Raw genomic sequence first — 57671 nt, forward strand, 5'->3', positions numbered from 1 at the left:
GTTACGGCGGGCAGGGTCCTCGACACAGGTGCTGAACGTCCGCGCCGGCACGTGGTTCCAGGCAGGGGCGGCGCAGCGGATTGGTAGACATGGCCGGTGGGTGTGCGTGTTTCTACCGTGTGTGCGTGGCTGGTCTGCGACTGCTGCCGGTTTCCGGTGACAACTGTCGACTTTTATCCGGGAGCTTCTGTGGCCTGGCGGGTGACGGCGTCGAACACCGCTGCTGCGCGGGCCTGGGCGGCGGACCCGGCTGCCTTGAGTTCTTCCAGTGCCCGGATCTGGTCAATCAGTACGGCCGGGGCTTCTGTTGCCGTTGCATCCGGCGCCGCCGGTACAGAGTCCTGGTCTTCGGGTCCGCCGTGGAAGGAACCGGGTCAACATTCCTGCTGACCCGGCCAGCCTCATGGGTTTCACGGCCCGAAGTCTTCTCGTACATGTGTTCACCCCTAGTGGCCTGGATCACGCATGACGCTAGGGGCGATTACGTTTGCACTACTCGAATTCTCGCCAATCCGGGCGTCCGCCTACGGGCGCATGCCCTTGGACAGCGAACGTACTTGAGGGGCAGTCAAGAGCCCGAAATCAGGCTTCGCCGCGCAGCTGCCGGATTCCGTCCTGCACAACCGCGCGCAAATCGCCGTCGTTCTCTGCTGCAACACGGCGCTGGCGCTGGTAGCCGGCACCGCGTTCAATAATCGTCGCTACGTCCGCCAGCTCGGCGGAGCAGCCGAGCTTCTCAGCCACAGGAGCCAGACGGGGAAGGACATCCTCGAGCAGATGGTCCGTCACCAGCTTTTCGTTGCCCGCGGCGTCAAGGATGATGATGGCGTCGAGGCCATACCGCGCTGCACGCCATTTGTTTTCCTGGACGTGCCACGGCGGCATGGTGGGAATGCTCCCGCCGTTGTCCAGGATGGTGGAGAACTCGTCCACCAGACACTGGGTTAAAGCTGCCACGGCGCCCACATCCTGCAGGGTGGCCATTCCGTCGCAGACCCGCATTTCAATGGTGCCCAGGCCCGGAACAGGCCGGATGTCCCAGCGGATCTCGCTGATCGAGTCGATCACCCCGGTGGTGAACATGTCCTGCACATAGGACTCGTACTCGGCCCAGGAACCGAACTGGAAGGGGAGCCCGGCCGTGGGCAGCTGCTGGAACATGAGGGCACGCTGGGAGGCGTAGCCCGTGTCCTCGCCGGACCAGTACGGTGAGGAGGCGGACAGCGCCTGGAAATGCGGGAAATAGTTGACCAGGCCGTCCAGCACCGGAAGGACCTTGTCCCGGCGGTCCAGGCCCACATGGACATGAACCCCGTAAATGAGCATCTGCTGGCCCCACCACTGTGTGCGGTCAATCAGTTTGGCGTAGCGCTCCTTGTCCGTGACAGGCTGCGAACGCGGGGCACTGAACGGATGGGAACCGGAGCAGAACAGCTCCACACCCATGGGATCAGTCACCCGGCGCAGTGCCTCGAGTGAGCGGGTCAGATCAGCTTTGGCATCCGCAACGGTGTTGCAGATGCCGGTCACCAGCTCAACGGTGTTTTCGAGCAGCTCCTGCTTGATGTGCGGGTGCTCGTCACCCTCACTGATTCCGGGATGCGCGGCGCTGACCCCGCGCAGCACCTCGTCGGCAGCGGACACCAGCTCCCCGGTGTTCCGGTCGACAAGTGCCAGCTCCCATTCAACGCCGAGGGTTGACTGAGCCGACTGGGCGAAACCGATTTCCAAACTGTCTCCTGCTGTATGCGTAGCTGTTGGAGGAACTCGATTTCCGCATGGTGCAGTTGAGAACCCGGATTCAATCCTATCCGGGGGGACGGGGGATTGAGTTCAGCCCTCTTGTTCCCCGATCTGCTGCACTGCCCGTATCCCCCGACATAATGGGAGGATGCCTATCCTGAACAAAGACATGACCCTGTGCATCTCCCTGGCTGCCAGGCCGTCAAATATTGGCACGCGTTTTCACAACTACCTGTATGACCTGCTGGACCTGAACTATGTCTACAAGGCGTTTGCTCCCGCGGATCTGGCCCAGGCGGTCATGGGCGTGCGCGGGCTGCCCGTCCGGGGGTGTGCGGTTTCCATGCCGTACAAGGAGGACGTCATTGCACTGGTGGACCGCATGGATCCGTCCGCCGAAGCCATCGCCTCCGTCAATACGATAGTGAACGACGACGGCGTCCTCACCGCCTACAACACCGACTACCTGGCCATCGCCCGGCTGCTGCGGGACCACCACGTGCCGGCGTCCTGGTCGGTGCTGCTCCGGGGCTCGGGAGGCATGGCCAAAGCCGTTGCGGCGGCGCTGCGGGATGCCGGTTTTACGGACGTGACCATTGTGGCCCGCAATGAGGCTGCCGGGAGGGCGCTCGCCGACCTCTACGACTTCAACTGGCAGCCTGTTCCGGGTGAAAGCACCGCAGACCTGCTCCTCAACGTCACCCCGCTGGGAATGACGGGCGAGCATGAAACCGTCCAGGCCTTCAGCGACCCGGCCATCGCTGCAGCTCGAACGGTGTTCGACGTCGTCGCGCTGCCTGCTGAAACGCCGCTCATCACCGCCGCCCGTGCTGCGGGCAAGCCCGTTATCACCGGTGCTGAAGTCATCGCCATCCAGGCAGAGGAACAGTTCGTGCTGTACACCGGAGTGCGGCCCACTCCGGAGCAGGTCCGGGAGGCCAGCGAATTCTCCCGCGCATAGGCTTGACCCTACGCGGCGGGCACCACCACCGGCTCCACCACAATCGCCACACGGTCTTCGCCCAGGCGCGTCAGGACGAGCGTGGCTTTGTTGGGGCCTTTGCCTGAACCGGTAAGCAGCTGCTTGCGCAGTTCCTCGGGAGTCACGGACATGCCGCGCTTCTTGATGTCCAGTACACCGATTCCGTTGGCCCTGACCCAGGCTTTGAGGGTCTTGACGTTGTACGGGCGGACCTCGAGCACACGGTAGGCGCGGGCAAACGGCGTGGGAACCAGTTCCGGGGCACCAATATAGGCAATGTGCGGATCCAGCAGGTGCCCGTCAAGGGAACGTGCGACGTCGGCGACCAGGCCTGCGCGGATTACCGCACCGTCAGGCTCGTACAGGTAAGCGTCCACGGGGCCGACGGCGACGTCCTCGCTGCCGGGGGCATAGTCCAGCGAGGAGGTAAGCTCGGCCGCGCCGTTGGGGCCGATCACCAGCGCGGCCCGTCGGACGCCGTCGCGGCGCAGGGCGTTGAACCACAGCGTCGCCTCAGTCACGTCACCGTCCACTGACACCCACTGCGCTTCACAGTTCGCCGGCAGGGCCTCGTGGGGAATACCGGGTCCCATCTTTACGCCCACCGGAAGGCCGCGGCCGGCCAGGGCTTCCACAAAGGACAGCGGCGGGGAGAAAGCTTCCGGATCGAAGATCCGGGTGGTGCCGGACGTGGAAGTGGTCCGGCGGGCCGGATCCAGCCACACGCCGTCGAACCCGTCCAGATCGAAGTCCTCGGCGGCGCCCTGCACAACGGTCGCGTTCGGCCACGGCATCAGGTTGATGGTGGCGGCGGCGGCAGTAATCTCATCGAGTTCGACGGCGGTGACCTGCCGGTCCAGGGTGGCCAGGGCCAGGGAATCGGCGCCTATCCCGCAGCCGAGGTCGGCGATTTTCTCCAGGTTGGCCTCGACGTACCGCTGGGCATGAAGAGCCGCCACATTGAGCCGCGTGGCCTGTTCCAGCCCGGGCGCAGTAAAGAGCATGTGCTCGGAAAAGGGACCGAACTTGGCGCGGGCCTTCATCCGCAGCTTGGCCTGGGTGAGGACTGCGGCAACCACTTCGGGGGAGTGTCCGGCCTTCCGAAGGTCAGTGTTGAGCTTGAAGGATTCGGACTCCAGATAAGGCCCGAGGGAGTTCAGCAGTTCCCAGCCTTCGGACGTCAGGACATGGGCAAGCGAAGTATCCGGCATGACTACCAGCCTAGTTCTTCTGCAGCCGGGCCCGTTAGCTGTAGGTTGGGCGGCATGACGAAGATCGAGGCCGAGCCGCTGTCCGTACTGCGTACACGCACCAGCTACAAGTGGCAGACCTATCCGGCAGATGTGCTGCCGCTGTTTGTGGCGGAGATGGACTATCCGCTGGCTGAACCCGTGCAGCAGGCAATCATCGACCGGGTGCTGGCCTCGGACACCGGCTACGTTGCCGGCCCGGAACCGGTAGCCGCGGCGTTCGCCGGATACGCACAGCGGACCTGGGGGTGGCAGCTTGATCCCCGGGACGTCAGGACCACCACCGACGTCAGCGTGGCCATTGTCGAGTGCCTGCGCCAAACCGTCCCCGTGGACGGCTCGGTGGTGATTACGCCGCCGGTGTATCCGCCCTTCTTTGAGCTGCCGGTGGAGGCCGAGGCTTCAGTGGTGGAGGTTCCGCTGCTGCTCACCGGCACGGGATGGCGGTTGGATCTGCCGGCGCTGGAGCGGGCCTTCGCCAGGGGTGCTGATGCACTGTTGCTGTGCAACCCGCACAACCCGCTGGGGCTGGTGCACTCGGCCGACACGCTGAGGGCGCTCGCCGATCTGTCCGCCAAATACGGAGTGGCCGTCATCAGCGACGAAATCCACGCTCCGCTGGCCTATGAGCCGGGTTCCTTTACGCCTTACCTCTCAGTCTCCGACGCGGCACGGGAACACGGCATCTGCGTCACGGCAGCCAGCAAAGCGTGGAACATTGCCGGAACCAAATGTGCGGTGATGGTGGCCTCGAGCGACCGCACGCGGCTGCAGCTGGATTCTATGCCCGAGGAGGTCTCGGCCCGGACTTCCATTCTTGGGCTGCACGCGTCCGTGGCGGCTTACGACGACGGCGGACCGTGGCTGGCGGGGGTCATGGACTCCCTGGCGGGGAACCGGGAGCTGCTGGCCGAGCTCCTGTCCGCGTATATGCCTGAGATTGTCTACCGTCGGCCCCTGGCCGGCTATCTCGCCTGGCTGGACTTCAGGGGTGTCGGATGGGGCGGGGATCCGGCGGCAGTGGCACTGGAACAGGGGCGGGTGGCGCTGGAATCAGGCCTCAAGTTTGGCCGGCAGGGCACGGGGTTCGTCCGGCTCAATTTTGCCTGCTCCCCGGAGGTGCTGACGGAGGCCGTGACGCGGCTGGCTGCGGTGCGGGCAGCGCCGTCGGACCTTTAGGGACCTGGCGGGCAGGGTCCTGGCGGGCAGGGTCCTGGCTGGCAGAGCCCTAACCGGTAAGGCACTAACCGGCAGGAGCCAGGACACTCAGCTGCCGCGGAGCCAGCGGTTCCCCATGGTGTCCAGTCAACAGGGGCAGCGCGCCGGTTTCGGAGCTGAGGCGCAGGCTGGAGAGTGCAGCAGGAGCGATCGATGCCAAATGCAGGTCAAGGACTACGTTGAGGCCGGGCAGAGTGGCATTGGCACGCCGGGCAAGCACATACAGCACCCTGCTGTTCTGCTCTGTGACACGGCCCCGGACCACCAGGCGGACCTGCCGGAGATCTATGTCGAATCGGGCGGTGACGCGCAGCTTGGGATCCATGGAAACCTTCCTCCGGGTGCCTGACGGATTGGCCGAAGACCAAACGTAAGAGAGGCCTGCGGCGCGCCGCAATGCAAACCGGAAATACTGCCGTTGCCGGCGCGCAATTAGCCTGCGGGACACTCGCGGCTGCCTCGCGGGGGAAGTTATCCACACCGGGCCAGCCTTCCGTGGACCGGGTTCGGCGCACCCCCTAGGTTGAGGGCAGGACGGAACGGACTAGGGGAGTGGGAACCATGCTGCTGGCCAGGTACAGCGTAAATGGCGAGGGCTGTGAGCGTGTTCTTTCGCAGGTCGAGGACGACGGGGCCAGAGCAGCTTCATCGTCGGCGCTGCGGGCCGGGATAGCGGATGCGCAGCGGGCATGTTCCAGCGGACCGGGCCTGGTGGTGCGGGCCCTGGAGTCGCTGTGGTCCGATGCGCTGCTCCGCCAGGCTGCAGCGGCCGAAACAAGAATTGGCAGTGCGGTTGCCGCGGTCCGGCAAGCGGTGAACATCTTGTCCGAGGCGGACCGGGTGATGGCGGATTCAGCCGGGTCCGGTATGGCAGGGCTGGAAGCGGGGATCTGCCGGGCACCTTCGCTGATCGGGACGAGCGCTGATGTCCGTTGATACCTCCCGCCTTTTCGATTGGCCGTCCCCGGACGCCGTCGAGAGTGCCGCACCGGTGATCGGCGCCGGGGGCAGGGCCTATCTGAGCAGCGTGGAGATGGCTGCGGCCACGTGGGTGCAGCTGAACGCGCACTATGGCGGTGACGGAGCAGAGGAAATCCAGGACGTCTTCGGGACCGTCATGCCCCATGCAGGCCTGTTGGCGCAAACCGCGGAGCAGGCCACCGGTGTCCTGATCGACTTTGCGGAAGGAATCCGGGCGCTTGTGGCTGAGCGGGATGCGTTGATGCTGCAGGTTCACGCAGCCAACCGCGCGCTGCTCGAGTTCCCGGACGGCCCGGAGGCCAAAGCAGGATCCCCGCTTCCTTCAACGGAACTCCTGCTGCGCGCAGCAGCGGATTCAGCCGCTGTCCTGGCCCGGAACTACACGTTGCTGGAGGAAACGACCGCGGGCCGGCTGACCGGCATCGTTCTCGGCGAGGGCAGACTCACCAATCAGATAACTGATCTGTCCGGCACTGTGGTGACAGGGGCGGTGAGCAGGTTGTCGGTCCTGCCCTCGTCCCGGCAGACAGTCGTGAAAATTCCGACCCCTTCCCCCGTTTACGTCCCCTACGACCTTGAGGCTGAACGGCTGCGGTACTTGGCACGCGGACGTTGGGTGACCGACGGCCGCTGGGTGCTCATATCCGTCAACCAGCTGGAACTCAGACCCCGCGTGAGCCGGGTGCTTTACAGGCATTCGCACCGCTACCGGAATGAGGTGGATAACAACCGGGCGAAGTGGGCACCGGCCCTGAAAGGGCGCGACCTGACGAAAACAGCCGCGGCGTTCAGAGCGGGCGGCGCAGCGCTCTCAGTGGCAACGGCCGGATTCACGATCGCCGATGAGCGGCAGGACGCGTATAACGAACTCCTGCAGGCGCATCCGGAAATGCACCCCGACGATATGAACGGGCGGGCGGAAGCAGCGGGCCTTGTGAAAGGAGGAACCAAAATCGGTATCGACGTTCTGGCAGCGGCGAACGGCGCCCTGATCGGCAGCGCCATCGGGGGACCGGCAGGAACTGTGGCGGGAGCCGCGGTCGGCATCGGCATTTCGGTTGTTACGTCTCTCGAACTGGGTTTCCTCGGCAACCGCACCCTTAAGGACGCGGCGGCTGACACCGCGTTGGAGCTGGCGGACAGTTTCATGGAATCGGACCTGATGAAGTCCGGCGCGGGCACGGCCGCACGGGGAGCAGTGGATGCTGTTGCCGACTGCTGGAACAAGCTCTTTGGCCGGTAACACACGCACGCCGGCAGATGCATCGCGAGGGAGGATCGTCATGACGACGGCTGCCAAAGGATTCAGCTACGAGTGCCTGGAGGGGTTCAGCCTGCCGCGTCCGGAGGGGTGGGAACAGGTCGAGATAAAAAGCGGCACGCTGGCAGTTGCCCATCCGCCGCTTCCTGCCGGAGTCTTCCGGCCCAACATGGTGCTGCGCTGGCACCCGGCAAACGGTGTGTCTGTTGCCCGGTACGCCACCGCCGCTCTCGCCTCAACACTCGAAGGACTCCGGGACCGGCGGATTATCTCGAACGATGTCTGGAGCCCTCCGGATCCCGCTGCGGCCGGATCCGGCCGTGCACAGCGGTTGTTCCACCTGGCAGGCAGGCATCCGGTGTGCGTGGACCGCTGGATCTGGACAGCCTCCGGGTTCGCGGTCGAAGCAACGGCCAGTTACACCGCTGAACAGCACACCGGAATGAAACTCCTGTTTGAACAGATGGTGCGGGATATCCGGATCGATGAACCGGTCCGGGCAGAGTACGGCAACCAGCGGGCCGAAACAGATCAGCCGGACATCGGAAGGATAGCGCCGCAGGAACCGCGGCTGGATGATGATGCCTGCCGGTGGGCGGGCGCCGAGTTGGAAGATCTGAGCAGTCTCGCTGCCGCCCAACCCTATCGGGAGGCCGGAAAACTGCTGCCGATTCCGGCGTTGGAACTACTCGATACCCTTTTGGGCAGGGACCGGCTGGGGCGGTTTCAGCGCAAAGACCCGTCTGCGGCGACCCTCCAAGCCGCAGGCCTGCTGACGGACGGTGCCGGGCTGACTCCGGAGGGGGAGCGGTTCCTGTGGCCGGTCCGCAACCTGGACGCTTCCTTCCGAGTGATAGCAGTGAACGCAGCCCGCGGGTCAGTGCTGCAGGCGTGGATTGGCGGCGGACTCGCCAGGATCACCGCTGAGTTGTCGCTGTTCGCAGCCGCGCCGGCGCCCGCGTATGGGCCGGATGATCTGTCTGCCGCTGTGGTTCCGGCAAACATGGTGCCGGAACGCATTGCCGGCTGGGCGGGGCTCTCTCCCGGTTGGAGCCTGCCGCACGAGCCGGTGGTGTTGAGCATGGACAGTTACGAGGCCCGGTTGAAGTCCGGCCGAACCCCGGCACCGCCGCATCTGGACCAGGCAGCCGGGCGGATGTGGCGGCAGCCATGGACCGAGTGGCAGATCCTGGACGAAGGGTCCGGCGGCCGGTTCGGCTGGGTGAACGCAGGATCAGCCGGGCAATACCGCCTTTTCGTCGGCAGAGGGGACCGGACGGAGACAGATGCTGTGCTCCTTGAGCCCATGTCCCCGGCTGTTGCCTGGGACATCCTCGTGCGGTTCATTCACGCTTCCGTGGAAGGAATCCCGCTCCGGCTGCCAGAGGTGCCGGGCTTCAACGGCTAGGCGAAGTACACGCCGATCCGGTTGCCCTCAATCTCCTCAATCCGGATATCGATCTCGTAGATATCCTTCAGGACTTCCGGCTGCATGATGGCCGACGGCGGGCCCTGGTGCAGGAGCCTGCCGTTGGCCATCGCGATGATGTCGTCGGAATAGCAGGAAGCGAAATTGATGTCGTGGATCACCAGGACCACCGTTTTGCCGAGTTCATCGGTGAGCCGGCGCAGCAGCCGCATCATCTCCACGGAGTGTTTCATATCCAGGTTGTTCAACGGCTCATCGAGCAGCAGATAGTCGGTGTCCTGTGCCAGCACCATGGCGATAAAGGCACGCTGGCGCTGCCCGCCGGAAAGCTCGTCGACAAATCTGTCTGCCAGATCCGCCAGATCCAGGAAGGCCAGGGACTGTTCAATCTTGTCCCGGCACACCGACGTCGGACGCCCGCCGTTGTGCGGGTAGCGGCCAAAGCCAACCAGATCGCGCACGGTAAGCCGCACGGTGAGATGGTTGTCCTGCCGCAGGATGGCCATCTTCCGGGCCAGGTCCTTGCCCGGTGTTTTTACGACGTCGAGGCCGTCCACCGTGACGGTTCCCGCGTCGGCAGGCAGCAGGCGGCTGATCATGGAGAGCAGCGTGGACTTGCCGGCACCGTTGGGTCCGATGATCGAGGTGACTCCGCCTTCCTTGATATGGCAGCTCACCTCGTCCACCACAGTGGTGGACCCGTATTTTTTGGTGATGCCGTTGACGGAGATCATTTGATGGAGCCTTTCAGGAGCAGGATCAAAAAGACGATCCCGCCGACGAATTCAATGACAATGCTCAGGGCCGTATCGAACGCAAACACGCGCTCCAGGACCAGTTGGCCGCCCACCAGGGCAACAATGCCCAGCAGTACTGCGATGGGGACAACAGCGGCGTGCTTGAAATGTGAACACAGCTGGTACGCCAGGGACGCCACCAGCAGACCAAAGAAGGTGACCGGTCCCACCAGGGCGGTGGACACGGCAACCAGCACCGAGCAGATCACCAGCACCAGTGTCACCGTACGTTTGTGGTTGATGCCCAGGTTGATCGAGGTTTCCCGGCCCAGTGACAGTACATCGAGCTCGTGCCGCAGACGCCAGGCCGGAACACTGACAATGGCCGCGGCGATCAGCGAGTAGCCGAGCAGCTTGCCGTCAACGTTGTTGAAGGACGCAAAGAACAAGTCCTGCAGGATGATGAACTCGCTGGGCTCGATCAGCCGCTGCAGCAGCGAGGACACGCCCCGGAACAGTGTGCCCAGCACAATGCCTACCAGCAGCATCAGGTGAAGGGACTTGCCGCCGCCGGTAAACAGCCACCGGTACAGCAGGAACGAGAATCCCACCATCAGGGCTACTTCCATGCCGTACCGCAGCGGATCGGACATGGCGAGCACCAGTCCGCCGCCGAGGGTGAACACCAGGATGGTTTGGATCAAAACGTACAGGGCGTCGAAGCCCATGATCGAGGGCGTCAGGATCCGGTTGGCGGTGACGGTCTGGAACAGCACGGTGGAGACGCCGACGGCGTACGCCACCAGGATCATCGAGCCCACCTTGACGGCACGGCGCGGAAGGACATAACCGATGTTTCCGCGCAGCTCGATGGTCATGAAGACCACGACAAGGGCCGCTGCCGACACGGACAGCAGGATGATCCAGAACCGGGGGGAGAGGTTGCGCACCGGACGGCGGCGCTGCACGGTAAGTGCGGAGGGAAGGGCGCTGACTGGACTGCTAGGCACGGGCGGAGCGCTTTCTCAGGAGCAGGTAAAGGAACAGGGCGCTGCCAATGGCGGAAACGATGACCCCCACCGGGATTTCATACGGGTAGCGGATGGTCCGGCCGATGATGTCGCAGGCCAGAACGAAACCCGCCCCGAAAACGGCCACCCATGGTATGGCCCGGCGGACATTGTCACCGATCATCAGCGAGACCAGGTTGGGCACGATCAGGCCCAGGAACGGCACCGAGCCAACGCTGACCACCACAACGGCGCTGATCAGGGACACGATGATCAGGCCCAGCGTCATGACCCGGTTGTAGTTCAGTCCGAGGTTGGTGGTGAATTCCTGGCCCATGCCGGCAACCGTAAACCGGTCGGCGGCAAGGAAACCGATCAGCGTCAGCGCCCCCACAATCCAGAGCAGTTCATAACGCCCGCGCAGTACGCCGGAAAAGTCTCCGACCATCCAGCTGTTCAGTGTTTGCAGGAGGTCGAACCGGTACGCGAAGAACGTGGTCACCGCTGCAATTACGCCGCCCAGCATGATTCCCACGAGGGGAACGATCAGTGTGTTGCGCAGCGGAATCCGGCGCAGGACCAGCAGGAAGAGGGCTGTTCCGGCCACGGCGAAGACGGTGGCGGTGGACATTTTGAGGAACAGGGAGGCACCCGGCAGGAAGACCGTGACCACCAGGATGCCCAGGGAAGCGGACTCCACCGTACCGACGGTGGACGGCTCCACGAACTTGTTGCGGGCCATCAGCTGCATAATGAGGCCGGCGACGCTCAGCGCCATCCCCGCAAGAATGATGCTCAGGGTCCGGGGAACCCGGCTGATCCAAAAGATGTCCCACGCACGTTCATCACCGGAGAGCAGGGCGGAAAGTGAAACGTCGCTGACGCCGACAAACATGCTGACAACGGCAAGCACCAGGACAGCTGTTCCTCCCAGCAGCAACTTGGCTCCGGGGCCGAAGAGCCGGCGGCGGCCGGAGACAGCAATGGCCCCTGCGGATGCGGGGGCTGTGGGGGTTAGCGCAGTGGTCATGGTGCGTTCCGTCTCCCCCGCAGGCCGGCCCATGGGGGAGGGGCCGGCCTGCGGGGATTAGCAGGTGGTGGGCGGGTTAGGAGATACCGTCCTGGACAGCGCCGACCATGGAGTCAACGTTGTTCAGGCCGTAACCCACGAGGTACCAGCTGGAGGAATCGAGCATGGTGATGCGGTCATTCTTGGCCGCCTTGGTGCCCATCACGAGTTCGTTGTCCAGGACAGCGGAAGCAACTTCGCCGGCATTACCCACGGCCACGTCGCGGTCGATGACAAACAGGTTGTCCGGGTTGATCTCGGCAACGTATTCGAAGGACACGGATTCACCGTGCTGGGCCTCGGACTTGATGTCAGCGGCGGTGGCAACACCGAGGACGTCATGGATGAGGCCAAAGCGAGAGCCTTCACCGTAAGCGGTCATTTCGCCGCCGCTGGTCATGATGATCAGCCCGTTGCCGGCGTCGGCAGCGGTTGCTTTGGTGTCTTCCACCTTGGTCTCGAGTGAAGCGAGCTTCTCTTCAACTTCGGCTTCCTTGCCGAAGATGTCTCCGATGATCTCGGTGTTGGAGATGAAGGAGTTCCACGGGTCCTTGGCGTCGGTGCTCAAGTTGATCGTGGGAGCGATCTTGGAGAATTCCTCATAGGAGTCGGCGGTGCGGCCGGACATGATGATCAGGTCCGGGGCGCCGGCGCTGATGGCCTCGAAGTCCGGCTCCTTCATGCTGCCGATCTTCTCGTACTCATCGGAGCCGTACTTGGAGAGGCTCTCGGGGAAGTTTGCTGAGGGGACACCGTCAACCTCGATGCCCAGGGCATCCAGGGTGTCCAGCGCTCCCAGGTCGAACGTGTAGACAACCTCCGGGTTGACCGGAACCTCGGTGGTTCCCTGCGTGTGTTCAACGGTAACCATCGTGGGCTCCGAGCTGTCCGCGGGGGCTTCCGCGTTGGCCGAAGTGTCTGATCCGCAGGCGCTCAGGGCCAGGAGGGAGGCGAGGGCGGTCCCGGCGACAAGGCGGGACTTGAGGGTTTTCTTCACGTCAGGGGGCTCCAGCTGTTCGGGTCTCTCGTCCGGCCCGGCGGAGAGACCCGCCATTAGGACATAGAGCTTTGCGTATTTAGGACATATAAATGTTTGCTAATTTTGCGCGCCTTTGAAAACTACAGGGTTAGGTGAGGCTAAGCAACTTTTTACGGACCGGATGAAACACATCGCGCTTGAAGGCGTCATGAAGCGTCAAAGTAAATTGGCACTCACCTTGACCGAGTGCCAGCGCTTGCATAAAGTCGGAGCTAGCACTCTCCCCGTGAGGGTGCTAATTCCCGAGGGAAGCGCCATCCGGACCCCGCGACGACGGCCAGCGCCCACCGACGGTCCCTATCCGTTAGTAACTACGCAAAGGAGAGCCCGAGTGTCGGTCTCTATTAAGCCCCTTGAGGATCGCATTGTTGTCCGCCCCCTCGAAGCCGAGCAGACCACTGCTTCCGGCCTCGTCATCCCGGATACTGCAAAGGAAAAGCCCCAGGAGGGCGAAGTTGTTGCAGTAGGCCCCGGCCGCGTTGACGACAACGGCAACCGTGTTCCCGTGGATGTCTCCGAGGGTGACGTTGTCATCTACTCGAAGTACGGCGGAACCGAAGTCAAGCACGGCGGCTCCGAGTACCTGGTGCTGTCCGCCCGCGACGTCCTGGCCATCGTCGTTAAGTAGTTGAAAAAGGAAGACCCCGGCCAATCTGGCCGGGGTTTTCTGATGCAGGTGCAGATGTAGCTGTCGGAAAGGACACACACATGGCAAAGCAATTGGAGTTCAACGACTCCGCCCGCCGCTCGCTGGAGGCCGGCGTCGACAAGCTGGCCAACGCCGTCAAGGTAACCCTCGGCCCCCGCGGCCGCAACGTAGTGCTCGCCAAGACCTGGGGCGCTCCCACCATCACGAACGACGGCGTGACCATCGCCCGTGAAGTCGAGCTGGATGATCCGTATGAGAACCTCGGCGCCCAGCTGGCCAAGGAAGTAGCCACCAAGACCAACGATGTTGCCGGCGACGGCACCACCACGGCCACGGTGCTGGCTCAGGCCCTGGTCAAGGAAGGCCTGCGCAACGTTGCTGCAGGCGCCGCTCCGGGCCAGCTCAAGCGGGGCATGGAGACGGCTGTGGAAGCAGTGGCTGCACGGCTGCTGGAAAACGCCAAGGAAGTTGAAGGCAACCAGGTTGCCCACGTAGCTGCCATCTCGGCCCAGAGCATGGAAATCGGTGAACTGCTGGCCAAGGCCTTCGACACCGTCGGCAAGGACGGCGTCATTACCATCGAGGAATCCTCCTCGACGCAGACCGAACTGGTCATCACCGAAGGCATGCAGTTCGACAAGGGCTACCTGTCCCCGTACTTCGTGACCGATCCGGAGCGCCAGGAAGCCGTCCTCGAAGACGCGCTGATCCTGATCAACTCCGGCAAGATCTCCTCGGTTGCCGAGTTCCTGCCCCTGCTTGAGAAGGCGCTGCAGACCTCCAAGCCGCTGTTCATCATTGCCGAGGATATTGAAGGCGAAGCCCTGTCCACCCTGGTGGTCAACAAGATCCGCGGCACCCTGAACGTGGTTGCCGTCAAGGCGCCCGGTTTCGGTGACCGCCGCAAGGCCATGATGCAGGACATCGCCACCCTCACGGGTGCGCAGGTTGTCTCCCCGGACCTGGGCCTGAAGCTGGACCAGGTTGGCCTTGAGGTGCTGGGTTCCGCCCGCCGCATCACGGTGACCAAGGACAGCACCACGATTGTTGACGGAGCCGGTTCTGAAACCGACGTCGCTGACCGCGTGGCTCAGATCCGCGCCGAGATCGAGCGCACGGACTCCGACTGGGACCGCGAGAAGCTGCAGGAACGCCTGGCCAAGCTCTCCGGCGGCATTGGCGTCATCAAGGTTGGCGCAGCCACCGAGGTGGAGCTCAAGGAAAAGAAGCACCGCATCGAAGACGCCGTGTCCTCGACGCGTGCGGCCCTGGAAGAGGGCATCGTGGCCGGCGGCGGTTCCGCACTGGTCCACGCTGCCAAGGCCCTGGACACCGACGCGGAGGTGCTGAAGCTGGAAGGCGACGCCGCCACCGCCGTCGGCCTGGTGCGCCGCGCCCTGGCACAGCCGCTGCGCTGGATCGCCGAGAATGCCGGCGCCGAGGGCATGGTTGTTGTCTCCAAGGTTTCCGATCTTGAGGTCAACAACGGCTTCAACGCTGCCACGGGCGAGTACGAAAACCTGATTGAGGCCGGCATTATTGACCCGGTCAAGGTCACCCGTTCGGCGCTGCGCAACGCAGCCTCCATTGCCGCTCTGGTTCTCACCACCGAGGCTCTTGTGGTGGAGAAGCCGGCCGATGACGAAGAAGATCACGGCCACCAGCACTAGGTAAGAACAGGGGCCCCGGCGCCGCAGCAGTTTTTTTGCTGCGGCACCGGGGCTTTTGCGTGCCCGGACTGTGATTGATGCCACCGGATACAGATTGGAATAGGGGCGGGCGCCCTTTCGTTTTAGGATGTAGAGAAGCCAGCCGGTGCTTTCCCGGCGCCCCCATCCCTCCGGTCCTTCGCGAAAGAGGCGCAGTTTTGAGCCAGCAGTCCACAGAGCATGACCCGTTCGGCTTCATCGGCCTGACCTACGACGACGTCCTGCTGCTGCCCGGCCCCACGGACGTCATTCCGTCCGAGGCAGATACCTCCTCACGCCTGTCCAAGCGGATCACCGTGCACACGCCGCTGCTTTCGGCCGCCATGGACACCGTGACCGAATCCCGCATGGCAATCGCCATGGCCCGCCAGGGCGGACTAGGTGTCATCCACCGCAACCTGTCCATCGCGGATCAGGCAGAGCACGTGGACCGGGTCAAGCGCAGCGAATCCGGCATGATCACCAACCCGGTGACCATCTCCCCGGACGCCACCCTGCAGGAACTGGATGACCTGTGCGCCCACTTCCGTGTCTCCGGACTGCCCGTGGTGGATCCCGACGAGAAGCTGCTGGGCATCGTGACCAACCGCGACACCCGTTTCATCCCGCGTGCCGATTATCCCAGCCGCAAGGTTCATGAAGTGATGACCCGCATGCCGCTGATCACCGGCCGGGTTGGTATCAGCGCCGAAGAAACCGTGGAACTTCTCGGCAAGCACCGCATCGAGAAGCTGCCGCTGGTCGACGACGACGGCCGCCTGCAGGGACTCATTACGGTTAAGGATTTCGACAAGGCCGAGCAGTACCCGCTGGCCACCAAGGACGAGGAAGGCAGGCTGCGCGTCGGGGCCGCGATCGGTTTCTTCGGTGACGGTTACGAGCGCGCCATGGCCCTTGTCGACGCCGGCGTGGACCTCCTCGTCGTGGATACCGCCAACGGCCACAGCGCAGGCGTGCTGGACATGATCGCCCGCCTGAAGAAGGACCCGGCAGTGGCGCACGTGGATATCATCGGCGGCCAGGCAGCCACCCGTGAAGGTGCCCAGGCACTGATCGATGCCGGTGCCGACGCCATCAAGGTGGGCGTGGGGCCGGGGTCCATCTGCACCACCCGTGTGGTGGCCGGTGTGGGCGTCCCGCAGATCACCGCAATCTACGAGGCCTCCAAGGCCGCGATCCCCGCCGGTGTTCCGCTGATCGCCGACGGCGGCCTGCAGTACTCGGGCGACATCGGCAAGGCCATCGTAGCCGGTGCTGACACGGTCATGCTGGGCGGTCTGCTGGCCGGTGCCGCAGAAAGCCCCGGTGACCTGGTGTTCGTCAACGGCAAGCAGTTCAAGTCCTACCGCGGCATGGGTTCGCTCGGTGCGATGCAGAGCCGCGGCAAGAACACGTCCTATTCCAAGGACCGCTACTTCCAGGCCGACGTCCCCAGCGACGAAAAGCTGATCCCGGAAGGCATCGAGGGCCAGGTTCCGTACCGCGGACCGTTGTCCGCCGTCGCACACCAGCTGGTGGGCGGCCTGCGCCAGACCATGTTCTACACGGGTGCACGCACCATCGAAGAGCTGAAGCAGAAGGGCAAATTTGTCCGCATCACCTCTGCCGGCCTCAAGGAATCCCACCCGCACGACATCATGATGACGGCGGAAGCGCCGAACTACGGCACGCGCCGCTAGGTCCGACGCCGAAGGCAGCAGCCGCATCCATCCTCCAAACCGCGGGGGAAGGATGCGGCTGCTGCTGCTTTAAGGGCCGGGTTCCAAAAGCTGGGATAACCTAGACCTGTGAGCAATGAGATAGAAATTGGCCGTGGCAAGCGTGGGCGCCGAGCCTACTCCCTCGATGATGTGGCAATTGTGCCGTCCCGGCGGACACGGGATCCGCAGGATGTTTCCATCAACTGGCAGATCGACGCCTACCAGTTTGAAATGCCGGTCATGGGAGCCCCCATGGACTCGGTGATGTCCCCGGCCACCGCCATCGCGATGGGCAGGCTGGGCGGCCTGGGCGTGCTGAACCTGGAAGGGCTGTGGACCCGCTACGAGGATCCCCAGCCGCTGCTGGACGAAATTGCCGTCCTCAGCGAAGAAAACTTTAACCCTGCGGCCACCCGCCGGCTGCAGGAAATCTATGAAGCACCCATTCAGGCGGAACTGATCACCTCCCGCCTGGCCGAGGTGCGCGACGCCGGCGTGACCGTTGCCGGCTCCCTGACCCCGCAGCGCACCCAGGAGTTCTACAAGACCGTCCTGGCCGCCGGCGTGGACATCTTCGTCATCCGCGGCACCACCGTCTCTGCCGAGCACGTTTCCAAGACCGTAGAGCCCCTGAACCTCAAACAGTTCATCTACGAACTGGACGTCCCCGTCATCGTGGGCGGCGCCGCCGGTTACACCCCGGCCCTGCACCTGATGCGCACCGGCGCCGCGGGCGTACTGGTCGGCTTTGGCGGGGGAGCTACCACCACCACCCGCCGGGCGCTGGGCATCCACGCCCCCATGGCCACCGCCATCGCGGACATTGCCGAGGCACGCCGCGACTACATGGACGAGTCAGGCGGACGGTACGTCCACGTGATCGCCGACGGCGGGATGGGCACCAGCGGTGACATCGTCAAGGCCATTGCCATGGGTGCGGACGCCGTGATGCTTGGTTCGGCCCTGGCCCGGGCCGAAGAAGCTCCCGGACAGGGGTGGCACTGGGGCCAGGAAGCCCACCACAGCGAACTTCCCCGCGGCGACCGGGTCCGCCTGGACACTGTCGGCCCGCTCCAGGAAGTTCTCTGGGGGCCCTCGCACCACACCAACGGCACCTCCAACCTGATGGGGGCCCTGCGCCGTGCCATGGCCACCACGGGTTACTCCGACGTGAAAGCCTTCCAGCGCATTGAGGTGCTGGTGGCGCCCTACCTATCCGCCATGTAGTTCCCTACAGTGGCTGCAAAGAACACTGCGCCGACCGAGCGTCCCAGAGAGGAAATCTTGACCATGAGCAAAGATGCACTCAGTCCGGAATACCGGGAGGACGCCCTGGCGGCGCTGCGTTCCACGGCGGAACCCGGCCAACAATTGGACATCCTGATTGTCGGCGGCGGCGTGGTGGGGGCCGGTGCGGCCCTGGACGCAGTCACCCGCGGACTCAAGGTGGGCATGGTGGAGGCCCGGGACTGGGCATCGGGCACGTCGTCGCGTTCCTCCAAGCTTATTCACGGCGGTCTGCGTTATCTGGAGATGCTGGATTTCGCGCTCGTAGCTGAAGCGCTGAAGGAGCGCGGCCTGCTGATCCAGCGGATCGCTCCGCATCTGGTCAAGCCCGTACCGTTCCTGTACCCGCTGACACACCGGTTCTATGAGCGGCCCTATGTTGGCGCCGGCATCATGCTGTACGACACCATGGGGCTGACCTCCGGCAACTCCCGCGGTGTGCCGATGCACAAGCATCTCAGCAAGAAAGCCACGCTCCGGGCGGCGCCCAGCCTGAAGGATGACGCCATGGTGGGGTCCATCCGCTACTACGACGCCCAGGTGGACGACGCCCGGTACGTGGCCAATATGGTCCGCACCGCAGCGCATTACGGCGCCACCGTGGCCAACCGCGTATCCGTGGTGGATTTCCTGCGCGAGGGTGAGCGCGTGGTTGGTGCCCGGGTCAAGGACTCCGAGACGGGCCGGGAATTCGATGTCTTCGCCCGGCAGGTGGTCAACGCCACCGGTGTGTGGACCGACGAAACCCAGGCCATGGTGACGGACCGGGGACAGCTCAAAGTACGGGCGTCCAAGGGCGTGCACCTGGTGGTGCCCCGCGACCGGATCCAGTCCACCGTGGGTATGATCCTGCGCACCGAAAAATCCGTGCTGTTTGTGATCCCGTGGGGCCGGCACTGGATTGTGGGCACCACGGACACTGACTGGAATCTGGACAAGGCTCATCCGGCGGCCACGTCAGCGGACATCGACTATTTGCTGGAACACGTGAACACGGTGCTGAAGACGCCGTTGACGCGCGAAGATGTGGAAGGTGTCTACGCCGGCCTGCGTCCCCTTCTTGCCGGCGAGAATGATTCCACGGCCAAACTCTCCCGCGAACATGTGGTGGCGCATCCCGTGCCGGGGCTGGTGGTTGTGGCCGGAGGTAAATGGACAACCTACCGCGTCATGGCCAAGGACGCCGTGGACGAGGCTGCCCGCGCCCTGGATGACAAGGTTCCGGAAAGCTGCACCTCCACCATCCCGCTGCTGGGAGCGGTGGGATACAAGGCGGCATGGAATCTCCGGCACCGCACTGCGGAGCACTACGGAGTCCATGTGGTGCGGGTGGAGCACCTGCTCAACCGGTACGGTTCCCTGGCCACCGAAGTACTGGAACTGATCCGTGCCACTCCGGAGCTGGGGGAGCCGCTGCCCGGAGCCGATGATTATCTGCGCGCCGAGGTGGTGTATGCCACCACGTCCGAAGGTGCCCGGCATGTGGAGGACGTGCTGGCCCGGCGCACCCGCATCTCCATCGAATCGTGGGACCGGGGAGTCTCCGCTGCACCCGTTGTGGCCGAACTCATGGCTCCCATCCTGAACTGGAGCCCCGAACGGGTGGAGCAGGAAGTGGCCCACTATGAGGCGAGAGTGGAAGCCGAGAGACTCAGCCAGGAACAGCCCGATGACGTTTCAGCTGACGCCGCACGGTTGAAGGCCCATGACATCGCTCCACTGGCCTGAACCGGAACGGCCCGTGGAACCGGTTCTTTCCCTCAACGAGCAGGGCGCCGTCCTGACAGTGCCCGAAATGGTCATCCTGCAGATGGAGGCAACTGACCGGTTGGACGCGTCAGCCCAGCTTGCCCGGCGGATGTACGAGCAGGGCAGGATCCGCAACCTGGAGGTGTTCCTGGAGCAGGTCAGCGCCCGTGAACACCAGATGGCCACCGGCCTGCCCGGCGGCATCGGCATGCCGCATGCCCGCAGCGAGGAAGTGGTGCAGACCTCGATCGCCGTGGGAATCACCCGCTACGGGCACAGTATCGATTTCGGTGCTTCCGACGGGCCGGCCACCGTGATTTTGCTGATAGGCACCCCCGCCGGAGCGTTCTCGGAGCACCTGGAAGTCCTGGCCACCCTCGCGCGGTCGCTGTTCCGCCCTTCCTTCCGCGAGTCGCTGCGCAGGGCCAACGATGCCGAGGTTATTTCCGAACTGATCAACTCCTCGCTGGTGTTTTTTGACCACTGACGCTGCCTGCCGGCGGGCGTCAGTGCAGGGGCCGCGGACAGCAGGCATTGGGTTTTCTACACGGGTACGAAGTACGGTTAAGGAGTGCTGAAAACTGCCCTGCAACCCCGCTGGATCGCCGCCCTTCTTTTTGCGCTTGCGATCTCGACGGTCTTCGTGCTCCTGAGCCAGTGGCAGTTTTCGACGGCTGAGAGCGAGCTCCCGCCCTCCGCGGGTGAAACCGAAAACGTCCGCCCCCTCACCGAAGTGTTCACCCCCGGCGTGGAACTGATGGGCACGCAGGCGGACCAGATGGTCTCCATGACCGGTTCCTTCCGCGGTGAGGACACCGTCCTGATTGACGAGCGGCTGTATGACGGGGACCGCGGATACTGGGTGGTCACCGCCTTCGCCGTGGACGGTGCCCCGGACAGCGCCGTCATGCCGGTGGTCCGCGGCTGGGTTGCCGCACCCGGCGATGCCGAACCGGCCCCCTCCGGCGAGGCCGTCGTCGTCGGCCGCCTGCTGCCGCCCGAAGGCCCCATTGCCAAAGCGCCCGGGGAGGAAAATGTCCTGCCCAGCCTCTCCAGCGCCGAACTGGTCAATGTTTGGGACACCCCGGGGTACTCGGCGTTCGTCACCGCGGACGAGATTACGGTGGACGGTGCAGCGCCCGACACCGGGAACATGCGGGTCGTCAACGTGGATGCGCAGCCCCAGGAAACCTCAGTGAACTGGATGAACATCTTCTACGCCATCGAGTGGGTGGTCTTCGCCGGGTTCTCCGTCTTCCTGTGGTGGCGCCTCGTGGCCGATGCCCACCGGCGTTCCTTCGAGGACGACGACGACTATTACTACGACGATGATGAAGACGACGACGGGGACACCGTCCCCGGGCGTCCGGCACCGACCAGTGAGGTACAGAAGTGAGCGATCCCGTACAGGCCCCCGCAGCAGCCGGCAAACCCCGCCGGAAGAGGCGCCGTTTTGGCGGCACCCACGCCCAGATCCGTTCGGCACTGGCCTTTTATAAGGTTTCCTCCTACGTCACCGGTGTGTTTCTTCTCCTGCTGTGTGTCGAGATGATCCTCAAGTACGGGCTGAAGATCGAGGAGATCACCGTTGGGCCGCTGAACCTTTTCACGGGTGTGCTGATTGCCCACGGCTGGTTGTACGTGGTGTACCTGCTGGCTGACTTCCGCCTGTGGCAGCTGATGCGGTGGCCGTTCTCGCAGTTCATCCTCATCGCCCTGGGCGGCGTGGTGCCCTTCCTGTCCTTCATCGTGGAGGGGCGGACGCACAAGCAGGTTCTGGCTGAACTTGCTGCGCACCCGGAAGCGGCCAAGCGCTACTGAGTTCCGGCCCCGGCGGATGTGCGGCACGGATGCTCAGGCGACTATCCTTGAAGAGTGACTAATTCCGCGACCCCTCCCATAGAAGAGCGCCCTGTCCTAGTTGTGGACTTCGGCGCCCAGTACGCCCAGCTCATTGCCCGCCGGGTACGCGATGCAGATGTTTATTCCGAGGTGGTGCCCCACACCTGGACCACGGAGCAGATCCTGGCGAAGAACCCGGCCGCGATCATTCTTTCCGGCGGTCCCTCCAGCGTTTACGCCGAAGGCGCCCCTGCAGTCAGCGAAGGCCTGTTTGAGGCAGGCGTTCCGGTCCTGGGCATCTGCTACGGCTTCCAGGCCATGGCCAACGCCCTGGGCGGCAAGGTTGCCCAAACCGGCCTGCGTGAATACGGCTCCACAGACGCCACCGCCGTCGGAGGCCCACGCTCCATCCTTGAGGGCACGCCGGAGCAGCAGAACACCTGGATGAGCCACGGTGACAGCGTCCAGGAAGCTCCGCCCGGATTCGACGTGCTGGCCACCACGGCCGGCGCTCCCGTTGCTGCTTTTGCCAATGAAGAAAAGCGTCTCTACGGCGTTCAGTGGCACCCGGAAGTGAAGCACTCCGCCCACGGCCAGTCCGTCCTGGAGAACTTCCTCTTCAAGGGCGCACGCCTGGACCGCAGCTGGACCACCGGCAACATTGTGGAAGAGCAGGTTGAACGCATCCGCGAGCAGGTCGGCAGCTCCCGCGTCATCTGCGGCCTCTCCGGCGGAGTTGACTCAGCCGTTGCCGCAGCACTGGTGCAGCGCGCCGTCGGCGACCAGCTGACCTGTGTGTTCGTGGACCACGGACTGCTGCGCGAAGGCGAAGCCGAGCAGGTGGAACGCGATTTCGTAGCCTCCACCGGCGTCAACCTCTACGTCGCCAACGAGCAGAAGCGCTTCCTTGAAGCCCTGGCCGGCGTCACGGATCCGGAAACCAAGCGCAAGATCATCGGGCGCGAATTCATCCGTGCGTTCGAGGAAGCCGAACGCGCCATCATGGCCGAAGCCGCTGCTGCAGGCGAACCCATCCGTTTCCTCGTCCAGGGCACCCTGTACCCGGACGTGGTGGAATCCGGCGGCGGTGAAGGCGCAGCAAACATCAAGAGCCACCACAATGTGGGCGGGCTGCCCGAAGACCTGAAATTCGAGCTGGTTGAACCGCTGCGCGCCCTGTTCAAGGACGAGGTCCGTGCCGTGGGCCGCGAGCTGGGCCTGCCGGCCGAAATCGTGGGACGCCAGCCGTTCCCCGGCCCCGGCCTGGGCATCCGCATCATCGGCGAGGTGAACCAGGAACGCCTGGACCTGCTGCGCCGTGCCGACGCCATTGCCCGTGCCGAGCTCACCGCAGCCGGCCTGGACAACGAAGTGTGGCAGATGCCGGTTGTCCTGCTGGCCGACGTGCGCAGCGTGGGCGTCCAGGGTGACGGCCGGACCTACGGCCACCCGATCGTCCTGCGACCGGTTTCCAGCGAGGACGCCATGACCGCGGACTGGTCACGCCTGCCGTATGACCTGCTGGCACGCATCTCCAACCGCATCACCAATGAAGTCGACGGGATCAACCGCGTGGTGCTGGACGTAACGTCCAAGCCGCCGGGAACCATCGAGTGGGAGTAAATTGACCGCGGGGGACAGCCGAACAGGCTGTCCCCCGCGTTGCTATGTCGGGTAAACCCGGCAAAAAGCGATAGTTTGGAAGGTATGCCAATTTGGTCAAGAACGTCGCGCGGAAGTGCAGAAAAGAGGGCACCAGTGTCTGAGCAGAATCCCGGGGATATCGCCTCGGACTTCCTGCTGCCGTGGCTGGGACAACTGGGACAGCATGCCGGATCGGACACGTTGCTTCACTTCACCCCGTCACCGTCCAACAGCATCGACCTGACACACGCTCATCCGTCGGGTCTGGCCCAGCTGCTGGCAGGGCGCCGGACACGGCTGTCCACGCTGCTGCGTGATTCGGAGCAGTACGGAGCCGCCATGAAGGCCGGCCGCCTCCTGCGCGCCAAGATCTATGAACTCGGCACGGACCGCGGGATCGACGTCGGCTACCTGGCCGCCGGCACGGCATCCTGGCGCTATGCCGCTGACGCCGCTGTTCGCCCCGAGTCGCTGACCGCTCCGGTCCTGCTCACTCCGGTCTCACTGACCGTGCACCCCTCACAGGACGACTATGAGCTGCAGCTTACCGACAAGGCAGCCCTGAACCCTGCCTTTGTCCGTCACCTGCAGCATGAACAGGGCCTGGACATTGACGTCGAGGCGCTGGCGCGTCTTGCCTACGGCACCGCCCGGTTCGATCCCCACCCGGTCCTGGAGAAACTGCGGGCCGTCACGGAGGGCGTCCGCGGCATCAACATCGAACACCGTCTCCTGGTCTCCACCTTCGCTGACTTGTCGGATCCGGCCGAAGACAGCGCCCTGGATCCCGCGCACCCCATCCTGCGCGCCCTGATGGACTCCGCACGCGGAACGGGCCGCACTGTCCCGGAGATCAATGACCCGGGACTGCCGCCGCTGGATGACCGGCTCCCGGCAGATGAACTGCTGGTGATGGACGCCGACCAGGAACAGCAGGACGTACTGGACCTGATTCTGGACGGCCAGTCACTGGTGGTCTCCACGCCGCCCGGTACCGGACAGACCCAAACGGCCCTCAATGCCGCTGCTGCGCTGGTCCATGCCGGGAAGTCCGTGCTCGTGGTAGCCGAACGCCGCGGCACGCTGAACCAGTTTGTCTCCGAACTGGATGCCCTGCACCTGGGGTCCGCCGTGCTCCAAATCAACGCCGGCCTCACTGAGCAGCAGCTGAAGGATCAGCTGATCCGGGCCATCGTCCGCAACGAAAAGGCCGCGGACCCGGACCTGGAAAGCCTGCACAAGGTCCTGGTGTCCAACCGGCACCAGCTGCGCGACCACGTCAAGTCACTGCACAACGTGCGCCAGCGCTGGGGCTGCTCGCCCTACCAGGCCATGCAGTCCCTGGCGGAACTCACCTCCATGGACCCGGCCCCGGCCACCACCGTCCGGCTCAAGCGCAGTGTCCTGGACAGCATCACGGACCGGACCGAGCTGACCGGAAGGCTGCGCCGGGCTGCTGAACTGGGCAGCTTCAGCCGTGCCGCCACCACCAGCCCGTGGTTCGGCGCCAAGCTGCTCAACCGCAAGGAAACGGAAGAGGCGTACGAGCTCACCCAAAGCCTGGCCCGGGATCTCCCCGAGCTGCGCGCAAAGGTGCAGTCCGTTGCCGAGCATTCACAGATCCGCCTTGGTGAAACCTTCGCGCAGTGGGGCGAGCAGCTGGAGCTGCTGGTTGCGGTGCGTGAAAGCCTGGACAAGTTCACTCCGGATATCTTCGACCGTCCGGTCAGCGACCTGATTTCCGCCACGGCGTCCTCGTCCTGGCGGCGTGAACGTGCCGTGGACATGAGCTCCATGACCCGTTCCCGCCTGCGGCGGGTTGCCAAGGAATACATCCGGCCCGGCGTGCACATTTCAGACCTGCACTCCTCGCTGGTTGAGGTCCAGCAGCAGCGCGCCGTCTGGGGCCGCTATGCAACAAGCCAGCGCCACCCCTCTGTGCCCACCGGGCTGGCGGACATCAACCGGTCCTACATCACGGTCAAGGAACAGCTGGACACCCTCACCGGCATTCTTGACGGGACACCCGCCAAGCCAAACCTCGCCGAGCTGACGCTGGATGAGCTGGAAAAACAGCTTGATGCGCTGGCGGGGGACCGCGAGACGCTGGACACCCTGCCCGAACGCACCCTCCTGCTGGACGAGATGCGCGGCCAGGGACTGGGCGAGCTGCTGGATGACCTCGAAGCCCGCGAAGTCCAGCCCCGGCATGTTGGCTACGAGCTGGAACTTGCCTGGTGGCAGTCGGCCCTTGAAGCGATGATCAGCGGCGACGATTACCTGGCAATGTCCGACGGCGACAGCCTGCGCCGGCTCGAAGCCGAGTACCGGCTGGCGGACAACGCACACATTGCCTCCGGCAGCGCCCGGGTGCGGTTTGCCCTCGCCGAAAGGTGGCGCCGCGGCGTTGAGGCCGCGCCTTCCAAAGCGGCCGCCCTGCGCGACGCCATCAAGAACGGCCCGCTCACCCTGCCGGACCTGTGCACGCAGTCAACCGAGCTGGTTTCCTCGCTGCTGCCGGTCTGGGCAGCCAGCCCGCTGGTCCTGCCGATGGTGCTGCCCGGCACGCGGTCCTTTGACGCCGTCCTTGTCCTTGACGCGGAATCCACTTCCCTGCAGTCCGCGGTGCCGGCCCTGGCACGGGCCACCCAGGTCATCGCCTTCGGCGACGGGCAGCTCGGCGGTCCGCGGCCGTTCACGATTGGCGTTGAACCCTCCCGGCCGGCGGGGGAGGAGCAGGAGCTCGTCAGCGTCTTCGAAGCACTGGACGCGGTCCTGCCGACCCGGACCCTGTCCACCGTGTACCGCGGCACCGACCGCGCACTCATGAACCAGCTCAGCCGCAGCTTCTATGACGGCCGCCTGACCATGGTTCCGCGCGGTGCCGAGGTTTCCTCCGGCGGACGTCCGCTCACCGTCGAATACCTGGCGGACGGCACCGGCATGCCCAGCTCCGAGCACGAAGGCGTCGAAAGCGTGGCCGCCGAGGTTAACCGCGTTGTTGACCTGGTATTCGAGCACATCCGCCGCCGCCCGCACGAGTCACTGGCAGTCGTCACGGCCAGCCCGCGGCACGCCGTCCGGGTTGCCGAGGCGATCCGGGTGCAGATGGCCAATTTCCCCTGGGCCTCGGACTTCTTCACTCCGGGCAAGGAATCCTTCCGGGTGGTCCCCGTGGACCGCGCGGCAGGGTTGGTGCGAGACAGTGTGATCTTCTCCCTCGGGTTCGGACGCACTCCCCACGGCCGTGCACTGCACACCTTCGGGCCGCTGTCCGCGTCCGACGGGCGGGGCAAATTCCTCACCGCCATGACCCGTGCCCGCAGCCGGCTGCATGTCCTGACCTGTTTCCGGCCGGAGGACCTGGACAAGTCCCGTCTCGGTTACGGGGCCCTGGATTTCTACGACCTCATCAAGAGGGAACTGGACCAGCCGGCGCCTTCCCCCGCCCAGAAGGGCCTTGCTCCCGAGTCAGGCCCGGCATCCCGCGGAGCGGACAATCCGGCAGGCGGGATCATGGAAGAGGACCCGCTGGTGGCTGACCTCGTCAACCGGCTGCGGGCCCGCGGCGCCAGAGTGTGGGACCACTACCAGGGAGCCATCGACATTGTGGCCACCGTTGACCGGAGCAGCACCGGCGGTGAACCTGCCGTGCCGATGGCGATCGAGTCCGACGGCACCGAACGGTACCGGACCATGAGCGTGCGCGAACGCAGCCGGCTGCGGCCCCAGCTGCTGGAACGTCTGGGCTGGCGCTACATGCCGTTGTGGACCATTGAGGTCTTCAGCGATCCGTCAGCCTGCGCAGACCTGGTGGGACGCTACCTCAACCTGCCGGCACTTAAGGACGGCGAAGGAAAGCCGGTCAAGACTGTGGGGACGTCCGTCAGCGGGTCGCTTGCCCGCCGCGGCAACATCCCCTCGACGCCGCACGGCAGCAGCCGAATCAAGGAACGCACAACCGCAGCACCTGCGCCCGAGACGGATCCGGATGAATCAAACCGGGAGGCACCGCGGCCGTGACGCCCCGCAAGCCACACCGCCGCGCGAGCGGGGGCACCGTCCCCCGCCCGCTGCCGGCACGCAAGGAAGAAGTACCGCCTGAGCTGAAGGCCAAGGCAGTGGAGGACGACCCGCGGGTGTGGGGCGATGAGCCGGAAGACCGGGACACCTGGCTGCTGGAACAGCGCCCGCCCCACTGGGACTGACAGCCCTGCGCAACAGCCGGGAAGGTTCAGCCCCCGGTGAGGACGAGGTGTACCTGGCCGGATCCTGAGGCGGCGGCAAGGGCGGCCGCCTGATCCGGTGCGGCCGCCAGCACCACTAAGGCATCGGTTTCGGCGGAACCCGGCCAGGCGGCAGCACCGTCGGCAGCAGCCGTCCACAGGATGGGGGTTCCGGCGGCGAGAAGAACGGGGCCATCCGGGTTCTGCAGCCCGTCCGGCCCCGCCAGGACAACATCCACCAACTGGCCCGGTACCAAGAGGCCTGCCATGGCGGGATCGGCAGGGCGGACCGCCACCGCCACCGAACCAGGGGGAGCGCCGGTCAGCAGTCCGGACCCCACAAGCGATGTCTGCAGCACCGGACTGCCCTGTTGCAGGGCCGTGGCGAGCCGGCGGCCGGCAGTTTGACCGGGCGCTGCAAAGGAACCCGGCGGCACGGCCGCTGCCGGAACCGTGATGGTCCGGAGGTCCCGTGAAGTGAGCACCGCTCCCGCCGGAAGATCCGCGGCAGAGACGACAACCGAAACCTCACCGGCGGCAGGGGGCAGCAGTGCCTGGACGGCGGTGCCGGCGGCGGCGCAGAACAACAGGGCTGCGAGCAGGCGGCGGCGGCGGAGCAGGAATCGTCTCATCCGCAGCCGAAGGGCAGGGGCTGGACGGGGACGTGATGCGGGGTAGGGACTCACGCACCGAACCTAGACCCGGACAACCGGCCAGGGCGCGGGGGCGTTCCCCAGCTGGGGAAAGTTCCCGCCCCGGGACGCGCTGGGGAGGAGCGTTGGGGCCGTCCGCTAAGCGGCTGAGGAGCCCGTGCCCGAGGACGACCCGGAGGATCCTGCGGAGGCGGAGGAAGTCGCCGGTGACGGTGAGGAAGCAGCAGCAGAGGAAGTGGATGATGCGCTGTCAGTCTTGCCCTTAGCAGCCGGAATGGTGCTCTTGGCATCGCGGGAATCAGTGCGGTAAAAACCCGACCCCTTGAACACCACCCCTACACTGTTGAACTTTTTCCTCAGGTTGCCGCTGCACTCGGGGCAAACCGTCAGGGTGTCATCGGTGAAGGACTGCTGGATATCGAATGTGTGGCTGCAGTCCTTGCAGGCATAGGCATACGTAGGCACTGTTACTTACTCCTCCTGAAAACCAAGATGTCAGGGCCCCTGCCCGGATGAGTAGCTGGCTAGTGCCAGATCCGGCTGGCACTCGGTGCCCTTGAGTGCTAACTATACACCGGCTCCAGCGGCAGGGCCGTCCATTGTGAGGGGGTTAGCACCGCGTCCGCCGGCTGGTCCAGGGAATCGGACATCCAGGACCCGGCAGGGGCAAATTCCTCGTCATAGACCACGCCAACCGCGGGGGCACTGTTGCCGGCCGCCCTGAAACCCGCCAGGAACCGGTCGTAATAACCGCCGCCCTTGCCCATGCGCATTCCCCGGGCATCAACGGCCAGGGCCGGGATCAGGAGCAGCTCGAGGTTTGGGAGATCCTGTACCTGCAGCCGGGGGCCGGCAGGCTCGGGAACGGACGGGAAGAGTCCTGGAACAAGACGGGACCCGGGCGTCCAGCGGCACCAGGAGAGCCGGCGGTCCGGCTCGCAGACGGGAACGACGACGTCGTACCCCCTTGCGTGCAGCTCTGCCAGCAGCGGACCGGTGTCAGGTTCGCGTCCGGCGGACAGGTACGCCGCCACCGTGGCAGCCGGGGATACCAGGCGGGGGATGACTGTGAAAGCGCGGGACGCCAGAGCCCGGCCGGCTTCCAGCGGAGCGGCGGACGGCAGCTCGCGCCGGCGCCGCCGATATTCGTTTCGGGCCTGGTCCTTGGGCGCAGCAGAGTGTGGCATCCGCCCATTGTCCCAACAGCGGTCGGAAAATGGCGTGTATTTGGTGGAATGGGGTTGGGCTTATGTACTCTTACGGACATGACTTCACGCGCCACCGTAACCAAAGCCGTAATTCCCGCAGCCGGGCTGGGTACCCGGTTCCTGCCGGCAACCAAAGCGATGCCGAAAGAAATGCTGCCGGTAGTGGATAAGCCCGCCATTCAATATGTGGTGGAGGAAGCCGTAAATTCCGGTATGTCCGACATCCTGATGATTACCGGCCGCAACAAGCGATCCCTTGAAGATCACTTTGACCGCGTCCCCTTTATCGAGAAGACGCTGGAAGACAAGGGAGACCTCGAAAAGCTCGCACTGGTGCGGGCTGCTTCCGAACTGGGTGAGATCCACTACCTGCGCCAGGGTGACCCCAAGGGTCTGGGGCACGCCGTGCTGCGCGCCAAGCTTCACGTCGGCGACGAGCCTTTCGCAGTGCTCCTCGGTGATGACCTTATTGACGCCCGTGACGAACTCCTGGCCCGGATGGTCGAGGTCCAGGCGAAAACCGGCGGTTCGGTGATCGCCCTCATCGAGGTGGAGCCCGAGCAGATCAGCGCCTACGGCTGCGCCGACATCTCCGTGGTCGAAGGCGAAGACTACGTCCGTGTGAACAAGCTGGTTGAAAAGCCCGATGTTGCCGACGCACCGTCCAACCTGGCCGTCATCGGCAGGTATGTCCTGCACCCGGCTGTGTTCGATGTGCTGGAGGAAACCGGCCCCGGACGCGGCGGAGAAATCCAGCTGACCGATGCGCTGCAGACCCTGGCCGCACGGGAAGAGGGTGAAGGTGCCGGCGTGTACGGCGTCGTCTTCCGCGGCCGCCGCTATGACACCGGCGACAAGCTGAGCTACCTGAAAGCCGTAGTGACGCTGGCCTCCGAACGTGAGGACCTGGGCCCGGACCTGCGCGAATGGCTCAAGGACTTCACCGGTACGCTCGAAAGCTGATGCAGTGCGGGGGTCGGCCATCTGGCCGGTGACGCTGGAATGCGGCGACGTTGGGCTGCGCCCCATCCGCTACCGTGACCGGCGCGAGTGGACGGACCTCCGCATCCGCAATGCACAATGGATGGCGCCCTGGGAAGCAAGCAATCCGCTTCCCGGCGGCGATCTTCCGTCCTATGCGGCCATGGTGCGCAGCCTGAACCAGCAGGCGCGCCAGGAATCGGCGCTCCCCTTCCTCATCACGGAACGCGAGGGGCTCCGCTCAGCGCCGCCGATCGCCGGGCAGCTGACGGTGTCCACCATCGTCTGGGGGTCCGCCCGGATGGCCACCCTGGGGTACTGGGTGGACGAAGCGAGGGCGGGCCGGGGGATCGCGCCCACAGCGGTTGCGCTGGCTACCGACCACTGTTTCGGCGCCCTTGGACTGCACCGGATGGAAATCAACATTAAACCGGAGAACGCCGCCAGTCTTCGCGTTGTGGAAAAGCTGGGATTCCGTGACGAAGGACTCCGGAAAAGATATTTGCACATTGCCGGTCAATGGGCGGATCACCGCAGTTTCGCCCTTACCACCGAAGATGTTCCCGAAGGTCTGCTGGCGCGCTGGCTGGCCCGATCATGACGGTGATGTGTGCTTTTTCGAGACGGAACTCCGACACACCGGCACTAATGCGCAATCAGCTGTGCATTAGCTCATAACGTCGTAGTTGTGGACTTCCCTCTTAACAGCTCCCTGATCCTGGCCGTCACCGTTGGTCTCTGGCTGCTGTGGGTTGCGCCCTATATTTTCCGCCTTTCGGGCACCGTGCCGGTGCCGGCCTCCCGCTCAACGGTTGGCCCGGCTCCCTCCTCAACAGCCATCCGCTCTTCCATCTCCGCTGATGGACTGTCCCAGCAGGGAAACACCACCATGTACAACGAGTCCACCTCGAACCGCGAATCCGCTGCCCTGCCCGGAAACCATGCACCCCGGACACCGTCCGCGGGTGCACCGCACGGGACCCAGGGTTCGACGCCGGTTTTCCGCGTGCGTTACGGGCGCACCGCACTGGCCCTCATCGGCGCACTGTCCCTGGCCGCAGTTGTCCTTGGACTGCCGCTGGCCGCATTCGGCGCGGCTTCGTGGTGGCTGCCGCTGGGCGCAGCCGGTCTGGCTGCAGCCGCGGTCGCCTCGCTTCGTGCCCTCACGGTCCGGGACCGCAGGCGCCGCATCGAGGCAGCCTTCCGGGCCGCTATGAGCGCCGGCAGCCGCCAGGCACCGGTGTACGCACCGCAGCCGGAGTACGAGGCAGATGATCCGCAGGAAGTTTTTACGGAACCCGCCCGGGCGCAGCGGGAAACAGTTCTGTTTGACGCTCAAAGCACCCCGGGCGCCGGCAGCGGATCCGCCGGGACCGGAGCTTCGGCAAAGACCGCAGTGACCACGGCGCCCGGTGCCGCCGGCCACCCGTTCACAGCAGCGGAACTGCGCAGTGCCGCCCTCAGTTTCGCTGCGGCCTCCGCCCCGCAGGGTCCTCCGCGTCCGCCGAAAACCTCCGCGACCCCGTGGGAGCCGATTGCAGTGCCCAAGCCGATCTATGTGGAAGCACCCGTGGCCCAGCGTCCGGCACCGGAGCCGCTTGTTCCGCCGCGGACTCCCAAGCCTGCCGGCCGCCCGTCCCTCCGTGCCGGGGGTGCCCCCGCTGCCGTTCCCGGGGCGGGCAAAATCAATCTCGACGATGTGCTCCAGCGCCGCCGCGCTTAAGAAATCGCGTTTGGAAGGTCCGGGCATGTCCGGACCGTTGAAGGCCGTGCTGCGCCCGCTGGGGTTGGTGCCCGTGGCCTGGCGCCACCTTCGCACCCACCACCGTCCGGGCGCAGGGATCAGCGCCCTCTACCGGGTCCAGACAGAACCCCGCCGCGGGACAGGGGGCAGCGCGGCCCTGCCCGTGGAACTCCAGGTGGGCGCCACCACCGCAGCACTGACCCCGGAGCAAAGCCTCCGGACAGTGCGGGGCTCCGTGGACGGTACGGCAGTGAGGCTCTGGGTCCATCCCCGCGATCCGGTGCTCCCGGGCCTGGCCTGGGCCACCAACCCCGGAGCCGTTGCCCGTGACCTCTTTGATGCCGCACCGAACGCCGCGGCATCGTTGACGCTGACGGCATACCGGCCGCTGCGGCGTGCAGTCATCCGCAGCACCTTCGAAGACGCCACTGCCTTCCTCAAAGTCCTGCAGCCAGGGCAGGCCCCGGGGCTGCGCCGCCGGCTGGAGACGGCTGCAGCCGCGGGGCTTCCGGTACCTGCGCTGCTGGACCTGCCCGCCGGGACCGTTCCGGAGCCGGACAGCATCCTGGCGCTGGGGGCTCTTCCCGGCCGTTCCCTGCATCAGCACCTGAACGGGTCCCCGGCCGACCTTGATCCGCAGTTGCTGCTCGATCTCCTCGCGGGACTTCCGACGGACGCCCTCACCTTTCCCCGCAGACCCGCCTGGGCCGAACGAATCGTGGACTACGCAGCCGGAGCCGCCGTCGCGCTCCCGCAGCGGGAGCAACGGATCACCCGCTCTGCCCGTGAGATCGATGCCGCGGTGAACGGTACTGATCCGGGCCCGCTGGTGCCCGCACACGGTGATTTTCACGGCGGCAACATCCTCGTCGACGTCGGCCCGGCCGGGAGCAGGATCAGCGGAATCCTCGATGTGGACGCCCTGGGCCCGGGCCGCCTGGTGGATGACCTCGCCTGTTTCGCGGGGCACCTGTTTGTTTTTGCGGCGGTCAACCCGCTGAACCCCGCTTTGCGGTCCTCCGCCGAGCGGTTTGCCCGGGCCTTTGCCGCCGAAACGGATCCCGCAGCCCTCTACTCCCGGGCGGCAGCCGTGGCTCTGACCCTCGTGGCCGGTGCGGCAGGGCGGGGACCTGAAGCAGCGGAGCGAACGCTCGCCGCTGCGGAAGACCTTCTGCACCGTTCCCGGGAACGTTACTGACGCACCGAAACTGCTCCGGACGTGCCGGTTGCCGCTGCAGGAAAGTAGGGTGGACAGATGGACACTATCCACGGAACCCAAGGCGGAGGTTCCGGCCAGATCACCATTGGGCTGGACATTGGCGGAACCAAAACCCGGGGGCTGCTCCTCATCGACGGGGTTCCCTCCGGTGAAGCGGTAAGCGGAAGCGCCAATGTCCAGAACGTTACTCGCGCGCAGGCTGCTGCCAGCCTCGCTGAAATCTTCACCGCCCTCGGCACCGCCACGGTTGACCGCGTGATCGCCGGTTCCGGCGGCGTCGACACTGCAGACGACGCCGCTGCGCTTGGGGCGCTGATCAGCCCGTATGCTCCGGACGCAACGGTGGACGTCATCCATGACACCCGCCTGGTCCTGGCGGCGGGACAGACGCCGGCCGGCGTCGCTCTGATTGCCGGTACCGGCTCCGTGGCGTGGGGGATCAACCCCGCCGGGGACGAAGCCCGCTGCGGCGGCTGGGGCTATCTTCTGGGAGACGAGGGAAGCGCCTACTGGATGGGACGAGAAGCAGTCCGCCATACGCTGCGCCGATTCAACCTCGGCGAGCAGCCGGATGAGCTGTCCGCAGCGCTCATGGCCGCCTGCTCCGTGACCGATCCCGAGCAGCTCATCGCCAGGTTCCACGCCGCCGACACCGGACGCCGGTACTGGGCCTCGAAGGCCGCTGTGGTCTTCGACGCCGTTCATCAGGGAAACGCCGCCGCCGCCGAGATTGTGGCCGCAGCCGCACGCCGCCTCGGCGGGCTGGCTGCGGACACCGCCCGTTTGCTGGACATCTCCGGGCCCGTGGTGGTCGGCGGTGGTCTTGGCATGAACCAGCCGCTGCTTCAGGACCTGCTGCGGCAGGACCTGGAACGCGCAGGACTGACCGGCATCCGTTTCCTGGACCAGGACCCGGTGTACGGCGTGCGGTATTTGGTTGAACAGGATGTCCGGCGTGGCTGAAAGTTTCGACACCCGAGTGGCCGCCTACGCCGTCATCATCCGCAACGGCAGCATCCTTCTCTCGCACTGGCGTGACCACGGGTACTCCGGCTGGACCCTGCCCGGCGGGGGACTTGAGGTGCGCGAGGACGCGCCCGCCGCCGTCGTGCGGGAAGTCCGCGAGGAGACCGGCTATATTGTGGAACCCGGGGAGCTGCTGGGGGTAGACAGTATCTTCATTGAACCGGAGCACCGGTTCCCGGGCCAGAGCCGAAACCTGCTGCACGCACTGCGGATCATCTACCGTGCCCGTGTCCTGTCAGGAACACTGACCCACGAGCTGGACGGCAGCACCGACGAGGCGGCCTGGGTGCCGCTGGACCGTGTACCGGAGCTGGGGCCGACCCCTCTGGTGCAGGCAGGGCTGAAGCTGGCAGCCATCCGCACGCCTGTCCGTTCCGAATGATCTGCTGGACTACATCCACCGGGTGTCCTACCGTGAACACACGTCAGGACGGCCCATCTGCGGAACCCCCGCAGCCACAGGCGGGACTCCCGCACCAAAAACGGAAGGTTTCCCCATGACCCTGCCGGACTCCGCCCCGCGGGCCGCCGAACCGATGATCACCTTCCGCGGTGTCACCAAGTCCTTTGCCGGCTCGCCGTCGCCCGCCGTGGAGAACCTGAGCATGGACATCTCCCGCGGTGCCGTCACCGTCTTTGTTGGACCCTCCGGCTGCGGAAAGACAACGTCCCTGCGCATGATCAACCGCATGGTGGAACCCACGTCAGGGACCATCACGGTGGACGGCGACGACGTCAGCGGGGTGAAGGCTCCGCGGCTCAGGCGGTCCATGGGATACGTCATGCAGTCTGCGGGCCTGATGCCGCACCGCACCGTGCTGGACAACGTGGCAACCGTTCCCCGCCTCAACGGGCAGTCCAAGGACGCTGCCCGGAAGCGTGCCGCGGAACTGCTCGACGTCGTCGGACTGGCGTCAACGATGGGCGGGCGGTACCCGGCCCAGCTTTCGGGCGGACAGCAGCAGCGGGTGGGTGTAGCCCGTGCGCTCGCCGCCGATCCTCCCGTGCTGCTCATGGATGAGCCCTTCAGCGCCGTGGACCCGGTGGTGCGTGCCGAACTGCAGCAGGAACTGCTGCGCCTGCAGCGGGACCTGGCAAAAACCATCGTCTTCGTCACCCATGACATTGATGAAGCAACCATCCTGGGAGACAAAGTTGCGGTTTTCGGTGCGGGCGGACGGCTGGCACAGTACGCGGCACCCGAAGAGATCCTGCGCGCACCGGTGGATGACTTTGTGGCCGGCTTCGTGGGGCGGGACCGGGGATTCCGGCATCTTTCCTTCCAAGCCGGACACGGCGTGCCGCTGCATCCGGTGCAGCTCCTGACCCCCGCCCAGCTGGCGAATCCCGCGGCCGCCGTGGAAGGGAACTGGGCGCTCGCGGTCGACGACGGCGGGCGGCCGCTGGGCTGGGTGCCGGCCTCCCGCCGGAACTCGGTCACTGCTCCGGAGCAGCTGGTTCCGGGAGGATCGCTCTACCGTGAGGGGGAGACCCTGCGCCAGGCCCTCGACGCCGCACTGTCCTCGCCCGCGGGACTCGGCGTGGCCGTGGACGGAGAAAACCGTGTCACGGGAACCATTCGGGCAGCAGAGGTGCTGGACCTCATCGAACAGGCCAGGCTGCAGCGGAGCGCGGGCTGACATGGAATGGTTCCTCTCCCACACGGACCAGGTGTTCCGGCTGACCGGACTGCACCTGTACCAGTCCATCGTGCCGCTGGTCCTGGGTATCCTCATAGCGGTGCCGCTGGCAGCGCTGGTCCGCAACAGCAGCCGTGTCCGCGGCACCATCCTTGCCGCCGGATCGCTGCTCTACACGATTCCGTCCCTGGCACTGTTCGTGACGCTGCCGGCCATCCTCGGAACCCGAATCCTGGACATCAGCAACATCATCATTGCGCTAACCATCTACGCCGTCGCGCTCATGCTGCGCGTGGCCGTTGATGCCTTCGACTCCGTGGATGACGGCGTCCGGCAGGCCGCCGTGGCCATGGGGTACAGGCCGTTGCGCCGCTTCCTCACCGTGGACCTGCCGCTGTCCGTGCCGGTCCTGATTGCCGGGCTGCGCGTGGTGTCGGTCAGCAACATCTCCATGGTCAGCGTGGGAGCCCTCATCGGAGTGGAGAACCTGGGCTTCTTCTTCCGGGACGGCCTGCGGCGCTACTTCATCACCGAAATTGTGGTGGGCATTGTTGCCACCCTGGTCCTGGCCTTCCTGATGGACCTGGTGTTTGTCCTGCTGCAGCGTGCGCTGACGCCCTGGCTGCGCGCGGGCCGGGTATCGGCAGCCTCCCCGGGTCTGTTCGGGCTGCGCCGGCGCAGGCGGGGCAGCACGTCCGCGGCCGCCCCCGCAGACGCGGCCCCGGGCGGCATCCCGGTTGCGGCACCCGACGTCGCCGTGAAGGGGGCATAGTCCCATGCCCGTGACGATTCCCCGCACCGAGTACACCTCCACCAATGCCCTGGGCCAGGGCTGGGAATGGCTGACTGATCCCGCAAACTGGACCGGGGCCGCCGGAATTCCCATCCGCACCCTGGAACACCTGCAGTACACCGGCCTGACGCTGCTGATCGCCGCGGCCATTTCGGTGCCGATCGGCTTGTTCATCGGGCACACCGGACGCGGCCAGCTGGCCGTGGTGACCATCTCCGGACTGCTCCGTGCCCTGCCGACCCTGGGCATGCTGACCCTCTTTGTGCTCCTGGCAGGCCTGGGCCTCATGCCGCCCATCTGGGCCCTGGTCCTGCTGGCGGTACCGCCGCTGCTCGCAGGTACGTATTCCGGGATTGCCGCCGTGGACCGCAGCATCGTGGACTCGGCGCGCAGCATGGGCATGACGGAACTGCAGATCCTGCTCCGGGTGGAGATCCCAAACGGGCTGAAGGTCCTGTTCGGCGGCCTGAGGGGTGCCACGCTGCAGGTGGTGGCCACCGCCGCAGTAGTAGCCACCATCAATCTTGGCGGACTTGGACGGTACCTGATCGACGGACTGGCCGTCGGTGACTACGGCAGGGTCTTCGGGGGTGCGGTCATCATCGCTTTGCTGGCGCTTGCCGTGGATGCCGTGATTGCGCTGGCCGCACGGCTTTTGATTTCACCCGGGCTGCAGAAGGGCCGCACAGCCGCGGCCGGTACCGCAGCCCCAACCTCAACCACACCCACCGGCGGCGGCGGATTAGCTGTTGCCGGCTCACAAGGAGGAAAACAATGACGCAGCACAAGCGCCGGATCGCCCGGCCCAGAGGACTGACCGTTCTGGCCGGAGGCATCACGCTGGCTCTCGGACTGGCGGGCTGCAGCGGCGGCGGAGGTGACCCGCTGGCCTCGGAATCGCCGTCGGAAAGCGCTGCGTCCGGCGCTGCCGAAACCATTGTGGTGGGCTCCGCGGACTTTCCTGAATCCAGCACCTTGGCGGAGATCTATGCCGGTGCGCTGAACGGCGCCGGCATTCCCGCTGAAACCAAGCTTGGCATCGGCTCACGCGAGGTCTACCTCCCCGCGCTGGAAGACGGATCCATTGACCTGATCCCGGAATACTCCGGAGCACTGCTGGTGGGGGTGGACCCGGACACCGAACTGGTGGACGCCGGTGAAATTGTTGATGCGCTGCCCGATGCCCTGCCCGAGGGGCTGGTGATCCTTGAGCCTTCCGACGCGGAAAACAAGGATGCCATGGTGGTCACCAAGGCCACCGCCGAGAAGTACTCGCTGGAGAGCATCGAGGATCTGGCCGAGGTCTGCGACCAGCTGACCCTGGCCGCTCCGGCCGAGTTTGCAGAGCGTGCCCAGGGCCTGGCCGGGCTCAAGGACAAGTACGGCTGCGAGTTCAAGGAATTCACGCCGATCGGTGACAGCGGCGGGCCGTTGACCGTGGACGCCCTGCTCAAGGACGACGTTCAGGTTGCCGATATCTACACCACCACACCGGCCATTGAAGAAAATGACCTGGTGGTGCTGGAGGACCCCAAGCAGAACTGGCCCGCCCAGCAGGTGGTTCCGCTGGCCTCCTCGCAGGCCGTCAATGACCAGGCTGCGGAAGTACTGAACAAGGTGTCCGCGGAATTGACCACCGAGGACCTGATCGAGCTGAACCAGGCGGTCAGCGGGGACCAGAAGATGGATCCCAGTGAGGCGGCCCGCATGTGGCTGGAGGAAAAGGGCTTCGCCTAACCGTCGCCTAACCTTCGCCTCAGACGCCTTTGCCGGGACCCCTTTTCCGCTTCACATGTGCGGGGAGGGGTCCCTGCCTGTGGCACGATGTTTTTATGGCCGAATTCAAGCAGTCCCACAAGCTCCACAACGTTCTCTATGACATCCGTGGGCCGTTGCTCGAGCATGCACAGCGCATGGAGGCAGCCGGTCAGCGGATTCTGAAGCTGAACATCGGCAACCCCGCTCCCTTCGGTTTCGAGGCGCCGGAAGCCATTTTGGTGGACATGATGCGCCACCTGCCGAAGGCCCAGGGATACAGCGATTCCCGCGGCATTTTCTCGGCCCGCACCGCCGTCGTCCAGTACTACCAAAGCCGCGGCATCCAGAACATCGACGTGGACGACGTCTACCTCGGCAACGGCGTGAGCGAACTGATTACGCTCTCGCTCCAGGCACTGCTGAACAACGGTGATGAGATCCTGGTGCCGGCACCGGACTATCCGCTGTGGACCGCCTCGGTTTCACTGGCCGGCGGCACCGCAGTGCACTACATGTGCGACGAGGATCAGCACTGGTGGCCCGACGTTGAGGACATCGAAGCGAAGATCACCGACCGGACCAAGGGGATTGTCCTGATCAACCCCAACAACCCCACCGGTGCGGTGTATCCGGAGCACATCGTCAAGGCGATCGTGGATCTGGCCCGCAAACACGGGCTGATCATCTTCTCGGACGAAATCTACGAAAAGATCCTGTACGACGACGCCGTGCACGTGAACTCAGCCACCGTCACCGGCGAGGACGTCCTGTGCCTGACCTTCAGCGGCCTGTCCAAGGCGTACCGGATTGCCGGCTACCGAAGCGGCTGGATGGCCATCTCCGGACCGAAGCATGAGGCCCAGGACTACATCGAGGGCATCAACCTCCTTGCCAACATGCGTCTGTGCGCCAATGTTCCGGCCCAGCACGCCATCCAAACCGCGTTGGGCGGCTACCAGAGCATCAATGACCTGATCCTGCCCGGCGGCAGGCTCAAGGCGCAGCGCGACCTGGCCCACAAGATGCTCAATGACATTCCCGGTGTGAGCTGTGAGCTGTCCATGGGTGCCCTGTACCTGTTCCCGAAGCTGGACCCGGAGGTTTATCCGATCGCCAGCGACGAACAGTTTGCCCTGGACCTGCTCAAGCAGCAGAAGATCCTGATTTCAGTGGGCACAGCCTTCAACTGGGTGCGGCCGGACCATTTCCGGATGGTGACGCTGCCCAACGTGGATGACATTGAGGACGCCATGATCCGGCTCGCGGAGTTCCTGAGCACCTACAAGCAGTAGGGCTACTCGGCCTGCGCCTGTTCGCGGGCGGCATCGAGACGGCGGCGGGCACCTTCCAGCCAGGATTCGCAACGGCTGGCAAGCTGCTCGCCGCGCTCCCAGAGGGCCAGTGATTCCTCCAGTGAGGCGCCTCCTGTTTCAAGCCGGCCAACCACGGAAACCAGTTCGTCCCGGGCCTGCTCGTAGCTCATGGCTTCAATGTCTGCCGGGATGGTGGATGCTTCGTTTGCTGCGGAGTTCATCTGCGGGTCTTCTTTCGATTGGAGCGTCTAATTCTGGTGGTGAAACCGGGGTTATTCAGGCACGGCTGCAACGGCACCCAGTTCGCCGGCGGCAACCCGGATGCGCAGACGCGCGGCGTCGGGAACGGCCGCCGCGTCACGGACCACGGAGCCGTCCGCAAGCTGCACGACGGCGTAGCCGCGGTCCAGCGTGTTCTGCGGCGACAGGGCGCGGACCTGCGCGCGCAGGTAGGCGATCCGGTCCGAGTCCCGCCGCACTTCGGCAGTGATGCAGGACAGGGCGCGTCCGCGCAGCCGCGAGATGTCCTCCCGGCGCCCGTCCACCATGGTCTGGGGTGCTGCCATCACGGGACGGGACCGGATGTGGTTCAGCCGATCGGTTTCCCGGCCGACGGTCAGCTCCACAATGCGCCGCAGCTGGGCCCGGGCCGCAGCAATGCGCTGCAGCTCTTCGCCCACATCCGGAACAATCCGCTTGGCCGCATCGGTGGGCGTGGAGGCCCTCAGGTCCGCGACCTCATCCAGGAGCGGCCGGTCCGCTTCATGGCCGATGGCACTGACCACCGGGGTCTGCGCGGCGGAGACCGCCCGGACCAGGTCCTCATGGCTGAAAGGCAGCAGGTCCTCCAGGGAACCGCCGCCGCGGGCAATCACAATCACGTCCACTTCCGGCAGGGCGTCCAGCTGGGCCAGTGCCCGGGTCACCTCCGCCACGGCGTTGACGCCCTGTACGGCAACCTCGCGAACTTCAAAGTCGACGGCCGGCCAGCGCAGGGACGCGTTGCGGATGACGTCCTTCATGGCATCGGAGTTGCGCCCGGTAATCAGCCCGATGCGGTTGGGCAGCAGGGGCAGCGGCAGCTTCCGGTCCTCCCGGAACAATCCTTCGGCGGCCAGGGACTGGCGCAGGCGTTCGATCCGGGCCAGGAGGTCACCGATGCCCACCGGGCGGATGTCCCGGGTCTGCATGGAGAGGCGTCCGGTCTTGACCCAAAAATCCGGTTTGACCTGGGCCACCACCCGGGCGCCGCGTTCCAGCGGCAGTTCCAGCCGGTTCATGACCGTGCTCCACACGGTCAGTGACAGCGAAATCTCCGCATCGACGTCGCGCAGCGTGATGTAGGAGGCGTTGGCCCGCTTGTTCAGCTCGATAATCTGCCCCTCCACCCAGGTAGCGGGGGCGCGGTCGATATAGCTTTTCAGGTTCCGCGACAGCAGCTGCAGCGGCCACGGATTCTCGGGACTGGTTTCCGCGGCGGTCTTCGGCAGGCTCGTCGCAGCGGCGGGCTCGTCGGGTTCGGTGCGGTCTATGGGGTCTTGCATAAGTTAATGTCTATCAGGTGCCGCCCACAACGCGGGTTCCGCAACCAGAGTGAGGAAATACCCGATGCGAACATTCGGCTCGGCCATCTTGGGTTTTGCTGCCGTCCTGCTGGCAGTCGCCGCCCTGTGCTCGGCGTGGGTCGCCGAGAACGTGGTGTCGGAAAAGGGTTTTGTGTCCCTCGTCCAGCCGCTGGGCACCGACGAAGCATTCCAGCGGGAGCTCGCGGAGGAGCTGGGGCAGCAGGTGACCGAAAGTGTCCAACTGCCCGACGCCGTGGCTTCTTTTGTGCAGCCGCTGATCACCAGCGCGGTACAGGGCGTGCAGTCGCTGCCCGGGTATCCGCAGGCCTGGGACGAGACGTTGGAGCGCTCGCACACCCAGACGTTCGACGGCGACGGCGGAGTCACCCTGGACCTCGCCCCCGTGGTGGGGCTGGTAACGAACGAGCTGGGCAGCGCCGCCGGGACGGAAGTGCCGGCACCGGAGCAGTCGCTGCTGGACCTGGGCAGTGCAGAACAGCGGGAAGAAATCGACTTCACAGCGAAGGCCGCCAACGCATGGCCCTATCTCGGACTGGGAGCGGGCATAGCAGCGGTGCTGTCCCTGCTGGTGGCGCGCAGCCGCGCAGGAGCCCTGGCCTGGATGGGGGCAGGGGCCCTGCTGGCAGGGGGAGCGCTGTGGCTTGCCGCCGGTTCCCTGTCCGCGCTTGCCGGCCGTCCTGCCTACAGCAGTGCCCTGGCTGAGACTTTTGCCGCAGCGTTCGCCGCGGAAGCCGGACCCAGCTTGCAGGCGTGGACGCTGCCGTTCATGGTAGGTGCGGCTGTGCTCCTGGTGCTGGGACTGCTGGTGCGTGCCATCGCCGGGTCCGGGCGGCGCTGAGTGCTCTGATCCGGGAGCAATGCGCCGACAGCGGACGGAACGCGGCCGCGCGCATTCGGTGCCGGTCCACCCGATAGCATGGAGGCATGACCAGCACTGCCGTTTCCGTGCCTATGCCCACCGTGCCGCGCAGGCGCCGCAGCCCGCAGGAGGTAGCCGCCGCAGCACCCGTCTCCGGTGACCGCCGCGTCCTGCTCGCCGCACCGCGCGGCTACTGCGCCGGCGTCGACCGCGCAGTCATTGCCGTGGAAAAGGCCCTGGAGGCCTACGGGCCGCCCGTGTACGTCCGCAAGCAGATTGTCCACAACCTGCATGTGGTCCACACCCTCGAGGAAAAGGGTGCCATCTTCGTCGATGAAACCGACGAGGTCCCGGAAGGGGCGCGGCTGATCTTCTCTGCCCACGGCGTCTCTCCCGCCGTCGTGCAGTCCGCCATGGACCGGAACCTGCAGACCATCGACGCGACCTGCCCGCTGGTGACCAAGGTCCACAAGGAAGCGGTGCGTTTTGCCCGCGACGACTTTGACATCCTGCTGATCGGACACGAAGGCCACGAGGAAGTCGAAGGCACCTACGGCGAGGCTCCCGAGCACACCCAGATTGTCAATGGTCCCGAGGATGTGGACAAAGTGGTGGTCCGGGATCCCAACAAGGTGATCTGGCTGTCCCAGACCACTCTGAGCGTGGATGAAGCCATGCACACGGTGAACCTGCTGCGCAAGCGTTTCCCCACCCTGCAGGATCCGCCCAGCGACGACATTTGCTACGCCACCTCCAACCGGCAGGCTGCCATCAAGAAGATCGCCCCCGAGGCCGATCTGGTGCTGGTGGTTGGGTCTGCGAACTCCTCGAACTCCGTACGGCTGGTGGAGGTTGCGCTGGAATACGGTGCCAAGGCCTCGTACCGCGTGGACTTCGCCAATGAAATTGACGAGAGCTGGTTTGAGGGCGTTGCCACTGTTGGCGTGACGTCCGGCGCATCCGTGCCGGAAAACCTGGTGCAGGACGTCCTGCACCTGCTGGCTGAGTACGGTTACGGCGACGTCGAGGAAGTGGTCACGGCGCAGGAAGACATCATCTTCTCCCTGCCCAAGGAAATCCGCGCCACCCTCAAAGCCATGGGCGATACCTCGCGCGGTCTGGGCGGGCGGCGCGCCGGAGCCTGAGCGGCACCGGTATGATTGCAACGTGGCTCTTACTATTGGCATCGTCGGCCTGCCCAACGTCGGCAAATCAACCCTGTTCAATGCGCTGACCCGTAACAACGTTCTGGCGGCGAACTATCCGTTCGCCACCATCGAACCGAACGTCGGCGTCGTATCGCTTCCTGACCCGCGGCTGGCCAAGCTGGCCGAAATTCACGGTTCCGCGCGCATCCTTCCGGCAACCGTGTCCTTTGTGGACATTGCCGGCATCGTCAAGGGCGCGTCGGAAGGTGAAGGACTGGGCAACCAGTTCCTTGCCAACATCCGCGAGGCCGAGGCGATTGCCCAGGTGATCCGCGTGTTCGATGACCCCGACGTCATCCACGTGGACGGCAAGGTGGATCCCCGCTCGGACATGGAGACCATCAACACCGAACTAATCCTGGCTGACCTGCAGACGCTGGAAAAGGCGATTCCGCGGGTGGAGAAGGAGGTCAAGATCAAGAAGCGCGAGCCCGCGCAGCTGGCTGCCATGCAGGCCGCCCAAGCTGTCCTGGAGCGCGGCGACACCATCTTCTCCTCCGTGGAGAAGGACAAGCTGGAGATGGAGCACCTGCGCGAGCTGAGCCTGCTCACCGCCAAGCCGTTCATCTACGTGTTCAACGTGGACGACGCCGTGCTGGGCAACCCGGAGCGCCAGGAAGAGCTGCGTTCCCTCGTGGCTCCGGCAGATGCCATCTTCCTCGATGCCAAGCTCGAAGCCGACCTGGTGGAGCTGGATGAAGAAGAAGCCCGCGAAATGCTCGAGATGAGCGGCCAGGAAGAGTCCGGCCTGGACAAGCTGGCCCGTGTCGGCTTCCACACCCTGGGCCTGCAGACCTACCTGACGGCCGGTCCCAAGGAAACCCGCGCGTGGACCATCCGCAAGGGCGACACCGCCCCGCAGGCTGCCGGCGTCATCCACACCGACTTCCAGCGAGGCTTCATCAAGGCCGAGGTTGTCTCCTTCGATGACCTCGCCGAGGCCGGTTCCATGGCCGAGGCCAAGTCCCGCGGCAAGGTTCGCATCGAAGGCAAGGACTACGTCATGGCCGACGGCGACGTGGTGGAGTTCCGCTTCAACGTCTAGATTTTTCCTGAACCAAGAAATGCCGCCCTCCGTTAAGTTTCGGGGGCGGCATTTTCGTAGGTATGAGGGAAAGGGTGCAGGAGCGTGACTCCCACGGTGAGGGAGAGGCTTGGGTCCGAAGGGCGATGCTGCCCCTGCTAGCCTCGCTTCATGCGCAAAACGTCGGCACGAACTCCCAAGACCGCTGCAGGGGAGCGCGTACTGATCCTGTCCGCAGGGGTGGGGTCCGGGCATAACAGTGCCGCGGCAGCGGTCCAGCAGGCGTGCGCCGCGCGTGCCGACGTCGCCGAGGTTCAGGTACTGGACGTGCTGCAGGTCAGCAGCGTGCTGTACCGGGCGCTGCTGAACAAGGGCTACTTTGTCCTGGTCGAGGGCCTGCCGTGGCTGATTGACTGGGGCTACGACATCAGTGACCGTCCCTTCCGGCGCCGGGGCCCGATAGACCCCTGGACACGGATGAACTCCGTTCCGGTCATCGATGCGATCAAGCGGTTCCGCCCGACCGCGATTGTCTGCACACATTTCCTGCCCGCCCAGCTGCTGGCGTCGCTGCTCCTTCGCGGCGTGACCAAGGCGAAGACCGCCGTCGTGACGACGGACTATGACTTCCAGGGACTGTCACTTACCGGCGCGTTCCACGCGCTTTTCCTGGCCCGCGAGGAGGGGCGGGTGGAATTGATGGCGCTGGGCCTGCCCTCCGACCGCGTCGCGGCCCCCGGGATTCCCATTGCTCCGCAGCCGGAGGCCGCGCCCGAACGCGATACAGCCGAGCCCCCGATGCTGCTGATCTCCGCCGGCGCGAGCGGCGGCGACTACGCTGTTTCGGTCGTACGGCAGACGCTGCACATGCGCTCGCCCTTCACCGCGACTGTCGTATGCGGACGCAATGATGCACTGCGGGAGCGTATCGACGATCTCGTGGCACCCGCCGGAGACCGCTACCGCGTGCTCGGTTTCACGACGGAGATGCCGGAGTTGCTGCGCCGCGCGGACCTGTTTGTGGGCAAGCCCGGCGGGTTGTCAGTGTCGGAGTGCATGGCTGCCGGGCTGCCCATGGTCCTGGTGAACCCCATTCCGGGGCAGGAGGTCCGCAACGGCGACTACCTGCTGGAGCAGGGGGCGGCGGTCCGCTGCAACTCTCCCGCGACAATCGGCTGGAAGATCGACGAGGTGCTGCGCGAGCCGGGCCGCCTGCAGCGAATGCAGGCCGCGGCGCACAGAACGGGCCGACCCGATGCTGCTGCGGATGTGCTGTCCGGGCTGCTGGACGGGCCGTCCCGTCCGCTGGTCGTATCCCGCGCGGCACAGAAGACAATCCTCTCCGCGAGCGAGGAGCGCGTTGTCGCGACCGATCTAAGCGGACCATCCGCGCTGGTCCGGTTGATCGATTCGGCTGCAGGCAGCACGGTTGCCCTGCTGCAGGCTGAGGAGCTGGAGGATTTGCAGCAGCGGTACGGAACCTCGGACGGGGGCCTGGTGCTCCGGCGCGGCCAAGCGTTCAGGTCGCTGAGGCGGGAGGAGCGGCGGCTGCTCCGCGCCATCCTGGGGCAGGATGACATCCTGTCTGTCCGCGTTCAGAGAGCCCGTCCTCATCGGCGGGTTCCTCAGGGCACCGCAACGGGACCGCGTCCGCCCAGCTGACCGGGCTGTGCTGGCCGGCGAGCAGGGCCCAGTCGCCGGAGCGGGGGAACCAGCGCCGGGTGTCTGGATCGCGCTGCAGTGTGGGACCCGCATCCAGGGAAACCCGCACCGTTGTCTCCGCGCCGGGGTGCAGTGTCACCTTTTGGAAGCCCAGAAGCTGGGCCACCGGTCTGGGAACTGACACATCCGCGGCGTAGATCTGGACAACGGTGGAGCCCTTGCGGTTACCCGTGTTCGTTACGAGCACGTCAGCGGTGCCGCCCGTGTTGTCGAAGCGATGCCCGCGAAGGCGGTGTTCAAACCTGGTGTAGCTCAAGCCGAACCCAAACGGGAACGCCGGCGTGTGTCCGTCGCCGTCGAGCCGGCGTTGACCCCACTTGTTGTCGTACACGACGGACTTCGCCGTGCGGTCAAACGGCGGCAGATGCGCGGGGTCCGCGGGCAGCACAAACGGCAGCCGTCCGCCGGGTTCCGCAGCACCGGTCAGCACATCTGCCAGCCCCCGGCCGCCTTCCATACCGCCGTACCAGGCGAAGACAAGCGCGGGCGCTAGGTCCCGCCACTCCTCGGTGAGGATCGCACTGCCGCCGATCAGTACGACGACGGTCCGCGGGTTCGCGGCCGCGACGGCGCGGATGAGGCGCACATCGGAGGGGCGCAGGTTCAGCGAGCTGCGGTCCCCGCCCCGGACGAACCGCGACGCCAGATGCGCGAGACCAATGACGACCCGGCGGAGGGGTCCCGCGCGAAAGGCCCGGCCGAGCACACCGACGTCGACGCCGCCGGTGACAACGGACTCGCCCTCGTCATGCTGGTCCAGGCCGACGACGACGACGGCCGTGTCCGCGGCGGCCGCCAGCGCGGCGGCGGTGCGTTCCTTCCGACCTGACGCAGCCGTGATGCGCACCCGGGGGAGCGCCTCGCGCAGCCCCTGCAGCGGCGAGACCGTGGCGGGAGGCCGGACTCGTGACGAGCCGTGATCGCCCAGGTTCGCCCGGGCCGCGAGCCGCCCGATCACCGCGAGCCGGCCGGTAGCGGGAGCCAGCGGCAGGAGCGGTGCATCGCCAAGAACTTCATTCTTCAGCAGCACAATGGACTCCACGGCGACCCGGCGGGCCAGCGCCCGGTGGGCGGGGGAGGCGATGAGGGCAGCGCTCGGCGTCGCCAACTCCCGGGTGGCGGCATGCTGCACGCTGGTGCGCAGGATGCGGCGCGCAGACTGCAGCACAGTGGCGCGGGCCAGCTCTCCGCTGCGCAGCGCGGCAGGCAGGTCACGTGCGCGAACCAGCCGCAGCGGCATCTCCACGTCCATCCCGGCCTGCAGGCTGGAGACGGCGTCGTGGGTGCCGAACACCCAGTCGCTGGTCACAAAGCCCGGGAAGCCCCACTCATGCCGCAGCACATCGGTGAGCAGGGCGTGATTGACATCCATGTACTCGCCCCGCACCCGGTTGTAGGAACTCATCACCGAGTCGGCGCCGGCGTCCACAACCGCCTTGAAATGCGGCAGGTACACCTCGTGCAGGGCATGGTCGTCGACCGACACATCAACCTCGAAGCGCTCGTCCTCCATCGAGTTGAGCGCGAAGTGCTTCACGCATGCCATTGCGTGGACCCGTACGCCCCGGGTCATTGCTGATCCCATCCGGCCGGTGAGCACCGGATCCTCCCCGTAGCACTCCTGCGCCCGGCCCCACGCGGGGTGGCGGAGCAGATTCACGCAGATGGACGCGGAGTAGTTGGCGCCCCGCGCCCTGGTTTCCAGACCGACGGCGAGCCCGACCTGTTCCTCCAGTGACGGATTCCAGGTGGCGGCCCGCGCCATCGTCACGGGGAAGGCGGTGGAGGCGCCAATCACGACTCCGCGGCCACCGTCGCTGAAACGTATGCCCGGGATGCCAAGCCGAGGCACCGCTCCGGCCACGAACGGCCGCCGGTGCAGCAAAACCGGGATGAGCGGGAGCAGCGGTCCGGGGGAATCGCCGTCGAGCAGGCCTAGCAACTCCCTGTCCGTCATCCGCTTGATCAGTTGTTCGGCGGCTTCATCCGCGTTGAGTTCGCCGGCCCGGACTGCCCGGACCGCTTCGGGGTAGGCGCTCGCCGTCGTCATCTTCATGGACTAGATTCTGCACCCTGTCCGGTTCGGGCAGTGGAGCGTGCTCACGATGCATTGGTGGCTGCAACAGCCCACGTTGCATTTTTCGGAGCTTTCTCCACCGTGACCAGCAGGCGGATGCCCTGCAAAGGCAGCGAGGAAGTGATCTCTTGGCCCGTGCCGTCCTCGCTGAAATCGCGGCTGGTATTCCACCGTACGAAAACGCATGTGAGCATCATTCCTTGCAACTAAGGGCATGAAAAGTGTCGGATATAAGCGGTCTGACGTCCTTGGGGCGGTAGTCTCCGCGTTATGACTTACGATATTTTGGCGTTCGACCCCGGCAGCGTGACTGATGTCGATTTTCCTGCTTGGTGGAATGAACAATCACGTTGGGCGGAAAGCCATTCATATGATGACGCAGCCGTAACAACCCCCTCATTGAGTAACTTTTACAATGAGCTGATTCAAACCTTTCCTCCGATGAACGGCCCAGATTCCCCAACGGATGCGCAGCTCGACCAGAATCCCGACTTGGAAGATCGGCTCACTGACTATTCGATTGGAACGGCTGTGGTCTACGGGGCGTTCGCGTGGAGTCAAAAGCCGGAAGCGCGGGAGCTTTTCACTTCACTGGCTTCGAAGCATGGCGTTGCTGTCACCTTGGTAAGCGACGCCGGAGAAATCCTGCGACCGCCCGGACAATGACCTTGGACATGCGCCCTAGTGCCCCACGGTGAACCTCTGTCGAGGATGTGCGTGATTCTCGATCTCGTCGACGAAGGCAAGCGCGAAGTCGGTACCGGAGATTTCTGAGGAGCCGTCATCCTTGGTCACCAGGATGTCGCCGCCCGTCCGGTAGGTACCGGTGGCCTCGCCCGGAGCGAAAACACCGAAGAGAGCTGCCGGGCTGACATAGAACCAGTCGAGGTCCTCGGGTGTCTGCCGCAGTGCCTCGAGAACTTCGGCGTGCGCCAGAGCTTCGGGCTTCCAGTCATCGACGAAGTCCGGTGTGTCGACCAGCCTCGGACCATCTTCCGCGACCAGCGACGAACCTGCCCCGCCAACGAAGGCGAGGCGTGCGCCGCCGCTGCGCGCGGCTTCGACCAGCTGCGGCATGTGGGCGGCAAGCGGAGCCCCGTCGACGTCGGCTCCGTGCACCGCCACGATGAGGACATCAGCGTCGGCGGCCGCCGCGGTGAGCACTTCCGGGGAAGCCAGCGAACCCGTGCGGTATTCGACTCCGTCCAGCGGCTCCTCAGGTGCATTGCGGGCGTAGGAGATCACCTGATGCCCGCGGGAAGCCGCCTCGCAGGCGATGTGTCCGCCGGCGTAGCCGGTTCCGCCGAAGATCACTACTCGTGCCATGTGCGTTCTCTCCTTGCAGCAGGGAGCCGGCAATTCCCCGGCGAAGATGGAACCCGCCGCCGGGGCCACCTATTCCCTCCCCGCCCGGGGTACTGAAGCGCCTGCTTCATGGCACCCTCTGCCGCCGCCAAAGGGTGGGACCACATCAGCACAATATGGCAGGCTGGCAGCCATGATTCTCCCAACTCCCACCCTGGACACTGCGCGCCTGATTCTGCGCCCCTTCGATGATGCGGACGCGGACAGTCTCTTCGCCCTGCAGAGCAACGCAGAAGTCCTGCGCTACTGGGACAGCCCGCCGTGGTCCAGTCCTTCGCAGGCATCGGACTTCCTCGACATGTGCCGGAAGATGGCGGAGGAAGGCACCGGAGTGCGGCTGGTGATTACCGGGAAAGCAGACGGGAGCTTCCTGGGCTGGTGTACCTTCAACAGCTGGAATCCCGCCTTCCGGAGTGCGTCCCTCGGCTATTGCCTGGTAAAAGAGGCCTGGGGGAGCGGCTATGCCGCTGAATCAGCACGCGCCGTGCTGCAGTGGGCCTTCGACACTCTGGACCTGAACCGGGTCCAGGCTGAAACGGACACCCGCAACATTGCCTCCGCCCGGGTCCTGGAGAAGCTGGGTTTCCTCTGCGAGGGCGAACTGCGCGAGGACTGCATCGTTAGCGGGGAAGTCTCCGATTCATGGATATACGGCCTTTTGCGCCGTGATTGGATCGGCTGATTTCGGAAAACGGATTGCATGGGCGGGCCTGAGACCTAGAATCGGTCCATGGGAGCTCTGACTTTCAGCATCAACGTCACCCTGGATGGTTGTGTCGATCACCAAGAGGGCATCGCCGACGACGAAACCCATGCATACTTCACCGCGCTCTTGGACGAGGCCGGTGCCATGCTGTGGGGGCGCACCACGTACGAGCTGATGGAGAGCGCCTGGCCGGCGGTTGCCCGCGGGGATGTCGAAGCGCCGACGGCGATCCGCGACTGGGCGGTCACGCTGGAGGACAAACCCAAATATGTTGTCTCCGCCACACGCAGCGACTTTCCGTGGAACAACAGCCACCGCATTGAAGGCGACCTGCGCACCGCGGTGCAGGACCTCAAGGACCGGACCCCGGAAGGGGTGCTCCTGGGCAGCGGCAGGCTGGCGGCAGGGCTGGACCGGCTGGACCTCATTGACGAGTACAAGTTCCTTGTCCAGCCCAGGCTCACCGGCCACGGCCCCACCCTCTACGGGGGTCTCCTCGACAGTACGCGCAGCCTCGAACTCGTCTCTGCGGAGCCAATGAGCAACGGCGCAATTGCCGTGCACTACCGGCGGGCGGACTAAAGCCCGGAATTCACAGCAGCAGGCCTGGCCCCGGAGAGCCTGGCCTGCTGCTGTGAACGTATTAACGGCTAGACCGGCGCCGTGTCTCCAGCCTGCACAGCCTCACCGCGTGAACGAAGGTACGTGGCGACGGCCAGGCGGTTGACCGCGGACCGGTTGACGATGCCGACAGGGCGGGAATCTTCCCCGCTGACCACCGGCACCTTCTTGAGCCGCGCGTCGGACAGCGCAGCCACAGCGTCACTGATGGATGCGCCCGCGTCGAGAGTGACGACGTCGTGCGTTGCTAGCCTCATGACGTTCAGATCCGCCAGATCGGACATCGCCTGTTCCAGGTCATCTTCAGCCCCGATGGCGTAGGAGTAGATCGACGTCGACGATGGATGGGTGGCCGACAGGTAGCGGAGGACATCGCCGTCGGACAGGAAGCCCGCCAGCGTCCCGTCTGCATTGAGGACCGGCGCACCCGAGATGCCGCGCTCCGCAAAGGTCTGCAGGGCGTCAAGCACCGAGGAGTCCGAGGACAGGGCGTACACATCGGACTTCATGATCGACTGAACGGTGTCCGCGGCCGGGGCCGGAACGCTGCCCGCGGCGCGGCGGGACCGCACCGAACGGTACGCCAGGAACGCGAGAAGAATGCCCAGGAGCGAGGTGGCAACCACCAGGGCAACGGCCCCGTGGAACCCGGCAAGCAGCGAATCAGTTTCACTGCGTCCGGCACCGGCATTCGAGGCAATCACGGCGCCGTAGATACCGGTAGCGAGCGAGGTGCCCACACAGCCGGCGATCTGGAAGCTGGTGGAGACCACCGTGACCCCGTGCGGACTGGTCTCACGGTCCAGGTTGGACAGCGCGAACGTTTGGGCAGGTCCAATGACGAATGCCGTAGCCAGCACCGCCGGGACGTAGAGGAGCCCGAAGATCCAGACCGATGAGTGTCCGGCGGCAACACCGACGAGCGTGACGAAGACCGCCATGACGAGGAAACCGAGCGGGATCGAGCAGCGGCCTCCGTGGCGGTCGAACATGCGTCCGGCGATCGGCCCCATTCCCACCGTCAGCAGGATCCCGGGCGCCAGGGTCAGCGAAGCGCCCAGCGGCGGCATGTCGAGTGCGCCCTGCAGGAACAGCGGGATGACAACGTTCATGGCGAAGACGAAGACCAGGCCGAGCATCGTCATCAGCACACCGAACACGAAGGGTGCGTTCGAGAACGGGCGCATGTCGATCAGTGGATTCTCGATGCGGCGCTGACGGATGACGAACAGCCACATGGCGAGCAATCCAACGAGGCCGGCAACACCTGCGTATAGGGCGGATCCCTCGAAGGCGCTGGACACGCCGTAGAGGATGCCGGCCAGGCCGAGCGCAACGAGAATGAATGAGGGGATGTCGAGAACCGGGCGGCCCAGCTCAGTGGCGTTCCGCAGCACGACCGCACCGGCGAGCAGCACGGCAACAGTGAGGCCCCCGAACACCCACATCAGCGTGGTCCAGGGCGCGACGGTCAGAATGGCGCCGGACAGGACGATGGCCAGCGACGGGCCGAGGGTGGTCATCGCAGCCATGATGCCCATATTGAGCCCCAGCTTTTCGCGCGGTGACACGGCAAGTGTGATGTTCATGCCGATGGGGGTGAGCAGGCCGGTTCCTATGGCCTGAAGCAGGCGTGCAATGAGCAGCACTTCGAAACTGGGGGCCAGGGCTCCCACCACTGAACCGACGACCATGATCGCTACGACGGCGACGAACAGGGGCCTGGTGGGGAACCGGTGGTACAGGACGTTGGCGACGGGCACGAACACGGCTGCGACGAGCAGGTAACCGGTGGTCAGCCACTGAACGGTACTGACGTTGACGCCGAAGTCCTGCATGATCGGCGTGAAAGCTACGTTGAGGAAGGTTTCGTTAAAGGTGGCGAGGAACGCTGCGGCCGCTGCGACCGCGATCATTCCACCTGCACGTCCCTTGATGTCGGGACGGGAATTTGAAGAGGGCGCCATAGAGTCTCCTGACAGTCGGCGGTGTGGAGGCGATCGACCGTGCCGTGTCAGAAGGTACTTGTAAGTGCCCCGCGTGTCGTGTCATCGATGCCGTGGTGGCCAGAGGCCGCATCCATTATAGCGGATAACCAACAGCGGTCCGGGTTTAGCCGGCGCGGCTCCAGAGCAGGTAGGCCTCGGCAAGCTGCTCCGGAACACCCGGGGCTGCTTCGCGGATGGCCGGCACCTGCAGGCGGGTAATGGTTGCCACCGCAACGACGACGTCGAGCGCGGTGAGCCCCGTCCGCACGGCCTTTTCATGCTGCAGCACAATGAGCAGCTCATCGAGCGCGTCCAGTGCCGGCTGTTGAATAGCAGCGAACACTGCGTGTGAATCCTGAGGCGACTCCAGGCCAAGAACGTCCGTCAGCGCCCCGAGTTCCATGTCTGTCAGGGCACCCAGCAGCCCCTTCCATGCCTCCGCCGGGTCCTTATCTGCGGTGGTGCGGGCCGCGGCCACAATGGTCAGGATTTCCTGCACCATATCGTCAACGACTGCCCGGACGAGTTCCTCGCGGGAGGAAAAGTTCCGGTAGAGCGTGGCGATGCCGACGCCGCTGGCAGCGGCTATGGTCTCGAGGGCAACGTCTCGGCCGCGCTCGGCAAACAGGTGCCGGGCTTGGCGGAGGATGGTCTCTCTTCGCTGCGCCGCGTCGGCCCTCATTCGTGCTCCCCTCAAGTTGACCTTCAGTCTAAACCGGAGGAATATCGTCCGTGTAACCGGAGGAAATCCCTCCGGAAAGAAGGAATCATGTCACCCCTCACTCCGTCGTCCGGCTCTCATCGCAAACACGCGGCCGTATGGGCTGCGCTCACCCTCGGACTCTCCGTCATTCTGCTGGCCCTGCTCATGCTGTTCATCTCGCCCTCCCTCCATTCCGGACCCCGGGATTTGGGTCTGGGCGTGGTGGGCCCGCAGGAACAAGCAGCATCGGTTGCCGAAACCCTGGAGGACCAGTCACCGGGCGCCTTTACAGTGCAGTCCTTCGAGAGTGCAGAGGATCTTGAGCAGGGGATCCGGAACAGGGAGATCGTTGGCGGGTTAGACTTCACCGAACCGGATATGACCGTCTACGTCGCGAGCGCCGGCTCAACGGCCGTGTCGGGAACAGTTAGTAATGTCGGAGCCACCATGGCAGCCGGTAGGGGACAGGCGGCGGAGATCGTGGATGTTGTCCCGCTACCCCCGGGCGACCCCACCGGGGTGGGTATCGGAGGCCTGGCCTTCCCGCTGGTGTTCGGCGGCATTGTTCCGGCCGTGGCGTTCCGCTCCATGCTGTCCGGACAGCGCTGGTGGATCTTCGCCGGACTGACAGGCTTCTCGGTGGCCGGAGGATTTGTCGTCGCCGCGGTGCTGAAGTATCTCTTCGGCAGCATCGAGGGACCGCTGGTTCCGGTTGCCGCAAGTGTGGCACTGGGCATTGCTGCGCTGGCCCTGCCGCTGGCCGGTCTCAACGAATGTTTCGGCACGAAGGGCTTCACCATCGCGGCCATGTCCATGATGTTTGTGGGCAATCCCTTTGCCGGCATCGCCACCAGTGCCCAGTGGCTGCCAGGGGGAGTGGCGATGATCGGTCAGCTCCTGCCCCCGGGCGCAGCCGGTACGCTGGTGCGCTCAGTAGCCTACTTCGACGGCGTTGGCGGGGGTGCTGCCGCTCTGACCCTGGCGGTCTGGGTCTTGGCCGGAGCAGCGCTGTGGTTCAGCGGACCGTTCATCAAGGCGGCAAAGACCCGCAGGGAGGCAGTAGCCGCCGCAGCCTAAAGCTGGGGCAGGGGCGCACGTGCCGTGCTGTGTCGGTGACCTATGGGCGGACGATGTTTTGTGCGTGACCCCGACGGCTGCGTCGTCGGGGTCACTCTCGTTGACCGGCACTTTCCTCACGTCGCGGAAATACATCTCACGGTGGTCGACCGCGCCATTCACGGGTCTGGGGTCGGAACCGCAATGCTCACCGCCGTCGAAGCAGATGCTGTAGACAGGGGTGTCCGTCTGCTGGAGGTTAAGACCCTTGGCCCTTCACACCGGATACCGGGTATGCGCTGACACGGCGTTTTTACGAAATGTTGGGATTCCTCGCGCTGGAGGAAACGGATCTTTGGGGCGCGGATACGCCTTGCCTGATTATGGTGAAGCCATTACGCAAAATACTGATGCCAGACCGATCCTGCGTGTTGTAGAAAAAGATTGCACGTTTCGGTCTGGGAATTTCTCTTAGGAATTAGGGCAAGGGGGTAGGCAGTGAGTGAGTGGGATGCTGCTACATGGGCGCAGGTTGTCATTGCTGCAGCTGGTCTTATTGTCGCTGCCGCCGCGTCGGCAGTTGCTTGGCTGACGTATCGGTTCACGATCGATTCGCAGCCCATCGATTTCAGTTTTCAACGCAGCAGCCGCCCCGCGCCCGAAGGCGTAATTCCGATGCACCTTACATGCAGGTCGCCCCGCGCTTTTCTTCATCAGGTCTGGAGCCCGCAATGGAAAGGCAACGATGGGGAGTCAGCACCCGAAGTAGTGGGAATCGAGGCGCAACAGATGTCACAGGGGGATGTAAGAATGTTCAACGTCGTTCTCCCTGAGGGGGTCACGGGTTTTGATCTCGTGGCCACGGCCTCGGTCGACAAGCGGGGCCGCCTGAGGAATGTCTGGACTGGTGAAAGCGTTGCGGCGGTTCGTTCCGGCGTCTAGTTCCGCTGGACTTCTCAGATCCCCTGCCCGGGCTCCAGCCCAATGACTAGCTGCTCACTCCAATGGCCTTGCCGATGGAGGAATCATCGCTGAGAATTCCGAGCATGCAGGCGGCAAGGTCCCGGCGGGGGATTGAACCCCCGAGCCGGCCGCCGTCGCTGGTTGTCAGCGCCTTCCAGGTGCCTGTGGGCTCCTTGTCCGTGAGACCGGTGGGACGGACGATCGTCCAGTCGAGGCCGGACCCCTGAACAGCCGCCTCCTGCTCATTGTGGTCAGCGAGCGCCTTGGCCAGCACCGCCTGCATCACGAGCCGCAGCGGCGCGGGCATCTGCGAGCCCGAATCGCCCGCGCCCAGTGAGGACTGAACCAGGAGCCGGCGCACGCCGGCTTTCTGCATCGCGCCAATGACGCTTCCAGTGACAGCTGCCCGCTGGCGGGAAACGCCCTTGGCACCCCCTACCGTGACGACGACGGCGTCGGCTCCCGCCACGGCCCTGGCAGCCACGGCCGGATCGGTCGCATTGCCGATGACGGTCCGGACGCCGGAAGGTGCACTGCCGCTCCGTGAGACGACAGTGACCTCGTGCCCGGCTGCCTGGGCGAGCGCAGCGAGTTGTGCTCCGGTGCCTTTTGAGCCTCCGACAATGGTGATCTTCACAGGGTCCTCTGCTTCGTCGTGGTGTGCTCTTATGCTCTGCCACCATCCTACGGGCGCGCCTGCCCGCTGAGCCTGGTCCGGCGTGGCCCCTCCTTCCGATGCTCGTGGGAAAGGGGTGCAGTGTGTCATCATCACAGGGTGTGCGATCAACGCCATAACGTCCCGGGGAGCAATTATGCGTTTTGACCGCCAGACCAAACTCTTCGCTGCCTGCGCTGCTGCAGCCCTGGCGCTGGCAGGCTGCACCGCGGAACCGGATGCCGTCGAGGACCTGCCGGGTGTTTCACCCACCCCGGGCGGCGAGATCTCCGTCGCAGAGGCCGGGGTCTTCAGTTCCTTCAACCCGCAAACCGCGGACAGCAACACCGATACGAACCACCGCATTGCGTACGCCACCCACTCGGGGTTCAACTACGTGGACAACAACCTGGAGATTGTGCCGCTGGAGCAGTTCGGCAGCTATGAGAAGGTCTCGGAGGATCCGCTGGCGGTGAAATACACCATCAACGAGGGCGTGGCCTGGTCCGACGGCGCCCCGGTGGGAGCCGATGACATGATGCTGGCCTGGGCGGCGGCTTCCGCATGGTTCGATGATGAGCTGACCACCGGCAGCGGCACTGTCCTGTCAGGCACACGCTATTTCGACTATGCCGGATCAACCGAGGCCCTGGCCCTGACCGAACTGCCGGAAATCAGCGACGACAACCGCTCCATCACGCTGACGTATTCAGAGCCGTACACGGATTGGGAGACGGCGTTCGGTTCGCTGGCGGACGACGGCGGCATCGGCGTCCCGGCCCACGTCGTCGCGCAGGGGGCAGGGCTGGCGGACGAGAAGGAACTGACACAGCTGCTTCTGGACACTCCGGCGGGGGACCCCCTGGACCCGGCGCCGGAGAACCCGGAGCTGCGCGCGGTCGCCGATTACTGGAACACCGCCTTCGCCATGGAAGGCCTTCCCAATGATCCGTCCCTCTATCTCTCCACCGGTCCCTACATTGTCCAGAGCATCGAGCCCGGCGCCTCGCTGACCCTGGTGCGCAATGAGGACTATGTCTGGGGGCCCAAGCCGAAACTGGACCGGATCACGGTTCGGTTCCTTCAGGATCCCGCCGCCCAGACGGCAGCCCTGAAAGACGGCTCGCTGGACATCATCCTGCCGGAGGCGGACAGCGGCACGCGGGCCGAACTCGAGGCCATCGGGAACATCAACCTGCATCAGGGCAATCAGCTCGCCTATGACCACCTGGACCTGATGTTCGACGGCGTTTTCGCGGAGGAGGCGGTTCGTGAGGC

Annotated in this window: 54 protein-coding genes and 2 pseudogenes (1 of these 56 running past the window's edge); 39 read left to right on the forward strand and 17 right to left on the reverse strand. The window is 65.2% G+C overall.

The features are described from left to right. Positions 1–582: 582 nt before the first annotated feature. The gene (locus QMA10_RS09580; protein WP_290167837.1) at positions 583–1731 is read right to left on the reverse strand and encodes a glutamate--cysteine ligase; all 1149 of its coding nucleotides are present in this window, start codon (positions 1729–1731) and stop codon (positions 583–585) included. Between the two features lie 160 nt (positions 1732–1891). Here QMA10_RS09580 and QMA10_RS09585 point away from each other — a divergent pair, with 160 nt between their 5' ends. Continuing rightward, a complete protein-coding gene (locus QMA10_RS09585; protein ID WP_290167838.1) occupies positions 1892–2704 on the forward strand; it encodes a shikimate 5-dehydrogenase in 813 nt (270 codons plus the stop codon). Between the two features lie 8 nt (positions 2705–2712). Here the strand turns inward: QMA10_RS09585 and QMA10_RS09590 are convergent, their stop codons facing one another. Then, the gene (locus tag QMA10_RS09590; RefSeq protein ID WP_290167839.1) at positions 2713–3936 is read right to left on the reverse strand and encodes a class I SAM-dependent methyltransferase; all 1224 of its coding nucleotides are present in this window, start codon (positions 3934–3936) and stop codon (positions 2713–2715) included. Positions 3937–3990: 54 nt separating this feature from the next. Between QMA10_RS09590 and QMA10_RS09595 the strand changes: the two genes are divergently transcribed. Then, positions 3991–5154 (forward strand): aminotransferase class I/II-fold pyridoxal phosphate-dependent enzyme, encoded by a 1164-nt coding sequence (locus tag QMA10_RS09595; RefSeq protein WP_290167840.1) that lies wholly within the window; start codon positions 3991–3993, stop codon positions 5152–5154. A gap of 64 nt (positions 5155–5218) precedes the next feature. Here the strand turns inward: QMA10_RS09595 and QMA10_RS09600 are convergent, their stop codons facing one another. Then, entirely contained in the window at positions 5219–5518 is a 300-nt protein-coding gene (locus QMA10_RS09600; protein WP_290167842.1) for a hypothetical protein, read from the reverse strand. 227 nt (positions 5519–5745) lie between these two features. Here QMA10_RS09600 and QMA10_RS09605 point away from each other — a divergent pair, with 227 nt between their 5' ends. From QMA10_RS09605 to QMA10_RS09615, 3 genes are read left to right on the forward strand one after another with little or no spacing between them, the layout of a single operon-like run. Next, positions 5746–6129 (forward strand): hypothetical protein, encoded by a 384-nt coding sequence (locus tag QMA10_RS09605; protein ID WP_290167844.1) that lies wholly within the window; start codon positions 5746–5748, stop codon positions 6127–6129. Beyond that, positions 6119–7417: a hypothetical protein gene (locus tag QMA10_RS09610; RefSeq protein WP_290167845.1), complete on the forward strand. Its 1299-nt coding sequence runs from the start codon at positions 6119–6121 to the stop codon at positions 7415–7417. The genes QMA10_RS09605 and QMA10_RS09610 overlap by 11 nt, the downstream gene beginning before the upstream one ends. 40 nt (positions 7418–7457) lie before the next feature. Beyond that, positions 7458–8843: a hypothetical protein gene (locus QMA10_RS09615; RefSeq protein ID WP_290167846.1), complete on the forward strand. Its 1386-nt coding sequence runs from the start codon at positions 7458–7460 to the stop codon at positions 8841–8843. Here QMA10_RS09615 and QMA10_RS09620 read toward each other — a convergent pair. The 4 genes from QMA10_RS09620 to QMA10_RS09635 all read right to left on the reverse strand — a co-directional run bounded on the left by QMA10_RS09620 (position 8840) and on the right by QMA10_RS09635 (position 12677). Beyond that, a complete protein-coding gene (locus tag QMA10_RS09620) occupies positions 8840–9598 on the reverse strand; it encodes an ATP-binding cassette domain-containing protein (RefSeq protein WP_290167847.1) in 759 nt (252 codons plus the stop codon). The two genes, QMA10_RS09615 and QMA10_RS09620, sit on opposite strands and share 4 nt — an antisense overlap. Then, positions 9595–10611: an iron chelate uptake ABC transporter family permease subunit gene (locus QMA10_RS09625; protein ID WP_290167848.1), complete on the reverse strand. Its 1017-nt coding sequence runs from the start codon at positions 10609–10611 to the stop codon at positions 9595–9597. Before QMA10_RS09625 ends, QMA10_RS09620 begins: the two co-directional genes overlap by 4 nt. Next, positions 10604–11641, reverse strand: a complete 1038-nt coding sequence (locus tag QMA10_RS09630; RefSeq protein ID WP_290167849.1) for an ABC transporter permease — start codon at positions 11639–11641, stop codon at positions 10604–10606. The genes QMA10_RS09625 and QMA10_RS09630 overlap by 8 nt, the downstream gene beginning before the upstream one ends. Before the next feature lie 76 nt (positions 11642–11717). Then, a complete protein-coding gene (locus tag QMA10_RS09635) occupies positions 11718–12677 on the reverse strand; it encodes a siderophore ABC transporter substrate-binding protein (RefSeq protein WP_290167850.1) in 960 nt (319 codons plus the stop codon). A 373-nt stretch (positions 12678–13050) separates the two neighbouring features. Here QMA10_RS09635 and groES point away from each other — a divergent pair, with 373 nt between their 5' ends. From groES to QMA10_RS09690, 11 genes are all read left to right on the forward strand, one after another. Then, positions 13051–13347: a co-chaperone GroES gene (gene groES, locus QMA10_RS09640; protein ID WP_104052684.1), complete on the forward strand. Its 297-nt coding sequence runs from the start codon at positions 13051–13053 to the stop codon at positions 13345–13347. A gap of 80 nt (positions 13348–13427) precedes the next feature. Further along, positions 13428–15038, forward strand: coding sequence for a chaperonin GroEL (gene groL / locus QMA10_RS09645; protein ID WP_290167853.1), 1611 nt, complete (start codon positions 13428–13430; stop codon positions 15036–15038). Positions 15039–15235: 197 nt separating this feature from the next. Further along, a complete protein-coding gene (gene guaB, locus QMA10_RS09650; protein ID WP_290167854.1) occupies positions 15236–16756 on the forward strand; it encodes an IMP dehydrogenase in 1521 nt (506 codons plus the stop codon). A gap of 108 nt (positions 16757–16864) precedes the next feature. Next, positions 16865–18004, forward strand: a complete 1140-nt coding sequence (locus QMA10_RS09655) for a GuaB3 family IMP dehydrogenase-related protein (RefSeq protein ID WP_290167856.1) — start codon at positions 16865–16867, stop codon at positions 18002–18004. A gap of 63 nt (positions 18005–18067) precedes the next feature. Next, positions 18068–19792 (forward strand): glycerol-3-phosphate dehydrogenase/oxidase, encoded by a 1725-nt coding sequence (locus QMA10_RS09660; RefSeq protein WP_290167857.1) that lies wholly within the window; start codon positions 18068–18070, stop codon positions 19790–19792. A 67-nt stretch (positions 19793–19859) separates the two neighbouring features. Further along, positions 19860–20300, forward strand: a complete 441-nt coding sequence (locus QMA10_RS09665; protein WP_290167959.1) for a PTS sugar transporter subunit IIA — start codon at positions 19860–19862, stop codon at positions 20298–20300. A gap of 84 nt (positions 20301–20384) precedes the next feature. After that, positions 20385–21209 (forward strand): SURF1 family protein, encoded by an 825-nt coding sequence (locus tag QMA10_RS09670; RefSeq protein ID WP_290167858.1) that lies wholly within the window; start codon positions 20385–20387, stop codon positions 21207–21209. Continuing rightward, positions 21206–21634 carry a DUF3817 domain-containing protein gene (locus QMA10_RS09675; RefSeq protein WP_290167859.1) on the forward strand — a complete coding sequence of 143 codons (429 nt, stop codon included), beginning with the start codon at positions 21206–21208 and terminating at the stop codon, positions 21632–21634. Before QMA10_RS09670 ends, QMA10_RS09675 begins: the two co-directional genes overlap by 4 nt. Positions 21635–21688: 54 nt before the next feature. Continuing rightward, on the forward strand, positions 21689–23278 hold the full coding sequence (guaA, locus tag QMA10_RS09680; RefSeq protein WP_290167860.1) for a glutamine-hydrolyzing GMP synthase: 1590 nt from the start codon (positions 21689–21691) through the stop codon (positions 23276–23278). Between the two features lie 84 nt (positions 23279–23362). Continuing rightward, positions 23363–27322 (forward strand): DUF4011 domain-containing protein, encoded by a 3960-nt coding sequence (locus QMA10_RS09685; protein WP_290167861.1) that lies wholly within the window; start codon positions 23363–23365, stop codon positions 27320–27322. Then, positions 27319–27507, forward strand: coding sequence for a hypothetical protein (locus tag QMA10_RS09690; protein WP_290167862.1), 189 nt, complete (start codon positions 27319–27321; stop codon positions 27505–27507). The genes QMA10_RS09685 and QMA10_RS09690 overlap by 4 nt, the downstream gene beginning before the upstream one ends. A gap of 26 nt (positions 27508–27533) precedes the next feature. On the opposite strand, the gene cpaB is transcribed toward QMA10_RS09690, so the two are convergent. Continuing rightward, positions 27534–28157: a Flp pilus assembly protein CpaB gene (gene cpaB / locus QMA10_RS09695; RefSeq protein ID WP_290167863.1), complete on the reverse strand. Its 624-nt coding sequence runs from the start codon at positions 28155–28157 to the stop codon at positions 27534–27536. A 178-nt stretch (positions 28158–28335) separates the two neighbouring features. Here cpaB and QMA10_RS09700 point away from each other — a divergent pair, with 178 nt between their 5' ends. Beyond that, entirely contained in the window at positions 28336–28488 is a 153-nt protein-coding gene (locus tag QMA10_RS09700) for a hypothetical protein (RefSeq protein ID WP_290167963.1), read from the forward strand. A gap of 14 nt (positions 28489–28502) precedes the next feature. On the opposite strand, the pseudogene QMA10_RS09705 reads toward QMA10_RS09700, so the two are convergent. Continuing rightward, a pseudogene (locus QMA10_RS09705) lies at positions 28503–28643 on the reverse strand (FmdB family zinc ribbon protein); the annotation flags it as partial. Positions 28644–28741: 98 nt separating this feature from the next. Further along, the gene (locus QMA10_RS09710; protein WP_290167864.1) at positions 28742–29365 is read right to left on the reverse strand and encodes a 5-formyltetrahydrofolate cyclo-ligase; all 624 of its coding nucleotides are present in this window, start codon (positions 29363–29365) and stop codon (positions 28742–28744) included. A 78-nt stretch (positions 29366–29443) separates the two neighbouring features. Here QMA10_RS09710 and galU point away from each other — a divergent pair, with 78 nt between their 5' ends. The 11 genes from galU (at position 29444) to QMA10_RS09765 (ending at position 39839) form a co-directional block, all read left to right on the forward strand. Beyond that, a complete protein-coding gene (gene galU, locus QMA10_RS09715) occupies positions 29444–30349 on the forward strand; it encodes a UTP--glucose-1-phosphate uridylyltransferase GalU (protein WP_290167865.1) in 906 nt (301 codons plus the stop codon). A gap of 4 nt (positions 30350–30353) precedes the next feature. After that, positions 30354–30968, forward strand: a complete 615-nt coding sequence (locus QMA10_RS09720; RefSeq protein ID WP_290167866.1) for a GNAT family protein — start codon at positions 30354–30356, stop codon at positions 30966–30968. A gap of 87 nt (positions 30969–31055) precedes the next feature. After that, positions 31056–32090, forward strand: coding sequence for a hypothetical protein (locus QMA10_RS09725; RefSeq protein ID WP_290167868.1), 1035 nt, complete (start codon positions 31056–31058; stop codon positions 32088–32090). 25 nt (positions 32091–32115) lie between these two features. Further along, a complete protein-coding gene (locus tag QMA10_RS09730) occupies positions 32116–33309 on the forward strand; it encodes a phosphotransferase (RefSeq protein WP_290167870.1) in 1194 nt (397 codons plus the stop codon). 57 nt (positions 33310–33366) lie between these two features. After that, positions 33367–34293 (forward strand): BadF/BadG/BcrA/BcrD ATPase family protein, encoded by a 927-nt coding sequence (locus tag QMA10_RS09735; RefSeq protein ID WP_290167872.1) that lies wholly within the window; start codon positions 33367–33369, stop codon positions 34291–34293. After that, a complete protein-coding gene (locus QMA10_RS09740) occupies positions 34286–34738 on the forward strand; it encodes an NUDIX domain-containing protein (RefSeq protein WP_290167873.1) in 453 nt (150 codons plus the stop codon). The genes QMA10_RS09735 and QMA10_RS09740 overlap by 8 nt, the downstream gene beginning before the upstream one ends. Before the next feature lie 154 nt (positions 34739–34892). Next, complete coding sequence (locus QMA10_RS09745; protein WP_290167961.1) at positions 34893–35996, forward strand: ATP-binding cassette domain-containing protein; 1104 nt, start codon at positions 34893–34895, stop codon at positions 35994–35996. 1 nt (position 35997) lies between these two features. Beyond that, complete coding sequence (locus QMA10_RS09750; RefSeq protein ID WP_290167874.1) at positions 35998–36768, forward strand: ABC transporter permease; 771 nt, start codon at positions 35998–36000, stop codon at positions 36766–36768. Positions 36769–36772: 4 nt separating this feature from the next. Then, positions 36773–37567 (forward strand): ABC transporter permease, encoded by a 795-nt coding sequence (locus QMA10_RS09755; protein ID WP_290167875.1) that lies wholly within the window; start codon positions 36773–36775, stop codon positions 37565–37567. Continuing rightward, positions 37564–38526 (forward strand): ABC transporter substrate-binding protein, encoded by a 963-nt coding sequence (locus QMA10_RS09760; RefSeq protein ID WP_290167877.1) that lies wholly within the window; start codon positions 37564–37566, stop codon positions 38524–38526. Before QMA10_RS09755 ends, QMA10_RS09760 begins: the two co-directional genes overlap by 4 nt. Before the next feature lie 95 nt (positions 38527–38621). Beyond that, positions 38622–39839: a pyridoxal phosphate-dependent aminotransferase gene (locus tag QMA10_RS09765; RefSeq protein WP_290167880.1), complete on the forward strand. Its 1218-nt coding sequence runs from the start codon at positions 38622–38624 to the stop codon at positions 39837–39839. A gap of 2 nt (positions 39840–39841) precedes the next feature. On the opposite strand, the gene QMA10_RS09770 is transcribed toward QMA10_RS09765, so the two are convergent. Together QMA10_RS09770 and xseA are read right to left on the reverse strand one after the other, a co-directional pair. After that, positions 39842–40081 carry an exodeoxyribonuclease VII small subunit gene (locus QMA10_RS09770; RefSeq protein ID WP_290167882.1) on the reverse strand — a complete coding sequence of 80 codons (240 nt, stop codon included), beginning with the start codon at positions 40079–40081 and terminating at the stop codon, positions 39842–39844. Between the two features lie 51 nt (positions 40082–40132). After that, positions 40133–41404 (reverse strand): exodeoxyribonuclease VII large subunit, encoded by a 1272-nt coding sequence (xseA, locus tag QMA10_RS09775; RefSeq protein ID WP_290167883.1) that lies wholly within the window; start codon positions 41402–41404, stop codon positions 40133–40135. 64 nt (positions 41405–41468) lie between these two features. Here xseA and QMA10_RS09780 point away from each other — a divergent pair, with 64 nt between their 5' ends. The 4 genes from QMA10_RS09780 (at position 41469) to QMA10_RS09795 (ending at position 46199) form a co-directional block, all read left to right on the forward strand. Beyond that, on the forward strand, positions 41469–42284 hold the full coding sequence (locus QMA10_RS09780; RefSeq protein WP_290167885.1) for a hypothetical protein: 816 nt from the start codon (positions 41469–41471) through the stop codon (positions 42282–42284). An 86-nt stretch (positions 42285–42370) separates the two neighbouring features. After that, positions 42371–43450 (forward strand): 4-hydroxy-3-methylbut-2-enyl diphosphate reductase, encoded by a 1080-nt coding sequence (locus QMA10_RS09785; RefSeq protein ID WP_290167887.1) that lies wholly within the window; start codon positions 42371–42373, stop codon positions 43448–43450. 22 nt (positions 43451–43472) lie between these two features. Beyond that, positions 43473–44558, forward strand: a complete 1086-nt coding sequence (gene ychF, locus QMA10_RS09790) for a redox-regulated ATPase YchF (protein ID WP_290167888.1) — start codon at positions 43473–43475, stop codon at positions 44556–44558. Between the two features lie 150 nt (positions 44559–44708). Then, on the forward strand, positions 44709–46199 hold the full coding sequence (locus tag QMA10_RS09795; RefSeq protein ID WP_290167889.1) for a glycosyltransferase: 1491 nt from the start codon (positions 44709–44711) through the stop codon (positions 46197–46199). Between the two features lie 16 nt (positions 46200–46215). Here QMA10_RS09795 and QMA10_RS09800 read toward each other — a convergent pair. After that, positions 46216–48315 (reverse strand): annotated as a pseudogene (locus QMA10_RS09800) (glycoside hydrolase family 3 C-terminal domain-containing protein); the annotation flags it as partial. 291 nt (positions 48316–48606) lie between these two features. Between QMA10_RS09800 and QMA10_RS09805 the strand changes: the two are divergent. After that, positions 48607–49002, forward strand: a complete 396-nt coding sequence (locus tag QMA10_RS09805; RefSeq protein WP_290167891.1) for a hypothetical protein — start codon at positions 48607–48609, stop codon at positions 49000–49002. Between the two features lie 15 nt (positions 49003–49017). On the opposite strand, the gene QMA10_RS09810 is transcribed toward QMA10_RS09805, so the two are convergent. After that, positions 49018–49662: an NAD(P)H-binding protein gene (locus QMA10_RS09810; RefSeq protein ID WP_290167893.1), complete on the reverse strand. Its 645-nt coding sequence runs from the start codon at positions 49660–49662 to the stop codon at positions 49018–49020. A 172-nt stretch (positions 49663–49834) separates the two neighbouring features. Here QMA10_RS09810 and QMA10_RS09815 point away from each other — a divergent pair, with 172 nt between their 5' ends. Both QMA10_RS09815 and QMA10_RS09820 read left to right on the forward strand, forming a co-directional pair. Next, a complete protein-coding gene (locus QMA10_RS09815) occupies positions 49835–50383 on the forward strand; it encodes a GNAT family protein (RefSeq protein WP_290167895.1) in 549 nt (182 codons plus the stop codon). 48 nt (positions 50384–50431) lie between these two features. Further along, complete coding sequence (locus QMA10_RS09820; RefSeq protein ID WP_290167897.1) at positions 50432–50989, forward strand: dihydrofolate reductase family protein; 558 nt, start codon at positions 50432–50434, stop codon at positions 50987–50989. A gap of 68 nt (positions 50990–51057) precedes the next feature. Here the strand turns inward: QMA10_RS09820 and QMA10_RS09825 are convergent, their stop codons facing one another. Then, positions 51058–52995 carry an MFS transporter gene (locus QMA10_RS09825; RefSeq protein WP_290167899.1) on the reverse strand — a complete coding sequence of 646 codons (1938 nt, stop codon included), beginning with the start codon at positions 52993–52995 and terminating at the stop codon, positions 51058–51060. A 145-nt stretch (positions 52996–53140) separates the two neighbouring features. Then, complete coding sequence (locus tag QMA10_RS09830; RefSeq protein WP_290167902.1) at positions 53141–53698, reverse strand: TetR/AcrR family transcriptional regulator; 558 nt, start codon at positions 53696–53698, stop codon at positions 53141–53143. 87 nt (positions 53699–53785) lie between these two features. Here QMA10_RS09830 and QMA10_RS09835 point away from each other — a divergent pair, with 87 nt between their 5' ends. From QMA10_RS09835 to QMA10_RS09845, 3 genes are all read left to right on the forward strand, one after another. Continuing rightward, positions 53786–54796 carry a hypothetical protein gene (locus QMA10_RS09835; protein ID WP_290167903.1) on the forward strand — a complete coding sequence of 337 codons (1011 nt, stop codon included), beginning with the start codon at positions 53786–53788 and terminating at the stop codon, positions 54794–54796. Positions 54797–54838: 42 nt separating this feature from the next. After that, on the forward strand, positions 54839–55078 hold the full coding sequence (locus tag QMA10_RS09840) for a GNAT family N-acetyltransferase (protein WP_290167905.1): 240 nt from the start codon (positions 54839–54841) through the stop codon (positions 55076–55078). A 195-nt stretch (positions 55079–55273) separates the two neighbouring features. Further along, positions 55274–55717 (forward strand): hypothetical protein, encoded by a 444-nt coding sequence (locus QMA10_RS09845; protein ID WP_290167906.1) that lies wholly within the window; start codon positions 55274–55276, stop codon positions 55715–55717. A 46-nt stretch (positions 55718–55763) separates the two neighbouring features. Here the strand turns inward: QMA10_RS09845 and QMA10_RS09850 are convergent, their stop codons facing one another. After that, positions 55764–56375, reverse strand: coding sequence for an NAD(P)-binding oxidoreductase (locus QMA10_RS09850; protein ID WP_290167908.1), 612 nt, complete (start codon positions 56373–56375; stop codon positions 55764–55766). Positions 56376–56550: 175 nt separating this feature from the next. On the opposite strand from QMA10_RS09850, the gene QMA10_RS09855 reads away from it, so the two are divergent. Continuing rightward, a protein-coding gene (locus QMA10_RS09855) for an ABC transporter family substrate-binding protein (RefSeq protein WP_290167909.1) crosses the window boundary here: on the forward strand, positions 56551–57671 show its 5' portion. The gene runs 679 nt beyond the window's last position; only the first 1121 of its 1800 coding nucleotides appear in the window; its start codon is at positions 56551–56553; its stop codon lies off the right edge, out of view.

This window comes from Arthrobacter sp. APC 3897, assembly GCF_030407495.1.
Lineage (GTDB): Bacteria > Actinomycetota > Actinomycetes > Actinomycetales > Micrococcaceae > Arthrobacter_B.

Excerpts from the sequence above, each read along its gene's own strand:
- QMA10_RS09585 (WP_290167838.1), top strand. The coding sequence starts at position 1,892 with ATGCCTATCCTGAACAAAGACATGACCCTGTGCATCTCCCTGGCTGCC.
- QMA10_RS09590 (WP_290167839.1), bottom strand. The coding sequence starts at position 3,936 with ATGCCGGATACTTCGCTTGCCCATGTCCTGACGTCCGAAGGCTGGGAA.
- QMA10_RS09595 (WP_290167840.1), top strand. The coding sequence starts at position 3,991 with ATGACGAAGATCGAGGCCGAGCCGCTGTCCGTACTGCGTACACGCACC.
- QMA10_RS09600 (WP_290167842.1), bottom strand. The coding sequence starts at position 5,518 with ATGGATCCCAAGCTGCGCGTCACCGCCCGATTCGACATAGATCTCCGG.
- QMA10_RS09610 (WP_290167845.1), top strand. The coding sequence starts at position 6,119 with ATGTCCGTTGATACCTCCCGCCTTTTCGATTGGCCGTCCCCGGACGCC.
- QMA10_RS09615 (WP_290167846.1), top strand. The coding sequence starts at position 7,458 with ATGACGACGGCTGCCAAAGGATTCAGCTACGAGTGCCTGGAGGGGTTC.
- QMA10_RS09620 (WP_290167847.1), bottom strand. The coding sequence starts at position 9,598 with ATGATCTCCGTCAACGGCATCACCAAAAAATACGGGTCCACCACTGTG.
- QMA10_RS09630 (WP_290167849.1), bottom strand. The coding sequence starts at position 11,641 with ATGACCACTGCGCTAACCCCCACAGCCCCCGCATCCGCAGGGGCCATT.
- groL (WP_290167853.1), top strand. The coding sequence starts at position 13,428 with ATGGCAAAGCAATTGGAGTTCAACGACTCCGCCCGCCGCTCGCTGGAG.
- QMA10_RS09660 (WP_290167857.1), top strand. The coding sequence starts at position 18,068 with ATGAGCAAAGATGCACTCAGTCCGGAATACCGGGAGGACGCCCTGGCG.
- QMA10_RS09665 (WP_290167959.1), top strand. The coding sequence starts at position 19,860 with ATGGTCATCCTGCAGATGGAGGCAACTGACCGGTTGGACGCGTCAGCC.
- QMA10_RS09685 (WP_290167861.1), top strand. The coding sequence starts at position 23,363 with ATGCCAATTTGGTCAAGAACGTCGCGCGGAAGTGCAGAAAAGAGGGCA.
- cpaB (WP_290167863.1), bottom strand. The coding sequence starts at position 28,157 with ATGAGACGATTCCTGCTCCGCCGCCGCCGCCTGCTCGCAGCCCTGTTG.
- QMA10_RS09710 (WP_290167864.1), bottom strand. The coding sequence starts at position 29,365 with ATGCCACACTCTGCTGCGCCCAAGGACCAGGCCCGAAACGAATATCGG.
- galU (WP_290167865.1), top strand. The coding sequence starts at position 29,444 with ATGACTTCACGCGCCACCGTAACCAAAGCCGTAATTCCCGCAGCCGGG.
- QMA10_RS09730 (WP_290167870.1), top strand. The coding sequence starts at position 32,116 with ATGTCCGGACCGTTGAAGGCCGTGCTGCGCCCGCTGGGGTTGGTGCCC.
- QMA10_RS09735 (WP_290167872.1), top strand. The coding sequence starts at position 33,367 with ATGGACACTATCCACGGAACCCAAGGCGGAGGTTCCGGCCAGATCACC.
- QMA10_RS09745 (WP_290167961.1), top strand. The coding sequence starts at position 34,893 with ATGATCACCTTCCGCGGTGTCACCAAGTCCTTTGCCGGCTCGCCGTCG.
- QMA10_RS09750 (WP_290167874.1), top strand. The coding sequence starts at position 35,998 with ATGGAATGGTTCCTCTCCCACACGGACCAGGTGTTCCGGCTGACCGGA.
- QMA10_RS09755 (WP_290167875.1), top strand. The coding sequence starts at position 36,773 with ATGCCCGTGACGATTCCCCGCACCGAGTACACCTCCACCAATGCCCTG.
- QMA10_RS09760 (WP_290167877.1), top strand. The coding sequence starts at position 37,564 with ATGACGCAGCACAAGCGCCGGATCGCCCGGCCCAGAGGACTGACCGTT.
- QMA10_RS09765 (WP_290167880.1), top strand. The coding sequence starts at position 38,622 with ATGGCCGAATTCAAGCAGTCCCACAAGCTCCACAACGTTCTCTATGAC.
- QMA10_RS09770 (WP_290167882.1), bottom strand. The coding sequence starts at position 40,081 with ATGAACTCCGCAGCAAACGAAGCATCCACCATCCCGGCAGACATTGAA.
- xseA (WP_290167883.1), bottom strand. The coding sequence starts at position 41,404 with ATGCAAGACCCCATAGACCGCACCGAACCCGACGAGCCCGCCGCTGCG.
- QMA10_RS09780 (WP_290167885.1), top strand. The coding sequence starts at position 41,469 with ATGCGAACATTCGGCTCGGCCATCTTGGGTTTTGCTGCCGTCCTGCTG.
- QMA10_RS09785 (WP_290167887.1), top strand. The coding sequence starts at position 42,371 with ATGACCAGCACTGCCGTTTCCGTGCCTATGCCCACCGTGCCGCGCAGG.
- QMA10_RS09795 (WP_290167889.1), top strand. The coding sequence starts at position 44,709 with ATGCGCAAAACGTCGGCACGAACTCCCAAGACCGCTGCAGGGGAGCGC.
- QMA10_RS09805 (WP_290167891.1), top strand. The coding sequence starts at position 48,607 with ATGACTTACGATATTTTGGCGTTCGACCCCGGCAGCGTGACTGATGTC.
- QMA10_RS09810 (WP_290167893.1), bottom strand. The coding sequence starts at position 49,662 with ATGGCACGAGTAGTGATCTTCGGCGGAACCGGCTACGCCGGCGGACAC.
- QMA10_RS09815 (WP_290167895.1), top strand. The coding sequence starts at position 49,835 with ATGATTCTCCCAACTCCCACCCTGGACACTGCGCGCCTGATTCTGCGC.
- QMA10_RS09820 (WP_290167897.1), top strand. The coding sequence starts at position 50,432 with ATGGGAGCTCTGACTTTCAGCATCAACGTCACCCTGGATGGTTGTGTC.
- QMA10_RS09825 (WP_290167899.1), bottom strand. The coding sequence starts at position 52,995 with ATGGCGCCCTCTTCAAATTCCCGTCCCGACATCAAGGGACGTGCAGGT.
- QMA10_RS09830 (WP_290167902.1), bottom strand. The coding sequence starts at position 53,698 with ATGAGGGCCGACGCGGCGCAGCGAAGAGAGACCATCCTCCGCCAAGCC.
- QMA10_RS09835 (WP_290167903.1), top strand. The coding sequence starts at position 53,786 with ATGTCACCCCTCACTCCGTCGTCCGGCTCTCATCGCAAACACGCGGCC.
- QMA10_RS09840 (WP_290167905.1), top strand. The coding sequence starts at position 54,839 with ATGGGCGGACGATGTTTTGTGCGTGACCCCGACGGCTGCGTCGTCGGG.